At 61.3% G+C, this 51970-nt stretch carries 47 protein-coding genes, 1 tRNA gene, 1 pseudogene and 1 riboswitch (1 of these 50 only partly in view); of the genes and pseudogenes, 27 read left to right on the top strand and 22 right to left on the bottom strand.

Features of this window, described 5'->3' with window-relative positions:
• Window positions 1–1139: the 3' end of a M1 family aminopeptidase gene (locus HXX25_RS13120; RefSeq protein ID WP_187166339.1), read on the top strand. The gene continues 2521 nt to the left of window position 1, outside the view; only the last 1139 of its 3660 coding nucleotides appear in the window; its start codon lies beyond the left edge, outside the window; the stop codon is at window positions 1137–1139.
• Here HXX25_RS13120 and HXX25_RS13125 read toward each other — a convergent pair.
• Window positions 1129–1593: an Lrp/AsnC family transcriptional regulator gene (locus tag HXX25_RS13125; RefSeq protein ID WP_233346730.1), complete on the bottom strand. Its 465-nt coding sequence runs from the start codon at window positions 1591–1593 to the stop codon at window positions 1129–1131. The two genes, HXX25_RS13120 and HXX25_RS13125, sit on opposite strands and share 11 nt — an antisense overlap.
• 94 nt (window positions 1594–1687) lie before the next feature.
• Here HXX25_RS13125 and HXX25_RS13130 point away from each other — a divergent pair, with 94 nt between their 5' ends.
• The gene (locus tag HXX25_RS13130; protein WP_187166340.1) at window positions 1688–2887 is read left to right on the top strand and encodes a methionine gamma-lyase; all 1200 of its coding nucleotides are present in this window, start codon (window positions 1688–1690) and stop codon (window positions 2885–2887) included.
• Window positions 2888–2967: 80 nt separating this feature from the next.
• Window positions 2968–6192, top strand: coding sequence for an amidohydrolase family protein (locus HXX25_RS13135; protein WP_187166341.1), 3225 nt, complete (start codon window positions 2968–2970; stop codon window positions 6190–6192).
• A gap of 10 nt (window positions 6193–6202) precedes the next feature.
• Here the strand turns inward: HXX25_RS13135 and HXX25_RS13140 are convergent, their stop codons facing one another.
• Entirely contained in the window at window positions 6203–7120 is a 918-nt protein-coding gene (locus HXX25_RS13140) for an alpha/beta fold hydrolase (RefSeq protein WP_187166342.1), read from the bottom strand.
• Between the two features lie 90 nt (window positions 7121–7210).
• On the opposite strand from HXX25_RS13140, the gene glpK reads away from it, so the two are divergent.
• The 3 genes from glpK to katG all read left to right on the top strand — a co-directional run bounded on the left by glpK (window position 7211) and on the right by katG (window position 12795).
• Entirely contained in the window at window positions 7211–8704 is a 1494-nt protein-coding gene (glpK, locus tag HXX25_RS13145; protein ID WP_187166343.1) for a glycerol kinase GlpK, read from the top strand.
• 53 nt (window positions 8705–8757) lie between these two features.
• A complete protein-coding gene (locus HXX25_RS13150) occupies window positions 8758–10428 on the top strand; it encodes a carboxylesterase/lipase family protein (protein WP_187166344.1) in 1671 nt (556 codons plus the stop codon).
• Window positions 10429–10608: 180 nt separating this feature from the next.
• Window positions 10609–12795, top strand: coding sequence for a catalase/peroxidase HPI (gene katG / locus HXX25_RS13155; protein WP_187166345.1), 2187 nt, complete (start codon window positions 10609–10611; stop codon window positions 12793–12795).
• A 47-nt stretch (window positions 12796–12842) separates the two neighbouring features.
• Here the strand turns inward: katG and HXX25_RS13160 are convergent, their stop codons facing one another.
• On the bottom strand, window positions 12843–14264 hold the full coding sequence (locus HXX25_RS13160; protein ID WP_187166346.1) for a short-chain fatty acyl-CoA regulator family protein: 1422 nt from the start codon (window positions 14262–14264) through the stop codon (window positions 12843–12845).
• A 157-nt stretch (window positions 14265–14421) separates the two neighbouring features.
• Here HXX25_RS13160 and aceA point away from each other — a divergent pair, with 157 nt between their 5' ends.
• Window positions 14422–15705, top strand: coding sequence for an isocitrate lyase (gene aceA / locus HXX25_RS13165; RefSeq protein ID WP_187166347.1), 1284 nt, complete (start codon window positions 14422–14424; stop codon window positions 15703–15705).
• A gap of 21 nt (window positions 15706–15726) precedes the next feature.
• Window positions 15727–17358, top strand: coding sequence for a malate synthase A (aceB, locus tag HXX25_RS13170; protein ID WP_187166348.1), 1632 nt, complete (start codon window positions 15727–15729; stop codon window positions 17356–17358).
• Between the two features lie 80 nt (window positions 17359–17438).
• On the opposite strand, the gene amt is transcribed toward aceB, so the two are convergent.
• A complete protein-coding gene (amt, locus tag HXX25_RS13175) occupies window positions 17439–18722 on the bottom strand; it encodes an ammonium transporter (protein WP_233346732.1) in 1284 nt (427 codons plus the stop codon).
• 231 nt (window positions 18723–18953) lie between these two features.
• On the opposite strand from amt, the pseudogene HXX25_RS13180 reads away from it, so the two are divergent.
• Window positions 18954–19655: pseudogene (locus tag HXX25_RS13180) on the top strand (AAA family ATPase); the annotation flags it as partial.
• 251 nt (window positions 19656–19906) lie between these two features.
• Window positions 19907–20299 carry a hypothetical protein gene (locus HXX25_RS13185; protein WP_187166350.1) on the top strand — a complete coding sequence of 131 codons (393 nt, stop codon included), beginning with the start codon at window positions 19907–19909 and terminating at the stop codon, window positions 20297–20299.
• Here HXX25_RS13185 and HXX25_RS13190 read toward each other — a convergent pair.
• From HXX25_RS13190 to HXX25_RS13200, 3 genes are all read right to left on the bottom strand, one after another.
• A complete protein-coding gene (locus HXX25_RS13190; RefSeq protein ID WP_187166351.1) occupies window positions 20296–21414 on the bottom strand; it encodes an SO2930 family diheme c-type cytochrome in 1119 nt (372 codons plus the stop codon). The two genes, HXX25_RS13185 and HXX25_RS13190, sit on opposite strands and share 4 nt — an antisense overlap.
• Entirely contained in the window at window positions 21414–22649 is a 1236-nt protein-coding gene (locus HXX25_RS13195) for a parallel beta-helix domain-containing protein (RefSeq protein ID WP_187166352.1), read from the bottom strand. The genes HXX25_RS13190 and HXX25_RS13195 overlap by 1 nt, the downstream gene beginning before the upstream one ends.
• Before the next feature lie 81 nt (window positions 22650–22730).
• Window positions 22731–23186, bottom strand: a complete 456-nt coding sequence (locus tag HXX25_RS13200) for a host attachment protein (RefSeq protein WP_187166353.1) — start codon at window positions 23184–23186, stop codon at window positions 22731–22733.
• 129 nt (window positions 23187–23315) lie between these two features.
• On the opposite strand from HXX25_RS13200, the gene HXX25_RS13205 reads away from it, so the two are divergent.
• The 3 genes from HXX25_RS13205 (at window position 23316) to HXX25_RS13215 (ending at window position 26331) form a co-directional block, all read left to right on the top strand.
• Window positions 23316–24239 carry a bile acid:sodium symporter family protein gene (locus tag HXX25_RS13205; RefSeq protein ID WP_187166354.1) on the top strand — a complete coding sequence of 308 codons (924 nt, stop codon included), beginning with the start codon at window positions 23316–23318 and terminating at the stop codon, window positions 24237–24239.
• Window positions 24240–24334: 95 nt separating this feature from the next.
• Window positions 24335–26095, top strand: a complete 1761-nt coding sequence (locus HXX25_RS13210) for an amidohydrolase family protein (RefSeq protein WP_187166355.1) — start codon at window positions 24335–24337, stop codon at window positions 26093–26095.
• Between the two features lie 53 nt (window positions 26096–26148).
• On the top strand, window positions 26149–26331 hold the full coding sequence (locus HXX25_RS13215; RefSeq protein ID WP_187166356.1) for a hypothetical protein: 183 nt from the start codon (window positions 26149–26151) through the stop codon (window positions 26329–26331).
• Window positions 26332–26335: 4 nt separating this feature from the next.
• On the opposite strand, the gene HXX25_RS13220 is transcribed toward HXX25_RS13215, so the two are convergent.
• The 7 genes from HXX25_RS13220 to HXX25_RS13250 form a co-directional block, all read right to left on the bottom strand.
• A complete protein-coding gene (locus tag HXX25_RS13220) occupies window positions 26336–27736 on the bottom strand; it encodes an NAD(P)(+) transhydrogenase (Re/Si-specific) subunit beta (RefSeq protein ID WP_187166357.1) in 1401 nt (466 codons plus the stop codon).
• Window positions 27733–28074, bottom strand: a complete 342-nt coding sequence (locus HXX25_RS13225; protein WP_187166358.1) for an NAD(P) transhydrogenase subunit alpha — start codon at window positions 28072–28074, stop codon at window positions 27733–27735. Before HXX25_RS13225 ends, HXX25_RS13220 begins: the two co-directional genes overlap by 4 nt.
• A 14-nt stretch (window positions 28075–28088) precedes the next feature.
• Complete coding sequence (locus HXX25_RS13230; protein ID WP_187166359.1) at window positions 28089–29210, bottom strand: Re/Si-specific NAD(P)(+) transhydrogenase subunit alpha; 1122 nt, start codon at window positions 29208–29210, stop codon at window positions 28089–28091.
• A gap of 82 nt (window positions 29211–29292) precedes the next feature.
• The gene (locus HXX25_RS13235; protein ID WP_187166360.1) at window positions 29293–29589 is read right to left on the bottom strand and encodes an aa3-type cytochrome c oxidase subunit IV; all 297 of its coding nucleotides are present in this window, start codon (window positions 29587–29589) and stop codon (window positions 29293–29295) included.
• Between the two features lie 88 nt (window positions 29590–29677).
• Window positions 29678–30616, bottom strand: a complete 939-nt coding sequence (locus HXX25_RS13240; protein ID WP_187166361.1) for an alpha/beta fold hydrolase — start codon at window positions 30614–30616, stop codon at window positions 29678–29680.
• A gap of 60 nt (window positions 30617–30676) precedes the next feature.
• Window positions 30677–31462, bottom strand: a complete 786-nt coding sequence (locus HXX25_RS13245) for a CPBP family intramembrane glutamic endopeptidase (RefSeq protein WP_187166362.1) — start codon at window positions 31460–31462, stop codon at window positions 30677–30679.
• 39 nt (window positions 31463–31501) lie between these two features.
• Complete coding sequence (locus HXX25_RS13250) at window positions 31502–31723, bottom strand: hypothetical protein (protein ID WP_187166363.1); 222 nt, start codon at window positions 31721–31723, stop codon at window positions 31502–31504.
• A 297-nt stretch (window positions 31724–32020) separates the two neighbouring features.
• Here HXX25_RS13250 and HXX25_RS13255 point away from each other — a divergent pair, with 297 nt between their 5' ends.
• Window positions 32021–33475, top strand: a complete 1455-nt coding sequence (locus HXX25_RS13255) for a sigma-54 dependent transcriptional regulator (protein WP_187166364.1) — start codon at window positions 32021–32023, stop codon at window positions 33473–33475.
• Between the two features lie 72 nt (window positions 33476–33547).
• Here the strand turns inward: HXX25_RS13255 and HXX25_RS13260 are convergent, their stop codons facing one another.
• From HXX25_RS13260 to ykgO, 5 genes are all read right to left on the bottom strand, one after another.
• Window positions 33548–33997 carry a hypothetical protein gene (locus HXX25_RS13260; RefSeq protein WP_187166365.1) on the bottom strand — a complete coding sequence of 150 codons (450 nt, stop codon included), beginning with the start codon at window positions 33995–33997 and terminating at the stop codon, window positions 33548–33550.
• Between the two features lie 7 nt (window positions 33998–34004).
• On the bottom strand, window positions 34005–34283 hold the full coding sequence (locus tag HXX25_RS13265; RefSeq protein ID WP_187166366.1) for a DUF2312 domain-containing protein: 279 nt from the start codon (window positions 34281–34283) through the stop codon (window positions 34005–34007).
• Window positions 34284–34370: 87 nt separating this feature from the next.
• Entirely contained in the window at window positions 34371–35282 is a 912-nt protein-coding gene (locus tag HXX25_RS13270) for an alpha/beta fold hydrolase (RefSeq protein ID WP_187166367.1), read from the bottom strand.
• Window positions 35279–35809, bottom strand: a complete 531-nt coding sequence (locus HXX25_RS13275; protein WP_187166368.1) for a tetratricopeptide repeat protein — start codon at window positions 35807–35809, stop codon at window positions 35279–35281. The genes HXX25_RS13270 and HXX25_RS13275 overlap by 4 nt, the downstream gene beginning before the upstream one ends.
• 135 nt (window positions 35810–35944) lie before the next feature.
• Window positions 35945–36070, bottom strand: a complete 126-nt coding sequence (ykgO, locus tag HXX25_RS13280) for a type B 50S ribosomal protein L36 (RefSeq protein ID WP_187166369.1) — start codon at window positions 36068–36070, stop codon at window positions 35945–35947.
• Window positions 36071–36234: 164 nt separating this feature from the next.
• Between ykgO and HXX25_RS13285 the strand changes: the two genes are divergently transcribed.
• From HXX25_RS13285 to HXX25_RS13300, 4 genes are read left to right on the top strand one after another with little or no spacing between them, the layout of a single operon-like run.
• A complete protein-coding gene (locus HXX25_RS13285) occupies window positions 36235–36969 on the top strand; it encodes a DUF1194 domain-containing protein (RefSeq protein ID WP_187166370.1) in 735 nt (244 codons plus the stop codon).
• Entirely contained in the window at window positions 36966–37763 is a 798-nt protein-coding gene (locus HXX25_RS13290; RefSeq protein WP_187166371.1) for a DUF1194 domain-containing protein, read from the top strand. Before HXX25_RS13285 ends, HXX25_RS13290 begins: the two co-directional genes overlap by 4 nt.
• Window positions 37760–38977: a lytic murein transglycosylase gene (locus HXX25_RS13295; protein WP_187166372.1), complete on the top strand. Its 1218-nt coding sequence runs from the start codon at window positions 37760–37762 to the stop codon at window positions 38975–38977. The genes HXX25_RS13290 and HXX25_RS13295 overlap by 4 nt, the downstream gene beginning before the upstream one ends.
• 2 nt (window positions 38978–38979) lie before the next feature.
• Window positions 38980–39777 (top strand): sterol desaturase family protein, encoded by a 798-nt coding sequence (locus tag HXX25_RS13300; RefSeq protein ID WP_233346735.1) that lies wholly within the window; start codon window positions 38980–38982, stop codon window positions 39775–39777.
• Window positions 39778–39780: 3 nt separating this feature from the next.
• Here the strand turns inward: HXX25_RS13300 and HXX25_RS13305 are convergent, their stop codons facing one another.
• On the bottom strand, window positions 39781–41016 hold the full coding sequence (locus tag HXX25_RS13305) for an MFS transporter (RefSeq protein ID WP_233346737.1): 1236 nt from the start codon (window positions 41014–41016) through the stop codon (window positions 39781–39783).
• Window positions 41017–41292: 276 nt separating this feature from the next.
• Here HXX25_RS13305 and motA point away from each other — a divergent pair, with 276 nt between their 5' ends.
• The 9 genes from motA (at window position 41293) to HXX25_RS13350 (ending at window position 50437) form a co-directional block, all read left to right on the top strand.
• Window positions 41293–42162, top strand: coding sequence for a flagellar motor stator protein MotA (gene motA / locus HXX25_RS13310; protein WP_187166374.1), 870 nt, complete (start codon window positions 41293–41295; stop codon window positions 42160–42162).
• A 79-nt stretch (window positions 42163–42241) separates the two neighbouring features.
• Window positions 42242–42436, top strand: a complete 195-nt coding sequence (locus HXX25_RS13315) for a PLDc N-terminal domain-containing protein (protein WP_187166375.1) — start codon at window positions 42242–42244, stop codon at window positions 42434–42436.
• A 21-nt stretch (window positions 42437–42457) separates the two neighbouring features.
• Window positions 42458–43012 (top strand): alpha/beta hydrolase, encoded by a 555-nt coding sequence (locus tag HXX25_RS13320; protein WP_187166376.1) that lies wholly within the window; start codon window positions 42458–42460, stop codon window positions 43010–43012.
• Window positions 43009–44787 carry a tRNA (5-methylaminomethyl-2-thiouridine)(34)-methyltransferase MnmD gene (mnmD, locus tag HXX25_RS13325; RefSeq protein ID WP_187166377.1) on the top strand — a complete coding sequence of 593 codons (1779 nt, stop codon included), beginning with the start codon at window positions 43009–43011 and terminating at the stop codon, window positions 44785–44787. The genes HXX25_RS13320 and mnmD overlap by 4 nt, the downstream gene beginning before the upstream one ends.
• Window positions 44788–44900: 113 nt before the next feature.
• The gene (locus tag HXX25_RS13330; protein WP_187166378.1) at window positions 44901–45725 is read left to right on the top strand and encodes a WecB/TagA/CpsF family glycosyltransferase; all 825 of its coding nucleotides are present in this window, start codon (window positions 44901–44903) and stop codon (window positions 45723–45725) included.
• Between the two features lie 20 nt (window positions 45726–45745).
• Window positions 45746–45930, top strand: a riboswitch (cobalamin riboswitch).
• 104 nt (window positions 45931–46034) lie between these two features.
• The gene (locus tag HXX25_RS13335) at window positions 46035–47924 is read left to right on the top strand and encodes a TonB-dependent siderophore receptor (RefSeq protein WP_233347009.1); all 1890 of its coding nucleotides are present in this window, start codon (window positions 46035–46037) and stop codon (window positions 47922–47924) included.
• On the top strand, window positions 47863–48711 hold the full coding sequence (locus HXX25_RS13340) for an ABC transporter substrate-binding protein (RefSeq protein ID WP_187166380.1): 849 nt from the start codon (window positions 47863–47865) through the stop codon (window positions 48709–48711). Before HXX25_RS13335 ends, HXX25_RS13340 begins: the two co-directional genes overlap by 62 nt.
• On the top strand, window positions 48708–49679 hold the full coding sequence (locus HXX25_RS13345; protein ID WP_187166381.1) for an iron ABC transporter permease: 972 nt from the start codon (window positions 48708–48710) through the stop codon (window positions 49677–49679). The genes HXX25_RS13340 and HXX25_RS13345 overlap by 4 nt, the downstream gene beginning before the upstream one ends.
• A complete protein-coding gene (locus HXX25_RS13350) occupies window positions 49676–50437 on the top strand; it encodes an ABC transporter ATP-binding protein (protein WP_187166382.1) in 762 nt (253 codons plus the stop codon). The genes HXX25_RS13345 and HXX25_RS13350 overlap by 4 nt, the downstream gene beginning before the upstream one ends.
• Here HXX25_RS13350 and HXX25_RS13355 read toward each other — a convergent pair.
• Both HXX25_RS13355 and HXX25_RS13360 read right to left on the bottom strand, forming a co-directional pair.
• Entirely contained in the window at window positions 50434–51522 is a 1089-nt protein-coding gene (locus HXX25_RS13355) for an Mrp/NBP35 family ATP-binding protein (protein ID WP_187166383.1), read from the bottom strand. The two genes, HXX25_RS13350 and HXX25_RS13355, sit on opposite strands and share 4 nt — an antisense overlap.
• A gap of 104 nt (window positions 51523–51626) precedes the next feature.
• Window positions 51627–51701: transfer RNA gene (locus HXX25_RS13360), tRNA-Val, on the bottom strand.
• Window positions 51702–51970 lie beyond the last annotated feature (269 nt).

A 51970-nucleotide genomic window follows, 5' to 3' on the forward strand; every position in this document is an offset into this window, starting at 1 on the left:
AGGACGGCATCAATTACCAGGTCTTCTACCACCCGGCGCATGACTGGAATATCGAGCGCATGATGCAGGGCGCGCAGGATTCGCTCGCCTATATGAGCGAACACATCAGCCCCTATCAGTACCGGCAATACCGCATGCTGGAATTCCCGGCCTATGCCAGCTTCGCCCAGTCCTTCCCGAACACGATCGCCTATTCCGAGGCAATCGGCTTTACCGCCGACCTGCGCGATGAAGACAATATCGACTATGTCTATTACGTCACCGCGCACGAAGCTGCGCACCAGTGGTGGGCCCACCAGATCATGGGCCCCAACGTTCAGGGCGGCTCCATGCTGGTGGAGACTTTCGCGCAGTATTCGGCGCTCATGGTCATGCGGGAGGAATATGGCGACGACCATATGCGCCGGTTCCTGAAATACGAGCTCGACAGTTATCTCTCGGCGCGCGGCAATGAAACCCGCGAGGAATTGCCGCTTTACCGCGTGGAGAACCAGCAGCACATCCATTACCGCAAGGGCGCGGTCATCATGTATGCGCTGCAGGACTATATCGGCGAGGACACGGTCAATCGCGCCCTGTCACGTCTGGTCGACGAGTTCCAGTATCAGTCCGACCCCTATCCGACGACGCTGGATTTCCTGCGCATCCTGCGCGAGGAAGCCGGTCCGGAGCATGAGCGGATCATCCACGATTTCTTCGAGCGCATCATGATCTTCGACCTGTCCATCGATACGGGTACGGCCGAACGCCGCGAGCTGGAGGACGGGCGCTGGGAGACGGTTTTCACCGTGAATGCGCGCCTCTACGAAGCGGATGGCGAAGGTAATGAGACCGAAGAACCGATCGATTATGATATAGATGTCGGCCTCTTCATGCGCAGTCCGGACACCGTCAATGAGGGCACGGACCATATCCTCTATTTCGAGCGTCACCGGATCAATCAGGCCGAAACGACACTCTCCATCATCACCGATGAAGAGCCCGCCTGGGTGGGGATTGATCCCTATAACAAGCTGATTGACCGCAATTCCGACGACAACATCATCCAGCCACCTCGCGCCAGTGATGATACGGACGATGAAGAGACCGGAGCAGCGGAAGGCGAAGAGGCGGAGACCGCTTCCCTGATCACGGAATAGGGCAGGGCGAGCGGTGCTTGATGGCGCTGATCGAGAAATTCGTCTCGATCGCGCCAATGCCCGGTACAGGATGCAACTCCTCGCGCATGAAGCGCTCATAGCCGTCATGGCCGGAAACCACGACTTCCAGCAGATAATCCTCGCCGCCGGACATCAGATGACACTCGATCACCGCGTCGATGGCGGCGATTTTCCGCTCGAACGTGGCCACTGTGTCAGGCGAATGATCCTTCAGCCGGATCCGTACGAAGGCGGTCACCGAAAGCCCGCAAGCCTTGCGGTCGATTTCCGCGAAATAGGTGCGGATCAGACGCGCTGCTTCCAGCGCCCGCACCCGTTTCAGGCAGGGTGAGGGCGACAGCCCCACCAGATCCGCCAGCGCCTGATTGGTCAGCCGGCCATCCGTTTGCAGGGCCATCAGGATTTTGCGGTCAATACGATCCAGGCGTTTCATGGTAGAAAATGCTCCACTCAGACATTATGGAAGCAGAATACGGCAGCACATGGCGCAATGAAAGCGCTAATCTGGTCTCAAATGGGAGATCAGCATGGACGGTTCAGGTCAGGTCAAGCGCGAAAAAGGGTTTTCGACCCGCGCGATCCACGAGGGCTATCATCCCGCGGATGAAGGCGGCGCGCTCACCCCGCCCGTGCATTTCACCTCCACCTTTACCTTCCCCGATGTCGAATCCGCCGGTGCCGCCTTCTCCGGCGAACAGCCGGCGCATATCTATTCGCGGATTTCCAATCCCACAGTGGATCTGCTCGAACGGCGTATGGCGTCACTGGAAGGCGCGGAAGCGGCTGTCGCCTTTGCCTCGGGCATGGGTGCCATCACGGCGGTCTTCTGGAGCCTCGTCGAGCCGGGCGATGAAATCCTCGTCGACAAGACGCTTTATGGCTGCACCTACGCCTTCTTCAATCACGGCCTCGCCAAATTCGGCGTGCGCGTCAGCCATGTTGACATGACGGATGAGGTGGCGCTCGAAACGGCGCTGAAAAGCCGTCCGAAGATTGTCTATTTCGAGACCCCGGCCAATCCGAACATGCGCATCATCGATATTCGCCGGACCGCCACGTTGGCCGGTGCGGCCGGTGCGCGGGTCATCGTCGACAACACCTATGCCAGCCCCTGTCTGACGCAGCCGATTGCGCTGGGTGCGGACATGGTTGTGCACTCGGCGACAAAATATCTGGGCGGACATGGCGATCTGATTGGCGGTCTGGCCTGCGGGACGCAGGAGATCATGGATCAGGTCCGCTTTTACGGACTGAAGGACATGACCGGGGCCGCGCTGGCTCCCTTCAATGCCATGCTCATCCTGCGCGGCCTGAAGACGCTGGGCCTACGTATGCGCGAACACTCGGCCAGCGCCGGAATTGTGGCACGCTTTCTGGAAGCCCGCCCGGAGGTTGCCAATGTCGCCTGGCCCGGACTCGAAAGTTTCCCGCAATACGAGCTCGCCGCACGCCAGATGCAGTTGCCGGGCGGTATGATCGCGTTCGAGCTGAAGGCGGGAAAAGACGCGGCGATCACCTTCATGAACCGGTTGAACATGATCCAGCGCGCGGTCAGCCTGGGCGATGCCGAGAGCCTGATCCAGCATCCCGCCTCCATGACGCATTCGACCTATACGCCGGAAGAGCAGGCCGAACACGCAATCACACCGGGCCTGATCCGCCTGTCCGTCGGACTGGAAGACGTCGAGGACATTCTCGCCGACATCGCGCAGGCGCTATCTACCTGACAGTTCTGTCACTTGCCGCTCATCCGGCCCCGCACTAGTGTCCCCGGCATCAATCCAGTGAATGATACCGGGGAGGCATCATGTTCCGCACAATTGCTGCGCTGACCGCAAGCGCGCTCGCTTTTTCCCTTGCCTATGCGCAAGAGGCTGATACCGGCGCCGATTCTGAAGACGACGGTCCATGGGACGTCGCCGCACCGCCCATGCCGACCCGCTTTATCCCGATCCGTGTCGATGAAGGCACCTGGCTGAGCCTCGATGTCAGCCCCGATGGCCAGACCATCGCCTTTGACCTTCTCGGTGATATTTACACCATGCCGATTACCGGCGGTCCGGCGACAAATATTGCCTCCGGCCTGCCCTGGGAAATCCAGCCGCGGTTTTCGCCTGATGGCTCCATGATCGCTTTCACCTCCGACCGTGCGGGGGGCGACAATATCTGGATCATGAACACCGATGGCTCCAACCGGCGTCAGGTGACGAATGAGAGCTTCCGGCTTCTGAACAATCCGACCTGGCATCCGTCCGGCGACTTCATCGCGGCGCGCAAGCATTACACCACGTCGCGCTCTGCCGGGGCCGGTGAAATCTGGATGTATCATATCTCTGGCGGCAGCGGCGTTCAGCTGGTCGAGCGCCCGAGTGAAGCCTTCCAGAAGGAGCTGGGCGAGCCGATCTTCTCGCCGGATGGCAGCTATGTGTATTACACGCAGAACATCACCTCCGGCAGCACCTTCATCTATGCTCAGGACTCCAATACCGACCTGTTCAACATCCTCCGCTACGAGCTGGAAACCGGTGAAATCACCACGGCGGTTTCGGGCGCAGGCGGCTCCGTCCGTCCAGCGCCGTCACCGGATGGCAATTTCATGGCCTTTGTCCGCCGTGACCGCCTGCAATCCCAGCTCTGGGTGAAGGATTTGCGGTCGGGCGAAGAGCGCATGATCTATGACGATCTCGACCGGGACAATCAGGAGACATGGGGCGTTTACGGCATGTATCCGAACATGGACTGGATGCCGGATGGCAATTCCATCGTCTTCTGGTCGGGTGGGCATATCAACCGCATCAATGTCGCGTCGGGAGAATCGCAGATCATTCCGTTCGAGATTGATGACAGCCGCGAAGTCATTGATCCGCCGCGTCCGCAGACAGATGTGGCCCCGGCGACGTTTGAAACCCGCATGCCGCGTTTCGCCAATGTCTCGCCGGATGGTTCGCAGGTCGTGTTTGAAACGCTCGGCCGCCTCTATATTGCCAATACATCGGGTGGCGATCCGCGCCCGCTGACCGGCAATGACGGCAGTTACCGTGAACTCTTTCCGTCCTGGTCGCGGGATGGCCGCTCCATCGTCTTTGCTACCTGGGATGATGAGGATCTCGGTTCGATCCGTACCGTCAACACCAATGGCCGCAGCGAACGTACGGTGACATCCGAACCGGGCCATTATCGACGCCCGGTCTTTTCGCCGGATGGCCGCGCCATTGTCTTTGAAAAAGGCTCGGGCGGCTACCTGACGGCGCGCGAATGGTCGGAAACGACCGGTATCTTTGCCGTCCCCGCATCCGGCGGCGAGATGCGCCGCATCACCGATAGCGGTTCCGAACCGCAATTTGGCGCATCGAATTCCCGCCTTTTCCTGACATCGTTTGAAGGCGGCCAAAATCGTCTGGTCAGCGTCGACATGAATGGTCAGGACCAGCGCGTTCATGCCCAGTCCGACATGATCGCCGACTACCGTGTGTCCCCTGACGGCCGTTATCTTGCTTTCCGGGAAAATTACGACGCCTATGTCATGCCCATGCCGCCGGGGCCACAGGAAGTCTCTGCCGGCATGTCCGCGTCAGCGCTGCCCGTTGTGGAAGTCTCGCTCAACGGCGCCACCTATCTCTCCTGGTCGGGCGGCAGCGACAGCCTGCACTGGACAATGGGGCCGGTTCTGTATTCCGCAGCGATCAACGATGTCATTCCGCATGGCCCGGCCGCCGAAGATGAAGAGCGCGAGTCCTTCTCTCCGCCGGAAACCGGACGCTCACTGGCGATCACGGTGACGACCGACGTGCCCACCAGCGTCGTCGCTCTGACCGGCGCCCGTATCGTCACCATGTCGGATGAAGACGGCGGTATCATCGAGAATGGTGTTGTCGTCGTGGAGGGCAATCGCATTGTCGCGGTCGGATCTGCCGACGAGGTGGAAATTCCGGGCGGCGCGCAAACGGTCGATGTAACCGGTCGCACCATCATCCCGGGCCTCATCGATGCGCACGCGCATGGACCGCAGGGCACGGACGGCATTATTCCGGAGGAAAACTGGTCTACCCTGGCCCATCTGGCCTTCGGCGTTACGACCATCTTCGACCCGTCCAGCTCTGCCAGCCACATCTTCGTGGCCGGGGAATATCAGCGCGCCGGCCTGCAATTGCAGCCACGCACCTATTCCACCGGAGAGGTTGTCTATGGTGCCCGCGCACCCGGCTTCTTTGCCCGCATTGACGACGCCTCGGATGCCGATGAACACGTCTTCCGCCTCGCGGCCCAGGGGGCTCATGGCATCAAGAACTACAACCAGCCCCGCCGCGATCAGCGCCAGCAAGTGGTTCAGGCCTCGCACGAGGCGGGCGTCATCGTCGTCGCCGAAGGCGGCTCCAACTATCACATGGACATGTCACTGGTGGCCGATGGCAACACCTCGCTTGAGCACAACCTGCCGGTCGAGATGATTTACGAAGATGTGCTGCAAATGTATTCGCAGACACAAGTGGCCTACAATCCGACCATCACAGTGACGTATGGCGGTCTGGCCGGGGATCCCTACTGGCGCTCCCGTATGAATATCTGGGAACACCCGATCCTGTCACGGCATGCGCCGCCCACCTATCTGAATGGCTCGATCCGCCGTCCCTGGGCACCGGAGCATGACTATGTCGATGATGACAGTGCCGTAACCGCGCTGATGCTGGCGGATCGCGGTGTGCTCATGGCAATTGGCGCTCATGGTCAGCAGGAAGGCCTCGCCGCACACTGGGAGATGTGGTCGCTGGGCCGTGGCGGCGCGACGCCGATCCAGGCCTTGCGTGCGGCCACAATTGATCCGGCCATCCATCTCGGCTTCGACGCGGATCTGGGATCCATTGAAACCGGCAAGCTGGCCGACCTCGTTATTCTCGAGGGCGATATTCTCGCCGATATCGAGAACTCTGACGAGATCGACATGATCATGCTCAATGGCCGTCTCTATGATGCGGAAACCATGAACGAGACCGTCACCGGTGATCGTGTCCGGGGGGCGTACTTCTGGGAGTAGGAAGTCGCCTCTAGCCGATCCTTGAAAGCCAGGCCGCGAAGCGCTCAATCACCGCTTCGCGGCCTTTTTCATTGATCGTCTCGTGACGGAAATCCTCGAGGATCTCCTGCGTAGCGCCGTATCCGGCCTTGCGCAGTCGCGCGCCGAGCAGCTCGACTGCTTTCGCATTGTTCGTCGCCGGATCATCCGTTCCGCCGACCAGGTGGAAGGGCAGGGATTTGGGGACGGCCTTCAGATTTTTATCGTCCGCCGCATAGGCAAGGCCGCCGGCAAAATCCCGCCACAAGGACCAGCTCGCTGTCCAGCCACACAGGGGATCGGCAACATATCTGTCGACCTCGGCAAGGTCACGGGACAACCAGCCTGATTCCGGACGATCATTTTTGAAGCGCTTGTCCCAGGCCTTGAAGGTCAGGGCATCAATCAGTCCGGCCGGCTTTTCCGGTTTGGAAAACATCAGGCCCAGCCCGGTGACAAATCTGATCAGCCCTGCCGCTCCCTTGTCGATATTGGCATTCCAGATCGCACAGCCGGCAATCGTTTCGGGATAGCGCATGGCGTAATTGAGCGAGACCGCTCCGCCCATGGAATGACCAAACACCACGACCGGCACGCCGGGGTGTTTTTCCCGCGCCTCGGCATTCACCGCAGCGGCATCCGCCATCACTTTCGACCAGCCATGCTCGTAGGCGAACAGGCGCGGCGCACCATCCGGAGCGGTCGTCAGACCGTGGCCGCGATGATCCTGCGCGACCACCGCCCAGCCTGTCTGTGCCAGCGCTTCGGCAAACCGCTCATAACGGGCGGCATGTTCGGCCAGCCCGTGATTGATATGCAGAACGCCGCGGGTTTCGCCTTCGGCGGCAGATTCGTAGAGCGTCAGCAGCGCCCCGGTCGGGCTTTCCAGTGTCCGTTTGGTAAAGGCCATGAACATCCCCTCTTTGCTGCAACGCTATCGCGCTCTGTTCGCGCGCGCCAGCCTGTTTATAGTCGTATCTGACAGGAATCGGGGGCGTGTATGTTCAGCGACAAGACAGCCATTCTGGCCATTGACCAGGGGACGACCTCCTCGCGGGCGATCGTGTTTTCCAGAAAGGGTCAGGTGATTGCGCTGGCCCAGCGGGAGTTTGCGCAAATCTATCCCAAACCCGGCTGGGTGGAGCACGATCCGGAAGTGATCTGGGCCACGGTGATCGCCACCGCGCGAAAAGCGCTGAAAGAGGCGAAGGCCAAAGGCTGGAAAACCGCATGTCTGGGCATCACCAATCAGCGCGAGACGGCGATTATCTGGGACCGGAAAACCGGCGACCCCATCCATAACGCCATTGTCTGGCAGGACCGGCGCACCGCAAAAACCTGCCAGCAACTCGCCGCTGACGGCCATGAGGGCGTCATACGGGAGAAAACCGGCCTCGTCCTCGACCCCTATTTTTCGGCTACCAAATTTGCCTGGATTCTGGATGCTGTCGACGGCGCGCGGGAACGGGCTGCGCGGGGCGAGCTGGCTTTTGGGACGGTGGACAGCTTCCTGCTCTGGCGGTTGACCGGCGGGGCTTCGCACAAGACCGATGCCAGCAATGCCAGCCGCACCTCGCTCTATGATCTCAAGGCGGGCGCGTGGGATGCTGGCCTGTGCGAGCGCTTCAACGTGCCGATATCAGGTCTGCCGGGCGTGTGTGACAATGCCGCGGACTTCGGCACCAGCATCAAATCCACGATTGGAGAGATCCTACCGATCACCGGCATGGCGGGAGACCAGCAATCGGCGGCCATCGGCCAGGCCTGCTTCAGGCCCGGCGAGGTCAAATCCACCTATGGCACAGGTGCCTTCCTGATCATGAATACCGGCCCCGAAATGGCGGTGTCAGAAAACCGCCTGCTCTCAACGATTGGCTGGCGGATTGATGGCCAGACCACTTTCGCGCTGGAAGGCTCTATCCTGTCCGCCGGCGCCACCGTCCAATGGCTACGCGATGGTCTGGGCCTGTTTTCCAAAGCCTCCGAGATCGAGGCGCTGGCCGCTTCCGCCGATCCCGATTGCGGCGTCTATTTGGTCCCGGCTTTTGCCGGGTTGGGCGCTCCCCACTGGGCGGCGGATGCGCGCGGGACGATTGTCGGTCTGACACGCGGGGCCGGGCGGGCGGAAATCGCGCAGGCGGCTCTGGATGCTGCGGCCCATCAGACCGCCGACCTCCTCGAAGCCATGGCGCGCGACGGTGTCCCTGCGGCAAAGCTGAAGGTCGATGGCGGTATGGCGAACAATAACCGTTTTCTCTCCCGGCTGGCCGATTTCTGCGACGTGCCGGTGGTCCGCCCGGTCAATACCGAGACCACCGCCTGGGGCGCGGCTTTCCTTGCCGGTATGGGGGCGGGACTGTTTGGCGGGCTCGAGGAAGGCCGAAAACTCTGGAAGGCTGACCAGAAGTTTGAACCGAAGATCAAGGCAATTGACCGGGACACGCAACGCGCCGGTTGGCAAGCGGCCGTCAGGCAAACTCTCGCCGGGATTTGACGCGGGGCGGATTCGTGCCAAATCATGTCTTCAATGGAGCGGGGGAGATTTCCATGCGAGCAGCTATTCTCGGACTGGCCGTTATTCTGGCAGCCTGTTCAACACGCGAACCGGTGATGGAACCCGATCCGGAAACCCGCCTGTCCACGCCGCAAGGTGATATTGTTGGCTATGTTGCGGATGCGGGGGCCCATGTCTGGCGGGCGATCCCCTATGCCGAACCACCCGTTGGCGATATGCGCTGGCGTGCGCCGCGTCCGCCACAAAACTGGGACCAGGAGCGTCAATCCATTACCGCGCCCGATTATTGTCCGCAGCTGGCCAATTCACTGAGCGCGGATCTCGTAGGCGTGGAAGCGGGAACGCTGATCGGCAATGAGGACTGTCTCTATGTCGATGTTTACGCGCCGCCAAACGCCGCCAATTTGCCGGTGATGATGTGGATTCACGGCGGCAGTAACACCTGGGGCTGGGGTGATCAGTATGATGGCTCACAACTGGCCATCGATCAGAACGTCATTGTCGTCGTGGTTCAGTACCGCCTCGGACCACTCGGGTTTTTCTCCCACCCTGCCTTGCGCGAAGATGCGCAGATCGACGCTGACCGGGCCGCCAATTTCGCGACACTGGATCAGATCGCGGCCCTGGAATGGATACGTGACAATATCGCTGCCTATGGCGGCGATGCGGGCACGGTGACGATTTTCGGCGAAAGCGCCGGCGGCACCAATGTCGCGGCACTTATGGGTTCCCCCATGGCCTCGGGCCTGTTCCATCGCGCCATCATGCAGTCCGGTTCGGCAAACGCTATTGCAGTGGAAGAAGCGGAAGGCACAACCGGCTCGGAAGCCAATGCGTCCCTGGACATTGCGCCGATGATCACCGGTGGCGGGGTCAGCGCCGATGATCTGCGCGGTGCTCCATTGGCGGCAGTTTATAACGCCTATAGCCCGGAGGGTGAATCGGTTGATTTGCCGACCGTGATCGCCGATGGCGTCACCATTCCGGAGGGCGGCCTGATGCAGGCCTTTGCCAGTCCGGAAACCTTCAACGCCGTACCGCTCATCACCGGCACAAACCGTGACGAGGTCAAACTTTACAATGGTCTGAACCCTGAACTCGTCTCGCGCCGGCTTGGCATCTTCTTCCGCATTCGCGACGAAAACCTCTACGAGGCGGTGTCGGAATACCAGAGCCGTATTTGGGCGATTAATGCCGTGGACGAGATTGCGGCCACCATGACCGCCGGCGGCCATGATGATGTCTGGGCCTATCGTTTCGACTGGGATGAGGGCGGGTCAAACCTTTTCCTCGATTCAGCGGAGATTTTCGGTGCCATGCACTCGATGGAAATTCCTTTCGTCTTCAACAGATTCGAATTCTTCGGCTCACGCCTCGACCCCATCGTCTTCAATGACGACAATGCCGACAGCCGCATCGCGCTCGCCCGTGAAATGGGCAGCTACTGGGCGCGCTTTGCCCGGCAGGGCGAGCCCGGGGGAGACTGGGCCCGCTGGAGCGAGGGCCCGGCGCGCATGCGGTTTGATACGCCGGCTGATGGTGGGTCCCTGATGATGGCAGGTGAGTTCACCATCGAGGGACTCGCCAGCGATATCAGCTCAGATGTCCGGCTGACCGCTGAGGAGCGTTGCCGGCTCGTGTCATCGATGGAGGGGCGGTATTTCGATGACACCCGCGAATTGCGCCCGCTGACGGGCTGCTGAAGTGGGCGTGGGCGGAAATGCAGGTTATTTAGAACCGGCGGGGCTAAAAGCTCAAGATATCAAAATTATCTATAATCAAAGCTCAGAGAATTGATTGGATAAATAATCGAGGCAGGTCCACTCTGATTTCTGGAAATTCAGGACGTACCCGCATGGTGCGTCTTCAAGGGAGAGAGATCAATGGACGACAATTCCGGAAAATGCCCGTTTACAGGCCCTTCACGTCGCCACACGGCGAGCGGGGCGCTATCCAATGCCAGCTGGTGGCCCAATCAGCTCAACCTGAAAATCCTGCACCAGAATGCGCCGGCATCGAACCCGATGGGTGCGGACTTCGATTATGCCAGGGCGTTTGAGAGTCTCGACCTTACAGCGGTCAAGGCTGACCTCACCGCCTTGATGACCGAAAGCCAGGACTGGTGGCCGGCGGACTATGGTCATTATGGCGGCCTGTTCATCCGCATGGCCTGGCACTCGGCCGGCACTTACCGCACGGCGGATGGCCGGGGCGGGGCGTCGACCGGCAACCAGCGCTTTGCGCCGCTCAACTCCTGGCCTGACAATGCCAATCTCGACAAGGCCCGCCGCCTGCTCTGGCCGATCAAGCAGAAATACGGCAGCAGCCTGTCCTGGGCGGATCTGATGGTCCTCGCGGGCAATGTCGCGATGGAATCGATGGGTTTCAAGACGTTCGGCTTTGCCGGAGGACGTGAGGACATCTACGCGCCGGAGGAAGATATCTACTGGGGTGCCGAGACCGAATGGCTCGCCGATTCAAAGGCTGAAAACAGCCGCTATTCCGGCGAACGCGATCTCGAAAATCCGCTGGCCGCGGTGCAAATGGGTCTGATCTATGTCAATCCGGAAGGCCCGGATGGCCAGCCTGATCCACTCGCCTCGGGGCGCGATATCCGCGAGACTTTTGAACGCATGGCGATGAATGACGAGGAAACCGTCGCGCTCACCGCAGGCGGGCACACTTTCGGCAAGACCCATGGGGCCGGTGATGCCGCGCTCCTCGGTCCGGAGCCCGAAGCCGCGCCGATGGAGGAAATGGGCTTTGGCTGGAAGTCGTCGCATGGTTCGGGAAAGGGCCGCGACACGATCACATCGGGTATTGAAGGAGCCTGGACGCCGAACCCGACCGCCTGGGATACGGGATATTTCGATGTCCTGTTCGGATATGAATGGGAATTGGTGAAATCGCCCGCGGGCGCCTGGCAATGGACCCCGAAAGACCTGAAGCCCGAGGACCACGCTCCCGATCCGGAAACCGGCGAGCGGAACCGCCCGATCATCATGACAACCGCCGACATGGCGATGCGGATGGATCCGGTCTATGGCCCGATTTCCCGGCGCTTTCATGAAAACCCGGAAGAATTCGCCGATGCCTATGCCCGCGCCTGGTTCAAGCTGACCCACCGCGATATGGGCCCGAAAGCCCGCTATCTCGGCACCGAAGTGCCCGACGAGGATCTGATCTGGCAAGACCCGGTCCCGGCCGGAAAGCCGCTGACCGACGCCGTGGTCAGCACGCTCAAGGCGGCCATCCTCGGCTCTGGCCTGAGTGTGGAGCAATTGGTGCAGACGGCCTGGGCCTCGGCCTCGACCTTCCGCCAGTCCGACAAACGCGGCGGTGCCAATGGCGCACGTATCCGGCTGGCACCCCAGAAAGACTGGGCCGTGAATCAGCCCGCACAGCTGGCGAAAGTGCTCGGCGTGCTGGAGGACATACGTGGCCAGACCGGCTTTGATGTCTCGCTCGCCGACCTGATCGTGCTCGGCGGCGCGGCGGCAGTTGAAAAAGCGGCAAAAGACGCAGGCTTTGACGTCTCTGTGCCGGTATCGACCGGCCGCGGTGACGCCACCGAAGACCAGACCGACGCCGAAAGCTTCGAACCGCTGGAGCCGGAGGCTGACGGCTTCCGCAACTGGTCGCGCGGCAAGTTTACGATCCCGACTGAGGAAATGCTCGTGGACCGGGCACAGCTTCTCGGCTTGAGCGCACCGGAAATGACAGTGCTCGTCGGCGGCTTGCGCGTACTTGGCAACACCGTTGATAATGCCGGTCATGGCGTGTTCACCGCGAAGACCGGCACGCTGACGAACGACTTCTTCACCAACCTTCTCGACATGTCGACCGAGTGGACGCCGGTGGATGATGGGGTGTTCGAGGGCCGCGACCGCAAGACCGGTGCGGTGAAATGGACGGCCACGCGGGCCGATCTCGTATTCGGCTCGAACTCACAGCTTCGGGCGATCGCCGAAGTCTATGGCGCCGCCGATGCTGGCAAAAAATTCGTCACCGACTTTGTCGCAGCCTGGACCAGGGTGATGGAAGCCGACCGCTTCGACCTGCGCCGTTAGGGGCGGGTCTTCATCCAGCATGAGCGGGGCGGACCATTGGTCCGCCCCTAAATGTGTTCATCGCTGGCATAGGGTCCCGCCGCCTGCCGCCAGGGATTGATATTCATTTCCCGCTGCATGGAGGGAAAAGCCCGGTGCGCGCAGGCCTCCCGCTCGCACAATCGGCAGGTCAGGCCGACCGGCGTCGGGGGTGTCCGCGACAGCGCATCGGCATATATCGTTTCTTCGGCCCGTCCCCATTCGCAGCCGACCGCAATCACATGCATGACGGGCAATTCCTGCGCGCTTCCCGGCCGGGAGACAGCGCGGGCGATGGACAGGTATTCGGAATTGTCCGGCAGGGCGAAGCGCTGGGTGAGCAGTTTTTCCGGCGCGCGGAACGCCTCGGACAAGGTCCATTTCGGGCAGGAGCCGCCCGAGCGTGCAAAGGGGAGCACGCCGCCGCCAAAGCGTTTGGAGACATTGCCTGCCGGATCCATGCGCACCATGAAAAAAGGGATGCCGGGCTGCCTGGGATCATGCAGCGTCGTCAAACGGTGACAGGCCGTTTCAAAGCTCAGACCAAAGCGTCTTTGCAAGCGGTCGATATCGTATCGGCTCTTCTCCGCCAGTGTCAGAAACGCCTCATAGGGTGCCAGCACCGCTCCAGCGAAATAGCGGGCCAGCCCGTTCCGGTAGAGCGCTTCCTCGATTTTTGTTTCAAACCCGGCCGCCGCGACTTCGGCATCCAGAACATCGGCGTGTTCCAGCAAAGCCAGCGTGGTGGCCATCTGCATGGGGCGGGCATTCGCAGACAGGCGGTCCGACAACATCAGGCGGCGGGTATGAAAGTCCAGCCGCTGGCGTGCCCTACCCATGATGTCGTCTTCAAAGGTCCGCACCACAATCCCGTGCTCCGCTTTCAGGCGCTCCTCCAGAACCGTCGAGCGATTATCGACATGCAGCTTCAGACGACTGCCGAAGCGTTCGGCGGCATCTTCGAGAGCCGGGAAAAAATTATGCCGCTGGTCGAGCGCATTGCGCACCGCTTCTGTTTCATTCATGCGGCCGGCCCGTTCGCCGCCCTCCAGCTGGGCCGCGAGGTCGGCGGATGATTCCGACGCATTACGATAGGCCTGATGCAGCTTTGTGAGTGCCTCCGCTGCGCGCGGCTGGGTTTCGGCCAGGTCGGTCAGCTCGGTCCGGTCGAGTTCCAGCGCGGCAAGCGCCGGGTCGGCAGCCGCGGCTTCCAGATCCGTCACCAACTGCCGGTCAGACCCCTCGGCCAGACTGCGGACATCGATGTCGAACGCCGCCGCCACAGCGAGCAGCACGCGCGCGGTCAGCGGGCGCTGATTGCGCTCGAGAAGATTGAGATAGCTGGGCGACAGGCCCAGCATGTCTGCCGCATCGGCTTGCGTCAGACTGCGCTCGCGTCGCAATCGGCGCAGCCGTGCGCCGGCGAAGATTTTCTCGTTTTGCAAATCCATATTGTCAATTATTCACAAAATAACAGCATGACAAGTAATTAATGAATACAACTGATCCATTTTCAGCTTTCACACGTGTAGACAGGACGTTTCGGCATTGTCAGGGTCGCCTTCGAAACCGCTGGTTCTTCCGGCTTACAGATTCAAGGATTGCACCATGACCACTTTCAACGATCTCGTCCCGGCTGCCACGCCCGACCGCTTCGCCGGCATTGACCGCGACTATTCCGCCGAGGATGTGCTGAAACTGCGCGGCTCGGTGCAGATCCAGCACACGCTGGCAGAGCGCGGCGCTGTGAAGCTCTGGACGCTGCTGAAAACCGAACCCTATATCAATGCGCTGGGCGCGCTGACTGGCGGTCAGGCGATGCAAATGGTCCGGGCGGGCCTCAAGGCCATCTATCTGTCAGGCTGGCAGGTTGCGGCCGACGCCAATGAAGCCGGTGCCATGTATCCGGACCAGTCGCTTTATCCGGCCGATTCCGGTCCCGAACTCGCAAAGAAGATCAATCGCACCCTCCAGCGCGCAGATCAGATCGAGGTCTCCGAAGGCAATCTGACGCGTGACTGGTTCGCGCCTATCGTCGCTGATGCCGAGGCCGGCTTTGGCGGGCCGCTCAACTGCTATGAAATCATGCGCGCCTATATCGAAGCCGGTGCTGCAGGCGTTCACTTTGAAGACCAGGTCGCGGCGGAAAAGAAATGCGGCCATCTGGGCGGCAAGGTGCTGATTCCGACCAAGGCACATCAGCGCAATCTCAATGCCGCACGCCTGGCCGCCGATGTGCTGGGCGTGCCGACCCTGACCGTCGCCCGGACGGATGCCGAATCCGCCACCCTGATCAATTCCGACATTGACGAGCGCGACCATGAATTCATTGACTATGAAGCTGGCCGCACGGCGGAAGGCTTCTATCGTCTGAAGAAGGGCATGGGCGTTGATCACTGCATCAAGCGCGGTCTGGCCTATGCCAGATATGCCGACCTTCTGTGGTGGGAGACGTCGAAGCCAAATCTCGATGAAGCGCGCCGTTTTGCCGAGGCCGTCCAGAAGGAATTCCCGGGCAAGATGATGGCATACAATTGCTCGCCCTCCTTCAACTGGGAAGCCAATCTCGACAAGGCGACGATCGAAACCTATCAGCGCGAATTGGGCGCGATGGGATACAAGTTCCAGTTCGTCACCCTCGCCGGCTTCCACCAGCTCAATTACGGCATGTTCAGCCTCGCCAGCGGATATCGCGATCGCGGCATGGGTGCCTATTCGGAGCTTCAGCAGGCCGAGTTTGCCTCCGAGAAGGATGGTTACACCGCCACCCGTCACCAGCGCGAAGTCGGCACCGGTTATTTCGATCTGGTGAACCAGACGCTGTCCGGCGGACAGTCCTCCACCACCGCCATGGACGAATCCACGGAATCCGCCCAGTTCGCGGCCGAATAAGTGGTGACCGGGAGCAAGACCATGAACAAGTCAAACCCCAATGGCGTGGATCTTCTGGGGCCGATGGAGCCTGGCTACCGGGCCATCCTCGCCCCGCACGCCCTGTCCTTCCTGATCGGACTGCATCGGCGTTTCGACAGCCGCCGCAAGGCCTTGCTGGAAGACCGCCAGAAGCGCCAGGCCGAATATGATGCCGGCGGCCTGCCCGATTTCCCGGAAGAGACGGCCGATATCCGGGCCTCGGAATGGACGGTTCGTCCTGCCCCGTCCGATCTCATGGATCGCCGGGTCGAGATTACCGGCCCGGTGGATCGCAAGATGGTGGTGAATGCGCTCAATTCCGGGGCGCGCTGTTTCATGGCCGATTTCGAGGATGCCTCCTCGCCGAAATGGACCAATATGGTCGACGGGCAGATCAATCTTCGTGAAGCCATCCGCCGCAAGATCGACTTCACCGATGAGAAAAACGGCAAGCGCTACCGGGTGTCATCCGATGCTGCCACATTGATCATTCGCCCGCGCGGCCTGCACCTGGATGAACGCCACATGCAGGTCAACGGGCAGGCCATCTCCGCCTCGCTCTTTGATTTCGGCCTCTATCTGTATCACAACCACGACGCCCTGAATGTGCGCGGCACCGGGCCGTATTTTTACCTGCCGAAGCTCGAAAGCCGTTTTGAAGCACGCTTCTGGGCATTGGTCTTCAGCCATGCCGAGGAAGTGCTGGGGCTGGAACGCGGCACGATCCGTTGCACCGTGTTGATCGAGACGCTGCCGGCGACGTTCGAGCTGGACGAGATTCTCTACGAGCTGCGCGATTATTGCGTCGGCCTCAATTGCGGCCGCTGGGATTATATCTTCTCCTATATCAAGCGCCTGCGGGGCCATACCGACCGCGTCCTTCCGGATCGGTCCCAGGTCACGATGGCAACGCCCTTCATGCGGGCCTATTCAAAGCGCGTCATTGCGGTCTGTCACCGCCGCGGCGCTCATGCCATGGGCGGCATGTCGGCCTTCATCCCGGTCAAGGGCGATGAAGCGGCCAATGCGCTGGCATTCGAACAGGTGAAGGCCGACAAGACTCGCGAAGCCACGGACGGTCATGATGGCTGCTGGGTCGCGCACCCGGACCTCGTTCCGGTCGCCAAGGCGGCCTTTGATGATGTCATGACCGGCCCCAACCAGATCGACCGTAAATTCGCGGTCACCGGTTCGGCCGCAGATCTGGTCGCCGCCCCTGAGGGCACGATCACCGAGGCCGGTGCGCGAGAAAATGTCGACGTTGCCATTCGTTATATTGCGGGCTGGCTGGCGGGACGCGGCGCGGCCCCCATCCGCAACATGATGGAAGACGCCGCGACGGCTGAAATCGCCCGTGCCCAGCTCTGGCAATGGCGGGTGATCGGGGCGAAGACCGAGAGCGGTATCGAGCTGAATGCCAGCTGGATGGAAGAGGCGATCAATATTGCCGAAGCTGAAATCCTCGAGGACGGCCATTATCGCCTGTCCGGCCCGAACGAGGTGAAAGCCGCCGCCAGTCTGATGCGCGAGCTCGTCCTGTCAGACGGTTTCGACGAATTCCTGACGCTGAAAGCCTACAACCAACTGACAAAAGGTCTGCAGGTCTCTATGCGCCTGACTGAATTCGACTAGATCACGACGAGATGCCCACCGGCGGGACCGGGAGGCAGGCGCGGCAGACCCAATGCAATCCGGGTCTGCCGTGTCACTTTTTATCCGGTGTAGAAATCCGGATAGGCTTCCATCCCCAGTTCGGATTTATCCAGCCCGGCTACTTCCTCGTCCAGCGTCGGACGCAATCCGATCGTGTGCTTGAGCGCCAGCCAGACCCCCGCACTTGCGGCCGCAACGAAGGCGCCGATGGCGAGAATGCCCACGGCCTGAACACCCAGCTGGCTCAACACATTCAGCCCCTCAGCCTGTGTCGTGAGAGCCGCAACCAGCGTTCCCCAGATGCCGCAGACCAGATGGGCGGGAATGGCGCCGACGACATCATCAATCTTCAGCTTGTCGAGCAGCGGTACGGTGATGACGACCAGCATCCCGCCGACAGCCCCGATGATCATGGACTGCCACAGGGCGGTATCCAGTGGTCCGGCTGTGATCGCCACCAGCCCGCCAATTGCGCCATTGAGCACAAGCGTGAGATCGGGTTTCTTGAAGACGAAATAGGCGGTCGCAAACGCCCCCAGCACGCCGGCCGCAGCCGCTGTATTGGTATTGGCGAGGATTTTCCCGACGGCGCTGACGTCCTCGATCGTGCCGGCGGCCAGTTGCGAGCCGCCATTGAATCCGAACCAGCCAAACCAGAGGATGAATGTGCCGAGCGCCGCCAGTGGCAGGTTGGAACCCGGCATCGGTTTCTGGATATGTCCGTCGGGCGCATATTTGCCGTACCGGGGGCCGAGGATCAGTGCGCCGGTGAGCGCCGCCCAGCCGCCAACGGAATGGACCAGCGTTGAACCGGCGAAATCCTGAAAGCCGATGACATGCAGCCAGCCTTCGCCCCATTTCCACGCCCCGGCGACGGGATAGATAACGGCCGTCAGCACCACGATGAAAAGGAGGAAGGGGCCCAGCTTGATCCGCTCGGCGAGCGTGCCGGAAACGATGGACGCGGCGGTCGCCACGAAGGCCATCTGGAAGAACCAGTCTGCCGATGAGGCTGCCGATCCGCCTGGCTCCCCGAGGACATCCGGCGACCAGACACCAAGCGTGCCGATCAGCCCGCCATCAACGCCGTCATACATCAGCCGGTAGCCGACGAGGTAATAGGTCAGCGCGGCAATGGAAAAGAGCGTGATATTCTTCAGCGAAATGGTGGCGGCATTTTTCGCTCGCACCAGGCCGGTTTCCAGCATGCAGAACCCGGCAGCCATGAACACGACGACCATGCCGGAAATCATCAGCAACATCGTATCGGCCACAAAGGCCATGACATCCGGTTGAGCAGGAGCCGCCACCGCCCCCGTGACTTGTGCTGCTAGTGCGAACATATTTTCCCCCATCATGCTGCGCTGCAACATGATGGCCAGTCTGAGCGCCGGTGTAAAGATGTCCGGGGCCGGATAATTCGAACAACTTCATTTCCGCCGCGCTAACCCTCAATCCACCGCCCGCCCGATCGGTCGAATCCGAACAATGCGTTTAAACGCCCCTTATCGGCTGGTGTGGTGGATTTCGTATCAGACAGCCGGAAAACCGGCGTGGATGGTGTGAGGGTGAGTATGGCGAACCGGGCGAATGTCGTCGTTTTCGCGTCGCAAAAGGGCGGGTCGGGCAAGACCACGCTCTCCGGGCATATTGCGGTCGAGGCCGAGCGGGCCGGCGATGGTCCGGTGGCGCTGATTGATACCGACCCGCAAGGCTCGCTGGCGAAATGGTGGAATGCGCGCTCCAGCGCGACACCGGCCTATGCCCGGGTGTCCATCGGCGAACTGGAAGCCGGTATCAAACACCTGGAAAAGTCGGGCTTCAAACTGATTGTCATCGACACGCCCCCGGCGGTGACCGAGTCCATTGCCGGGGTTGTTCGTCATGCGGATCTGGTCGTCGTCCCGACCCGGCCCAGCCCGCATGATCTGCGCGCCGTCGGCCCGACGGTGGACATCGTCGAGAGCTTTTCCAAACCGCTCGTCTTTGTCGTCAATTCGGCCACGGCGCGCGCGCGAATTACCGGTGAAACCGCCGTTGCCCTGTCACAGCATGGCGTCGTCGCGCCGGTGACCATTCACCACCGCACCGACTTTGCCGCCTCCATGATTGATGGCCGCACAGTTGGCGAGGTCAGTGAAGGATCAAAATCGGCGGATGAAGTCTCCAAACTCTGGCGCTATTTGCGCGCCCGCTTCGTCCGCAATGGACTGTCGCTGGATGGCAAGGATTCGATTGGTGACCTGGCGGTTGCCGCACTGACACCGGGCGGTGGAAGCGCGGATATCTTTGGCGATGAAGACGAAGATGAAAATCTGCCCGGACTGGGAGAACTGGTCTTGCCGGGTTGGAATGAAGAAGAACTGCCCAAGCCTCAATTCACGGGGCATTCTGGCTGGGACGGCGTGGACCGGCGAAAAGAGGATCGCGGCGCGCCCAAGGGTGCGCCGGACCGCCGCCAGCCTCCGCGCGCCGTCTTTGGACGCCGGACCGCCTTCGTCCATCGCATTGCGGGGGAGGGTTGAATATGACGACTTCGCCGTTTGCGTCCCTGCATTCCAGTCTTCTCGTCCGGAAAGGGGCCGCCGTGCCGTCGCCTGCCGGAACCCGGACTGCGCCGGAACCTGTTTTTGATCCATACTCCATCGCCCGCCGCGATGCCTCGGATGCGGATACCGCCCCCCCACCCCAACCGCATCCGGGGCCCTGCGCCGCGCATCAAGAAGCCGCCGAGGCGGACGAGGATTTCGGGTTCGAGCTGAGTGATCAACAGGATCGCCGTCTTCGCCTCGCCGCGGCGAAACTCGATACGACGCGCGAGCAATTATTGTCGGAAGCGGTGGACAATCTGCTCAACCATCTCGCCGAGACCGAGCTGGCATCGTGTTCCTGTTATCGCGCGCTGGCCAATAGCAGCTAGAAGCAGCTGCCATCCATTGCGGCAATCCAGGACCGGATCAGGGACACACCCTCTTCATGGACGAGCGAACGGCCGAGTTCCGGCATCATGATATCGCCTTGCCGGGAATCCATGCGGTAGATGAAAATCGATGAATCCGGATCGCCCGGAACGATGTCGAAACGGTGTCCGCCCGAGCCCGGACCGGCAGCAATCGGCGGCTTGCAAATCCCGAGATTGGGACCTTCCGGTGCGTCGAAATTGAGGTGCAGGCCGGACGTGTCGGCGGCCCCCACCGGATTGTGGCAATGGGCGCAATTGATATCGAGATAGGATCGGGCCCGAGCGGCCAGAGCAATGTCCGGATCATTCCAGACCGCGGCGCGCGGTGCCAGTTCAACATCCGGCGCGCCGTCCAGATATCCGGCGGCGATGAAATGCGTCAGCTGGTTCTCAACGCCTCCGGCATAGGCGAAATCACGATTGAGGTGACGTGCAGCGGGTCCGATCGGCGACAATTCCCGCGTTGTATTATTGGTGGCATGGCAGCCCGCGCACTGGTTCACATTCGGCACCAGATAATTGATGTCACGCAAACGGCCATCCGCCTCCGCAAGCGTGAGCGTCTCGGAATAGCCTGCCCGCATCAGCCGGGCATCGCTTTCATCTTCATCCCAGACATAGGGCAGCGCCACCCAGCCGGCCTCACGGCGGATCAGCAGCCGGGTTTCAATCAGGCGGACGCGGTCAAGATCCAGCGTTTCCGGCGTGTCCGACACCTGCAGGCCGGCATCGCCGCGAAGGACATTTCCCGCATCATCGACCGGATAGTAGAAGGTCTTGGTGATGACCGTGCCGACGGGAAAATCCAGAACCTCGCCCTCGCGATAGGCCGCCGCCGCGCCCTCTGGCATCCAGATCGTCCGCAATTTCCCGGCATGATCGGTAAACAGCGCCGAATTCAGGTCATAGGGCTCGACGCCGTCTGACAGAACGAGACGCCCGCCCGACGTGGTGACCATGCCCCATTCCGACAGCAATGCGGGGCGGCCTTCCGAATAGAAGGCCGGCGTAGTCGCCTGGCCGCCGCACGCAGCGACGGCAAGGACAGCAAGAAGCGGGAGAAGGACACGCATCAGAACGGCAGGACGATCTCCGGCAGGCGTTCATGCAGACAGGCCGTGTCCTCGACAATATGCGGATCGGAATAGCCATTGGGCCCGTCGGCATTCAGAATTTGCGCATCGCCGTTATCGAGGCAGATGCGGTATTGATCCGGCATTTCGCCACCGGCCAGAAGATCCGGGTTGGCAAAACCGTCCCACAGGACATCCGGAATATTGCCGGTCAGTCCGAACATCATCACCCGCAGGGCCTGCAGTTCGACATTGTCCGGATTGCCACCGCCTTCGCCCAGCGTATTGCCGGAAATCCAGATGGTCTCGGGATAGGGGTCGAAATTCTCCTGCGCGCCGATATCGGAGAATCCGGTCGAATAGACCGACGAGATAATGATGTTGGCGGTGCGATGATCGCGGATGTCGTTATTGAAAATCTCGACCCGGTCATTGGAATTGATGACGATGCCGGATCCGGCGGGCACGCTGGCGACCGGTGTGCCCGGATGCCCGAAATTGCCGGTATTGTTTTCAAAAACCTGATTGTCGTAGACGCGCGTCGAATGACCCGGCTGTGGCAGGTTGGGCATGTTGAAGACCAGAATGCCGCCCGTATTGTTAGTGGCGACATTGTTATAGACATCGGCACCGATCGTATTCTCGATCTCGATTCCGGCGACATTGAACTCGGCCCGGCTGTCCCGGACAATCACATTGCGCGACTGGCCGACATAGATTCCGGCATCCGATGCGCCGATGGCCACCACGCCTTCAACCAGCGTATTCGTGGTCTGCACGGGGTAAATGCCATAAGCGCCATTATCGGTGTCGGGGCCATTCGTCCATTCGGTGCGCACCCGGCGGATGATGATGTTCTCGCCCTCATTCACCTTCAGAGCGTCGCCGCGTGTATCCTCGATGGCGAGATCCTCGATGGTGAAATCGCTGGCGGTGACCAGCAGGCCTTCCGCGCCGGACGTCTGGTTGGCAAAGGACAGAATGGTCTCGTCCATTCCCGCGCCGCGAATGGTCACGCCGTCCACTGTCAGCGACAGCGATCGGTCGAAGGAAAAGACACCTGCCGGAATTTCGATCACATCGCCCGGCTGGGCGTCGATCAATTGCTCCATGAGCGTGGTCTGGAAATCCGTATCGGCGCTGGAAATATCGCGCCCTTCATTTCCGCCGCCGCATGAGGCCAGAACAAGGCTGGCGCCCAGTACAACCGCCGCTGAAAATTGAAACTTGACCATGGATGCCTCCCCGTACGTCCGGTCTGAACAGTGTTCACATTGAGACAGAGTAGGCAGGCCACCCGCAAGTTGTCGAGTGTTTTAGTAGGGTGCGATGGCGTCCTTTACCCGTGCTTCAAGCTTATCGACGGGCTCGTTGACGATATCCAGCGGGAAGTCCTTGATCAGCCGGCGTGTGAGCTCATCGTGGTAGTGTGGACGGATATCACCCAGCGAGTCGCTGTCAGCGTAGATCAGTATCTGGTCGAATTCACCGTCCAGCGCTGCGGCATTGAGGTGTTCGACAAGCTTTTCGACAAATCGCGTTTCTTCGTGTTCATGCGCATCGCCCTGGTCAACGGCGCTGCGGTGTCCGGTGCCGACAAACATCCGTCCGGGTCTGTCTGTATGGATGTCCCGATCGGCCGGAATGTACTGCTTGCTGATCTCGACGGGCCGGAGAACCGGGTATTCGGCGTCACCCTCGTTTCGATAGATCAAACCCTTGCTGCCATCGAGAACGGCGACCCAAAGGGTTTTCCGGGGTCCATGTGCCATCGTCTATACTCCCTTCATGCGTGTTGCGTTGGTGCACAAATATAACACATTCGCTGCCTGACGGGTTCAGTCCGGGTTGCAACCGGTCGCAATTGCCGGATGATCACCCTGAGGACAGAGGGGGGAAACATGACGGATGCTGCGGCGCTCGACGCGATTGAAGTCACATTGGGCGGCGGCTCCCGGATCGGATTGACCATCAGTCTGGCGATCATGATCTTTTCGGTCGCCCTGACCCTCAAACCCGCGGATTTTGCGTTTTTGGGGCAGCGCCCCAAGATGTTTTTCGGGGGCGTTCTGACCCAGATTGTCGGACTGCCGCTGTTATCGCTGGGTCTGGCGCACATCCTCGCGCCAACGCCATCCATCGCCTTTGGCATGATCTTGGTGGCGTGCTGTCCGGGCGGCAATGTCTCCAATCTGATGGTCTTCATGGCGCGCGGTAATGCCGCCTATTCGGTCTCCCTGACGGCGGCGTCCAATGCTCTGGCCTTCCTCGTACTGCCGCTCTCCATTCTGTTCTGGACCAGCCTCTATCCGCCAACCGCCGCTTTGATCCGCGCCATCGAGATCGAAATCTTGCCCTTCATCCTCCAGACAGCCATGGCGCTGGGCCTGCCGCTGGCAATCGGTATGGTTCTGGCAACCGTCTATCCCAAGGTCGCAGCGCGGATACAGCCGGTCTTCTACGTGCTGGCCATCATTATTCTGATCCTGCTGGTCGGCGTCGGCGTCGTCTCGAACTGGTCGCTGATCCTCAGCAGCGGTCATGTCATCGCCCCGGTCGCCATCATCCATAATGCGGCGGCCTTCGGCCTGGGTGCCCTCGTCGGGCGTCTGCTTCAGCTAACGGCGTCGTCACGGCGTGCCCTGACATTTGAGATCGGTATCCAGAATGCCGGCCTCGGCCTCGTTATCCTGCTGACGCAATTTCCCACGCTGGGCGGGGCCGCCGCCGTGACCGGCTTCTGGTCGCTGTGGCATCTTTTCGCCGGGCTCGGACTTGCGGCCGGCTTCCGCCTCTGGGACCGCTATTCGTCCTGGCGGGCCTGACAGAAACGGCCGAGACGTTTTCAGTTCAGCGACAGGCTTAACGCCGAAGGAATTTCGCGCCACACTCTCCCGCGACAAAGGTTCGGGGAGTGAGCATGACATACGACATCAGAATCACCGGCGGCACCGTCCATGACGGTAGCGGCGCACGTGGCCGCAAGGCGGATATCGGCATCAGGGATGGCAAGATCGTTGCGGTCGGCGATTGTCCGGGTGCGGCGGCACGCGAGATTGACGCCTCCGGCTGCATCGTCACGCCAGGCTTTCTCGATCTGCACTCCCATTATGACGGGCAGGCGACCTGGGATGACCAGCTGGAGCCCTCCTCGCGCCACGGCGTCACGACAACAATCATGGGCAATTGCGGTGTCGGTTTTGCGCCGGTGAAGTCCACTGATCACGAGCGCCTCATCAAGCTGATGGAGGGTGTGGAGGACATTCCGGGCACCGCGCTTGCCGAAGGCCTGAAATGGAATTGGGAAAGCTTTCCCGATTACATGGACGCACTGGAGGCGCAGAACCGCACCATCGATATTGCTGTCCATATCGGTCATGACCCGCTGCGCGTCTATGTCATGGGTGACCGCGCCATTGCCGATGAGGAAGCCAGCGACGACGACATCGCCGCCATGCGCAATATCGTGCGTGAAGCGATGGAGGCCGGAGCCATCGGCTTCTCGACTGGACGCTCCGATGTCCACAAGACCGCTGACGGTGACTGGACGCCGTCATCCGAAGCCACTTCGCGCGAACTGGCCGGGATTGCACAGGCGTTTGACGGGCTGAACTATGGAGTCGTACAGGCGGTCTCGGATTTTGATCTGGAACGCGAGGGTGACCGCTTTGAAGCCGAATGGAAGGTGCTCGAAGCCTATGCCAGGGCGGCGGGCGGCCGGCCCTTCTCCATGTCGTTGATGCAGCGCGATTTTGCCCCGGATCAGTGGACGCGGATACTCGCCAAGGCCGAGGAGATGAAAGCGCAAGGCGTGGACATGCGCGTGCAGACGGCGCCACGCGGCATCGGCGTTTTCCTCGGCCTGCAATGCACCTTCCACTTCTTCATGGGCTATCCCGGCTACAAGAAAATCGCCCATCTGCCATTCGAGGAACGCGTCGCGATCATGAAGACGCCGGAATTCCGTGCGCAAATCCTGTCGGAAAAAACCGACAAACTGTCCGGCCCCGGCTCGTCCATTCCGCCGCTGGCTGACCTCCTGATGGAGAATATCGAATACGTCGCCACCAAACTCTTCCAGCTCGGCGATCCGCCGGATTATGAGCAGCCGCCGGAGAACGCATTGGCCGCCAAGGCGCAGGCCGAAGGCATTCCCCTGATGGAAAAGCTCTACGACACCATTCTGGAACGCGACGGCAAGGAGCTGATCTACTTCCCGATCTATAACTATACCGAGGGCGACTACGGCAATGTCATGAAGATGATGACCCACCCCCAGGCCCTGCAGGGGCTGGGCGATGGCGGGGCGCATGTCGGAACGATCTGCGACGCCTCCATGCCGACCTACCTCCTCTCGCATTGGACAAGGGACCGCACGCGCGGGCCGAAACTCCCGGTCGAGCGCGCCGTGCAGATGATGACGGGCGATATCGCCGAATTCCTGTCGCTGAAGGATCGCGGCTTTATCCGCGAAGGCATGAAAGCCGATCTCAACATTATTGATTATGACACCCTTCAACTCGAACCCCCGCATATGGTGAAGGATTTGCCCGCCGGTGGTCAGCGCCTCCTGCAGGGTGCCCGCGGCTATCGCGCCACAATCGTCAGCGGCGTGCCCGTCATGCTGGACGATAAATTCACCGGCGAGAAGCCGGGACGGCTGGTCCGGGTGGGGAGGTGAAACTCTTCGACTTTTTCAACCGCCTTCCTCCGACTAGATCGGAGGATGTCGATGTGGTCCATGATTTTTCCGGTCTCAGCCTGCAATACAGGGCCGAACCGCTGGACGACTTCATCCAGTCCCTGCCCGGCGATATCACGCCGGACGACCTGAAAGACCGGCCCTGGGGCGCGCGATATCTCTATCTGCGCGACCCTCTGGGTATTCAGGTGATTGTCTATGAAGGCTGCTGGTAAGGCTTCAGTCCATCGCCTTGACGATGGATTCCGTCATCTTCTTGGCATCGCCCAGCAGCATCATCGTGTTATCGCGGAAGAAGAGCGGGTTCTCCACCCCGGCATAGCCCGAGCCCAGCGAGCGCTTGATGAAGAAGACCGTACCGGCCTTCCAGACCTGCAGGACGGGCATTCCATAGATCGGTGAAGAGGGGTCATCCTCTGCCGCCGGATTGGTGACGTCATTGGCCCCGATAACAAAGGCCACATCGGCATTGGAGAAGTCCGAATTGATGTCTTCCAGCTCGAAGACCTCGTCATACGGCACATTCGCTTCGGCCAGCAGCACATTCATATGCCCCGGCATCCGGCCTGCGACCGGGTGAACGGCATAGGCTACGTCCACACCTTCGGCCTTCATCGTGTCGGCCATGTCCTTCAACGCATGCTGGGCCTGGGCCACGGCCATGCCATAGCCCGGCACGATGATGACCTTGCGCGCATTCTTCAGGATAAAGGCCGCATCATCAGCCGACCCCTGCTTCACCGTGCCGGTCGGGCCTTCGCCCGCAGGACCCGCGGCTTCACCGCCAAACCCGCCGAGAATGACCGAGATGAAAGAGCGGTTCATGCTCTTGCACATGATGTAGGAGAGAATTGCCCCGGACGAGCCGACCAGCGCGCCGGTCACGATCAGCGCCGTATTTTCCAGCGTGAAGCCGAGCGCCGCCGCCGCCCATCCCGAATAGGAATTGAGCATCGAGACGACCACGGGCATGTCGGCACCGCCAATCGGGATGATCAGGGTGACGCCCAGAATGAAGGCCACAATCGTCAGCGCCCAGAAAGCAAAGGTCAGCTCACCGCCGGAGGCCACCAGAAACACCACCATCAGGCCAATGATCCCGCCAAGGGCGAGGTTGAGCCAGTGCTGGCCCTTGAAGATGACGGGCGCGCCAGAGACCAGGCCCTGCAATTTCATGAAGGCAATGACCGAGCCGGAGAAGGTGATCGCACCGATGGCCGAGCCCAGCGACAATTCAACGAGGCTGATATGCTTGATGTCACCGGCAACACCGATATGGAAGACATCCGGCCGATAGAAGGCGGCCAGCGCCACCAGCACGGCCGACATGCCGACCAGTGAGTGAAAGGCCGCGACCAGCTGCGGCATGGCCGTCATCGGAATACGTTTGGCGACGACCGCGCCAACACCGCCACCGACGGCCATCAGCGCCATGATGGTCAGAAAGCCGCCAAAGCCGACACCGGCTGCCAGCAGGGAGGTGATGATCGCCACCGCCATACCGGCCATGCCGAAATAATTGCCCTGCCGGGCGGTTTCCGGATGCGACAAGCCTCGCAAGGCGAGAATGAACAGCACGCCGGAGACGAGGTAGAGAATGGCAGCAAGATCAGCGTTCATGATTTTGTCTCTGATGCAGCCGGTTTCTCTTTTTTCTTGTACATGGCCAGCATGCGCTGGGTGACGAGAAATCCGCCAAAGATATTCACGCTGGCGAGGATAACCGCGATGGCGCCGGACACATTGGCAAAGCCATCCGCGCCGGATGTTTCGCCGGTCAGAGCCGGGGCCGCTGCCGCGAGCAATGCACCGACAATGATCACCGAAGAGATGGCGTTGGTCACGGCCATCAGGGGTGTGTGCAGGGCGGGCGTCACCGACCAGACCACATAATAGCCCACGAAAATCGCCATCACGAAAATGGCGAGGCGCAGGGTAATCGGATCAACAGTATCCATAATGGTCTCCCGTCCTATTTCAGCGTTTCGTGCACGACCTTGCCGTCGCGCGTCAGCGTCATGCCGACAATGATTTCATCATCCCAATGCGGGGCCAGCGCGCCATCCTCGCCCACGAGAAGCGGGGTCAGATTGACCAGATTGCGCGCATAGAGGCTGGAGGCATCAGCGGCGAGACGTCCGGGCAAATTCGAATACCCGGCGATCGACACCCCGTTATGCTCGACAATCTCGTCGGCTTTCGTCAGTTCGCAATTCCCGCCCATCGGGGCCGCAATATCTACGATCACCGATCCCGGACGCATGGCTTCCACCATCGCTTTTGTGATCAGCCGGGGGGCCGGACGTCCCGGAATGAGCGCGGTCGTGATCACCACATCCTGCTTGGCGATGTGGCTGGCGACCAGCTCGGCCTGTTTGGCCTGGTACTCCTTTGACATTTCCTTGGCATAACCGCCGGCGGTTTCCGCCGCCTTGAATTCCTCGTCCTCGACAGCCACGAATTTCGCGCCCAGCGAGGCGACCTGTTCCTTGGCCGCCGGGCGGACATCCGTAGCGGTCACAACCGCGCCCAGACGGCGGGCGGTGGCAATCGCCTGAAGACCGGCGACGCCCGCGCCCATGACAAAGGCCTTGGCCGCGGCAATCGTACCGGCGGCGGTCATCATCATCGGGAAAGCACGATGGTAGATTTGCGAGGCTTCGATCACGGCGCGATACCCGGCCAGATTGGACTGGCTGGAAAGCGCGTCCATCGCCTGCGCACGGGTGATGCGTGGGGTAAATTCCATGGCCAGAGCATTGATCCCGGCATCGGCGAAAGCTTTGGCCTGGGCCTTGTCGCCATGGGGCTCCAGCTGACCCACCAGCAAGCAGCCCTTGGGCAGTTTGGCCAGCGTTTCGGCATCCGGCGTACGGACCGCATAGACGACATCCGCGCCCTTCAGCGTCGCCGCCAGCGTGCCCGTTTTGGCACCGACGGCCTCATACAGGCTGTCCGGCATGCTGGCATTATCGCCCGCGCCTTTTTCGATCTGGATGTCATGCCCGGCCGCAATCAGCTTCTTGACGGACTCGGGCGTAGCCGCAACCCGGGTTTCCCCGTCGCGGCGTTCTTTCAGAATGGCAATTTTCATTTGGTCAGGAATACCTGTCGCAATTGGCTGACGCCACCTTGTCGGATTCCCGCCGGAATTAAAAGGGCAATAAACGCCTTGCCTAGAGCAGGCTGCCGATCAGGCTGGCGGCAATCGCGGAGAAGAAGCTCACCGCTGCAAAGCCGATCACGGTAGCATACCAGTTGGCCTTCAGGCCGAGAGCCATCCCGAGCAGAATACCGACAATGGTGGTGATGATCAGCGACACCATCCAGCCGACATTCGCCGCGAAGGTTAGGGCCAGAAAGAAAACCGTCAGAATGGTCAGCCCGCCAAACCAGACGGACATGCCGATGAAGCTGGAAAAGGTGCGCGACTGCTCGGTGACTTCCATCGTGCCGCGTTGATATTCAGCCATTCTTGTAACCCCCTGCAGGTCTGAAACGGATTTATGAGCGGGTTATCACGCGGTTTCGCGTCCGCCAAGTCTTAAGCGATGCGATCTATCAGCGCTGGCCCCAACCGGACTGCATAAGGGTTTCCAGAGCAGCGGCCACGGCCAGTGGCTGGTCCAGAATCAGATGGTGATGGGCATCGGGAATGGAAATCATCGGCGTGCCGGCCCCGAATGTTTCTTGCATGAAGGCCCAGATTTCGTCGGTCACCAGCGAGGTGTCCGCTCCCCGGAAAAACGCCAGCGGGCATTTGGCCGAATCGCGAAGGACCTCCGGATCCCGTCTTTGATATTCCAGCTTGGCCCAGAGATTGGGATCAAACTTCCAGCTCCATCCGCCTTCGACGGGTTTCAGCGAATTGCGGGCGATATGGTCAACGACATAGACCGCCTCGCAAGGCTGCGGCGGAAGCAGCCGGAAACGGGCAATTGCGGTTTCCAGTTGCTCATAGGTCTTTCCACCGCGCTGAGGCGGCGAGGAGGATCGTTGCTCCTCGGGCGGGCGAACGGGCGAATCGAGAATAATCGCGCCGGCCAGTTCGTCACCGAATTCCATGGACGACACCATGGTCACAAATCCGCCGAAGGAATGTCCGACGACAAAGGGCTTGCCGGCATCGAAAAGGCCGGCGTCACGGGCGACGGCTTTCACCTCTTCGGCATAGAGCGGCATACGATAGACATCGCGATGGCCGCTATCGCCCATGCCGGACATATCAATCGCGACAACGCGCCGGCTCTCCGCGAGGAAGGGCGCAATCGCATCCCACCATTGCTTGTGGGCGACCCCGCCATGAACGAGGATAACCCCTTCCTGACCCCGGCCTCCCCAAGCTTTCCAGACAATATCCGCGCCTTCAACGCCCACACGTCCGGCTTCTGTTGGCATCGCCAGTGCTTTTTCAAACCAGGCCGGATGCGGCGGCATCTCGCCCTTGAAGGTTTCGAGCGGCGGGCGGATCTCGCGGAGCGAATTCGAGGCGGTAGACATGCTTATCGGCTAGCCCCGATTGTGCAGTGCGTCAATTCGGTTTTGCCCTTTTCGTCAACGTCAGAAGGGCAGGGAGGCAAACACATTATTGGCGAAGTGCACGACAATCGGTGCCCATAACCGCCCGGTCATCCGCCGCGCCATCCCGGCCGCAAATCCCAATACCGTCGTGTAGATCATGGTCTCGATGCCAATGGCAAAGTGCAGGAGGCCGAAGGCAAGGGATGTGACAATCAGGGGCACAACCCATCCGCCCATCCGCGCCACCAGCATGGGCAAGAGCCAGCCGCGCATGACCAGCTCCTCCACCACCGGCGCAAAGACCACAACCGTTATCGTGACCAGAACCGCGCCGATCAGACCGCCATGGGAAAACAGTTCGGCCGGAGCAGAGGGCGTGATCGGCAGAAGGGGAAGCAGGACATCAACCGCTGTGACCGAGAAAATCATGCCGATCGCGAACAGGACAAGTCCATATCCGGTCTCGATCACCCACCGGACCGGGCGAAGATCAAAGACCGCATGGGCCAGACCCTGCGGCGCAAGCCAGGCCGCAAACAACCAAAGAAATCCGATCTCCATCGCCATGTAGAGCGCGTAGTAAGACCGGAAGAGCATGTCCGCGACGCCGTCATCCGGCACGCCTCCCAGCACAATCAGCATGGTGGCAGCAAGGCTGGCGAGATAGCCGGTGGCCAGTGACCCCAAGGTCCATAATCCCAGCCAGAATATTCCGGTATGTGGGTGCGCCTGCTGGAAATGGCGGAACATCAGATCATGCGGCTCGAACGGATTGCGCGCGCGCGGCGGTCGCCGATAGCCATATGGGGGAGGCGGTGTGCTCATTCCATCCTAATGATGGCGGGCCGCGATCCGGTCAAGTCATCAGCCGGCAATGGCAATGCCGGGCTTTGTCACGGCCGCCCGGTGGGCTGACAATGCGCCAGCGAGCAGGCCGGACAACGTGCTGAGCAGCACAGAACCGGACAGAACAACCGGAACGAATTGAGCCGGCCAGCCCAGCCATCCGGTCGAGAAGGGTGCCATCAGCAAGGCAATAGCTGGTACAACTCGCCATCGCCAGGGATGATGATGCCAGCGCGGCAATGATACCGCCCAGAAGGGCTTTTCCGATTTTCATGGTCATGTCTCCCCTGTTGGTAACAGAAGTAGAAATACAACTTTTGATATTTGATACAACCAAAAATAGAAAAGATGACAATCACTCACCTGTTGACGTTTATGCTTAACGCTTGGTCACCGGCGTCTTAGCGTGAATTTTACTACCCGTGTCCCATAACGGCACCCGGATGGATTGCCCCCTCTACCAGAGACAACTCCGGGGAGGGAGAGGCCAAAGGCCCGGCAATTGAATTATTGGGTAGCCGAAAGGGCTTGGGTGAGATGGCTAAGACGGTGCTGATCGTCGACGACGATCCGACGCAACGCCGCCTGTTGCAGGCGGTAATTGAAAAGCAGGGTTTTGAGGTCGGGTCCGCTGACAGTGGCGAGGCTGCGATGGATGTGCTGGCGCGTGGCGGGGTGGACGTCATGCTGCTGGACCTGGTCATGCCGGGCATGGACGGGATGGACGTGCTCGACGCCGTCCAGCGCAAGGGCATCGACACGCCGGTCATCGTTCTGACGGCGCATGGCGGTATTGAAACCGTCGTCGCGGCCATGCGGGCCGGCGCGGCAGATTTCTTCATCAAACCGGCCAGTCCGGAACGGATTACCGTTTCTGTACGCAATGCCCTGAAGATGCAGACCCTCACCGGCGAAGTGAAACGCCTCACCCGCAAGACGGTCGGCGGATCGTTGGGTTTTGAAGACATGATTGCAGGCGCGCCGGCCATGCGTCAGGTCGTACGTCTGGGCCAGCGCGCCGCCGCCTCGACGATTCCGATTCTCATCACCGGGGAAAGCGGTGTTGGCAAGGAGCTGGTCGCGGGCGCGATCCGCGCCGCTTCCGAACGGGCCGACAAGCCGTTCGTGGCGGTCAACTGCGGGGCCATTCCGGCCAATCTGGTGGAATCGACCCTTTTCGGTCACGAAAAGGGTTCCTTCACCGGTGCAACCGGCAAGCATATGGGCAAGTTCCAGGAAGCCGATGGCGGCACACTCTTCCTCGACGAGATCGGCGAATTGCCGCTCGACATGCAGGTCAAACTCCTGCGCGCCCTGCAGGAAGGCGAGGTCGATCCCGTCGGCTCGAACCGTCCGGTCAAGGTAGATGTCCGGATAATCTCGGCCACCAATCGCGACCTCACTCAGGAAGTCGAGGCGGGCCGTTTCCGCGAAGACCTCTTCTATCGTCTGAATGTTTTCCCCATCGAAGTGCCGTCGCTGCGCTCGCGCAAGGAAGATGTTTCCGCACTCGTCCGGCATTTCATCACGCGCTTCAACGCGCAGGAAAACCGCTCTGTCGTGGATGCGGCACCAGAGACCATGGCCATGCTTGCCGCCTTCGACTGGCCGGGCAATGTCCGCCAGCTGGAAAACACGGTCTTCCGCGCAGTGGTGTTGTGTGAGGGCGATTATCTGAAGCCGGAGGATTTCCCGCAGATATCCGGACTGGCGGCAGACCTTGCCGAATTGCCACCGCCGCCAATGCCGGGCGACAGCATGGCCTTTGCGAATGCCGGTGCGCCGTCGGATCTGCCACCTGTGCCGATCATGGATGAGGGCGGTCATCTGCGGCCGCTGGAATCCATCGAGCGCGATCTGATCGAGTTTGCAATCGAAACCTATGCCGGACGCATGGCGGAAGTGGCCCGGCGTCTGGGATTGGGCCGCTCGACCCTTTATCGCAAAGTGCGTGAATATGATCTCGATGTAGATCAGGCACGAACAGCCTAGAACAACAAAAACGGGTGCAACTGAACCCCCGGATTTGTTCCGGGGGTTTTCTTTTGAGCCTGGAAATTTGAGTCAGCAGTCTTTATCGCCGCCTTTGATCACACGCAGTTTTGGCGGGCCGGTGGGACGGGGCGGTGAGGAGGGGGCTCCGGGCACGTCCTCTTCGATATCCTCGTTGATATCGCGGACGCGTGGGCCGGATGTTTTGGCTTTTGACTTGAACGAGGATTGCCTGAAGCCCTTGCCGCGCGGCATCGGCTTGCGGGCCTTGCCGTCGGCCTTCTTTTCAATTTCACGCAGTTTCACCGCCTGAAGGCCGGACAGGGCTTCATCCAGCCTGCCCTTGTCGGGATCATTGAAGGCCGACCCATAGGTTTCCAGGCGGTCGCCGACCGAGGTGATGAACTCATCCTCCCATTCGGAAAGCGTGTCCTCGCCCTTCTTTTCGGCAATCTTGCGGCGTGTGCGTTCGAGGCGGCGGAGCGCCTTGCGGATCTTCTTGGGGTCGACCTCGCGCGTCAAGCCAGACTCAGCCCTCGACCGCGCCCAAATAGAGCTCGAGCAGGGCTTCCGCTTCCTGCCGCTCATTGCGGTCGATCTTGCGCAGGGCGATCACGCGCCGGAGAATCTTCGTGTCATAGCCCATGGATTTTGCCTCGGCATAGACTTCCTTGGTGTCGTCCATCACCTGCTTCTTGTCTTCTTCCAGCCGTTCGATGCGGGCGACGATCGCTTTCAGCTGATCGCGTGCGGCCTGGCCGATCGAATGGGAATTGTCCGTAACGGCAGATTGGGATGCATCATCCATGGCGCGGCCTCTGATCAGTCAGCTTGAATTGAAGGCCGCAAGCTAGGGTCCGTCAACCGATTCCTCAAGCGCGCCGTCAGCGCAAAATCAGTTGGCGCCGTTTCCATGAAGGCGGCGCACCGCATCGGCGACCGCATCTGGCGCGGAGTGATGCAGCATATGGCCCCAGTCCTCGCGAACGATCAGTTCGGCATTGGGCAGGGTGGCAGCGACCGGCCGCGAATGGCGATCCGTATAGACGACCCGATCCGAATTCCCGGCCAGAAAGACGGCGGGCAAAGTAATGCCGGAATACAGGTCTTCCTGCCGCGCCAGATGATCATTCACCTGTGCCATGTCCTCGGCATTGGCCTTGAACACGGCGGTGTGGAAGATGCGGTTGATCTGCACGGCTTCGGCATATCCGTCCGGAACCGGTTGCGGATGGAAGGTCTCTTGAAGGCCCTCTTCGATACGCGACGGGCCGACCAGAGGAATGATCATCCGGGTAATGATCGGTCCGATACCGAACCAGCGGGAAGCGCGATTATACCACGCCGCGTCGCCCACGCCGGAATGTAACGGTGCCCCGATCAGCACAATGCCGGAGAGACCCTCGCCGTGATCAATCGCCAGACGCATGGTGATCGCTCCGCCCCAGGAATGGCCCACGACAACGGGGCTCTCTATTTCCAGCACCCGGATCAGCTCTGCCAGCAGGGCGGCTTCGCGTTCCGGTGTCCAGGCCATATCCGGCCGTTCGCTCCAGCCCAGCCCCGGGCGGTCAACATAGACAGCGCGCAACCCGTCCAGATGTCCGCTCAAGGCCAGACGCATGTCCTCGGCATTGGATGATGCGCCATGCAATATCAAAACAGCCGGGCCGGAGCCCTCCTCGACATAGCGGATACGGGCATTGTCTATCTCGATAAAGTGTCCGGCAGGGGGCATATCGTCGGCCTGGGCTGTGGGCAGGAAATTCAGAAGGGCCACAAAGGCGATTATGGCGCGAAAAATCAAAGCGCCCGCCCTGCCAGCTGCGCCCGCATTCGGGCGGCACCGCGCCCGGCGAGTTCATAGGCCGGATAAATGGTGAGCGCTTCCTGATAGGCTTCCAGCGCCGCTTCCGGTTGCTCGGCCGCCTCCAGCGTCGAGCCCAGCAGATAGTAGGCATCAAAGCGGCGCGGCTCCAGTGCCAGCGTCGTATTCAGGGCTTCCAGTGCATAGCCGTAATCCTGCATCTCGAACGCCACCTGCGCTGCGCGCAGCCAGCCTTCGGCATAGTCCGGCTCCAGACGGGTGACGTGATCGAACATGCGTGCGGCAATGTCGGCATTGTCAGCCGCCAAGGCGGTTTCACCACGATCCATCAGAAGATCGATCGTATCGCTGCCGGATGTGGCCCAGAGCGCCAGGATTTCATCCACGAGCGGCGTGGCCTGTTCCGCATCGGCGGATTGCAGATTATCCAGCCTTTCGCTGAGGCGCTCTTGCGGCGTCTGGAAGGGCAGGGTCTGGATCAGAAGGGCGAGGATCAGGGCTTTCATGGCGACAGAAGATAAGCGGCTTTGCGCTGACGTCCAGCCGGGCGCGCCGTGCCTGAATGAAGTTTAATGCCGGTGCCGGAATCAAAAACGCCCCGGCAGAACCGGGGCGCATCGCATGTCATGTCGGCCGCCAGACTAGCCGGCGCGCGCTTTGAAACGCGGGTCTTTCTTGTTGATCACGAAGACACGGCCGCGACGGCGCACCAGCTGGCAGGCAGCGTGGCGGTTTTTCAGCGATTTGAGTGAGCTGCGAACTTTCATCGGACCGGCCCTGTGTTTTCAACAAAAAACCCGGCGCAGTCGCCGGAGAGGCGCGGTATCTACGGGGCAGGCTCGGGAATGTCAACCGGAACAGGCGGCAAAAATCAGCGCCTTACAAACCCGTTAGTTGCCCTTGTGATCAACCGCGCCTAGCTTCTCGCGCCATGCGTATGATCACAGCTCTTCTGATCGGTCTGATTTCCGCCATGCAGGCGGCAGCACAGGACTTGATCGAGGTCGATCTCGAGCTCGTGCTCGCGGTCGATATCTCCTATTCCGTTGATGAAGACGAGGCGCGCCGGCAGCGTGAAGGCTATGTCGCGGCGCTGGCCCATCCCGACGTTATCTCCGCGATTGAGGGCGGTCCGCTGGGCCGCATCGCGGTGACATACGTCGAGTGGGCCGATTCGCGCTTCCAGCGCGCGGCCGCTGATTGGACCGTGATTGCCTCCGAAGCGGATGCGCTGGGATTTGCCGCCACTGTTGCTGCCGCGCCGCTCGAACGCGGACATTACACGGCGATCGGGGCTGCAATTGCCGATTCGGTGCGCCGGATCGAAACCAATCAGTATCAGGGCTATCGCCGCCTGATCGATATTTCCGGTGACGGGCCGCAGAACCAGGGCATGGATCTAGCCGAGGCCCGCGCCATGGCAGACGAGGCCCGTATCATTATCAACGGATTGCCGGTCATCACCGATCAGCCCGGCCGCTGGGTGCGACCGGTCGAGGTCAATCTCGATGCCTATTTCGAAGAAAATGTCATCACCGGACCCGGCGCCTTCGCTCTCGCCGCGCGCACGGCCGACGAATTCCGGACCGCCATCCTGCGCAAGATGACGCTGGAAATTGCCGGTGCGGCACCGGCGCCGGTCGAGCTGGTTCAAGCGGCACCATGATGCGTCCCCTTGTCATGGCGTTTGCGTGTCTGGCGGTCGCGACGCCGGCGCTGGCGCAGCATTTTGCTGACCCCTCCGTCTATGCTGGCGAGGACAGCCTTGTCCGCGAACGCCAATACACCGGGGACGGCCGACTCGTTGTCGATCTGGAGCTGGTTTTCGCGGTCGATGTTTCCGCGTCGATTGACGAGATGGAAGCCTTGCAGCAGCGCCGCGGTCATGTGCAGGCGCTGGCGGATCCCGACGTGATTTCCTCCATTCAGGCCGGAGGGCATGGCCGGATAGCGGTGATGTATCTGGAATGGGCCGATGCAGACTTCCAGCGTGTCGTGGCCCCCTGGACCGTGATCGAGACCGAAGCCGACGCGCTGGCCTTTGCGGCCATTCTGGCCGAGGCCGATTTTGTTTCCGGCCGCCGCACCGCCATCGGGGCAGCGCTGGCCAATGCGGTCCAACTGATCGAATCCAACCCCTATCAAGGCACCCGCCGGGTGATCGATCTGTCCGGTGACGGACCTCAGAATGCCGGCCCCAGCCTGCCGGACGCGCGGGCATCGGCCGAGGCGGCGGAGATCACCATCAATGGCATCTCCATGCAGAACGAACGGCAAAACCCTTTCCGCCCGCCGGTCAACATTGATGTGGCCCGTTATTTTGAAAATCATGTCATTGTTGGGCCACGATCTTTTGTTTTACCCAGCCATACCCACGAAGATTTCGTGGAAGCGTTGCGAAGAAAGCTTATTATCGAGATTGCCGGGCTGTTTCCGGCCGAAATGGCGGACAAGGGATGACACGTTTAATCATTGCGTTGGTGCTTGCGATGTGGCCGGCGACGGCTCAGGCGCAGGACGAAAGTTTCGCCAGCTGGCTGGCCGGCTTCCAGCCCCGGCTGGAAGCCTCCGGCGCCAGTGAGGCGACGGTGGCGGCCATGCTCGATGGTCTTGAGCCTGATCTGTCTGCCATCGAACGGGATCGGACCCAGCCGGAATTCGTTCGCCCCCTGTGGGAATATCTCGATATCGCAGCCTCCAGTCTGCGGGTGCGCAACGGTGCGGATGAAATCGCCGGCCGCCGTGGCATGCTGACCAATATCGAAAACCGCTTCGGCGTTGACTATGAAATTCTGGTCGCGGTCTGGGGGCTGGAAAGCTCCTACGGCGCTATCCAGGGTGACCGCGATGTCGTGCAGTCGCTGGCAACACTGGCCTGGGAAGGCCGCCGCCGCTCATGGGCCGAGGCGCAATTGATTGCCGTGGCCCGCATGATTGATCGCGGATATGCGCGCCGCGATGAACTTTACGGTTCATGGGCCGGCGCCATGGGTCAGACCCAGTTCATCCCTGAAACCTATCTCGCCCGCGCCGCGGATTTCGACGGCGATGGCCATATCGATATCTGGAACAATGTCGGCGATGCGCTCGCATCCTCCGCTAACCTCCTCAGCGAGGCCGGATGGATGCGTGAAGCGCCGGTGGTAGTGGAGGTCATACTGCCGGACGCTTTCGATCTCACAAACTGGGATCCGGGTGCTGCCCGAATGACCGCCGAGTGGTCAATGCGCGGCGTGACGCGGGCAGACGGGACAGACTGGTCAGCCGATACGCTGATGTACGCGGCGCGCCTCAACCTGCCGGCAGGACGCAGGGGCCCGGCCTTCCTGACCTTCCCGAATTTCCGCGCCCTGATGCGCTATAACAATTCCACGTCCTACGGTATTGGCGTCTGGCTTTTGTCACAGCGTTTCAATGGCGAGTTCATCATTCGAGGAGACTGGCCGGAAGATGATCCGCCGATCACCCGCTCGCAAACTTTGGCCCTGCAACAGGGTCTGGTCGAGCTGGGCTATAATCCGGGTGCGCCGGATGGCATGTTCGGCCCCAATACCCGCCAGGCCCTGATGGATTTCCAGCGCGATAATGGCTATCCGGTCGACGGCTATGCCGGGCGCATCATGTATGATCAGGTGATCGCCACACTGGCGGCGTCCGGATCAACGGGCGACTGACCGTGGCGTTCGACACAAAACTGCTCGTGCCGCTGATTTTTGCCGGTTTTGCGCTTCTGGAAATTGTGACCCGCCGCTTTTTTCAACATGAAAAGGGCACGGCGCGGGATGTCTGGATCGAGGCCATTGGCACGCCGGTTTTTATTCTGATCACGGTTCCGGCGATATTCTTCACCGCGCCGGCCCTGATGAACTGGGTGTTCCCGGGCAGCGAGAATGCGTGGGCCAGCCTCCCCTGGTGGGGCATGCTGGCCATTTTGCTCGTCGGCGATGACATGACACAGTACTGGTGGCACCGCGCCTCGCACACCCACCCCTGGCTTTACAGTTTTCACCGCGCCCATCACTCAGGACAATATATGAGCATTCGCATCGCCTACCGGAATGCCATTGCCTATTATATTTTCATGCCCGGCCTGTGGATTGCCGCCGTGCTCGTTCACCTCGGTTTCGGCCCGGTTTATGCCATCTATCTGCTGGTCAAGATGACAGTGATATTCGGGGCCCATTCAGCCGTCCGCTGGGATGAACCCCTGTATAAAATCAAATGGCTCTCGCCCGTCATGTGGGTGGTCGAGCGCACCATCTCGACCCCGGCGACACATTTTGCCCATCACGGCATGCACAAGGATGACGGTGTGACCCACTACAAGGGCAATTATGGCAATTTGCTCTTCTTCTGGGATGTATTGTTTGGCACCGCCCACATCACGCGCCGCTACCCCGCGGAATACGGCATCGAGAATCTGGATGACCGCGGCGCAGGCGGAGAGCTGGGCTGGCCACTGATCCGGAAATAATGCCTAGATCGGTCCGCGCGGCTCGATATCCGGCTGGATGATCGTCGTGACGGACCGGATGCCGGGGTGCAGGGCGGCCAGAACCGCTGATACCGCGGCGATCCCGGCGGTGAGGATGTAGGGCGTTTCCGGCCCATAGGTCTGATAGAGCCAGAGCCCGGCTACAGGTGCGACCAGAAAGCCAAGCCCTGCCGTCGCTGTTGTCGTGCCGGCAGCACGGCCCTGTTCTTCCGGCGTCACGGAAATCGAGGCCCCGCCTACAAATCCGGATCGCGACAATCCGAAGGCAAACGCGCTGAGCATGTAGCCAAAGACGATCGATGCGTAATTGCCCGCAATCACCATTTCGACGCTTGCGAAAATGGACAGAACACCGCCGGTGATCATCAGGGCGCGCGGACTGGCTTTCAGCGCCGGAATCACAACGAGCTGGGCAAAAATCAACGCCCCCGCTCCGGCGGTCAACGCCACACCGGCGAGCTGCAATCCCTCCTCCGGGCCAACCTCCATCTTGTCCATCACGTAGAAGCCGATGACCTGCAGGCTGATTGCCTGCACCAGCCACAATCCACATCCATAGGCAAAGAACGGCGCAATGCGCTTGTCGAAGGCAAAACCAAGTTGTGTCAGCGGGTTGATCGGACGTGATTGCAGGCGCGGCGGTGTCTTCTCCGGCAGGAACATGCGCACCAGAACCGCCGCTGCTGCGACCAGAATCGCCACCGCGACCATGAAGGGGGCAATGCCGATCCGCTCGACAAACGCGGCAGCCAGAGCCGGCCCCACCACGCCGCCCAGCCCGAAGGCCGCCGTCAGACCTGCCAGCGCCTCGGTGCGTTCTCCCGTTGATGTGCGGTCGGCGACATAGGCCTGGGCGGCGGGATTGGTTGCCGATCCGAGGCCGCCAAACAGCGCCCGGGCCGCGGCCATGCCGAAAATGGCAATCAGGGGCGGGGCCCAGCCCATTTGTCCGGCGAGCGCCGCGGCAGCAAACACTAGCGTCGAGACGGCAAAGCTGGCCAGGCCGAACATGATCAGGGGTCGGCGGCCATAATGGTCTGACAGCGCCCCCCAGATCGGGCTCATGATCAGAAACAGGAGGGCCGAAATTGTATAGATCGCTCCGATATAGGCTTCCGCGACGCCCAGATTTCTCGCCAATGGCGGCAGGATCGCAAACAGCATCGAATTGCCGATGCCCGTGGCCATCAGGCACAGAAAGAGCAAGCGGAAAGACATTCGCCTTTCTGCAGCACTCGACGGGTTTGCGGGATCGTAAACAGGCGGCATGGGCGTGACTTAGGCCCGTTATCGCAGGCCGTAAAGCAAGCGGCCATAAATTGCGGTTACGGTGTATTTCAGCCCGGTCAGATCCGCCGGAACCGGTTTCTGTAAACCACCTCCTAACACGCGCTACACCGGGCATTAAACTTAATGCGCCATATTCCGTCCCGAAACCGGACAGTCCCGTCAAAAGAGGACACCGGACAAAGAACAACGGGTGGTGGACGTAAGATGTTTCAGATCATTGGGATAGTTGTGGTTCTGGTCATGGTGTTCGGCGGGTTCGCGCTGGCCGGTGGCCATTTCGAAATCATCATCGCGGCCATGCCGTTCGAATTGATGATGATTGGCGGTGCCGCGGTCGGTGCTTTCCTCATCGGTAATTCCGGCAAGACGGTGATGAAGACGCTGGGCGATTTCGGCAAGATCATCGCCGGGCCCAAGTGGAAGGCGCAGGATTACCGCGATCTCCTCGCTCTTCTGTTCCAGCTGACCAAAACCATGAAAACCAAGGGCGTGATTGCTCTGGAAGCGCATATCGAGAATCCCAAGGATTCTTCCATCTTCCAGAACTATCCGCGTATTCTGAAAGATCACTTCGCGACCGACTTCATTTGCGACACGCTGCGGATGATGACGATGAATCTGGAAGACCCGCATCAGGTCGAGGATGCGATGGAAGCCCAGCTGGAAAAACATCACCATGAGGCCGCCGGACCGGCGCATGCCTTGCAGAATATGGCCGATGCCTTGCCGGCTCTGGGCATTGTGGCCGCCGTGCTGGGCATCATCAAGACGATGGGCGCGATCGATGCGCCGCCGACCGTACTGGGCGGCAAGATCGGTTCAGCCCTGGTCGGCACCTTCCTCGGCGTCTTTCTCGCCTATGGCTTTGTCGGTCCGATGGCCGCCCGCCTGAAGGAAATCTACGACGAAGAGCATACTTTCTACACCATTATTCAGGCGGTTCTGGTGGCGCACCTTCATGGCAATGCAGCCCAGATCTCCGTGGAAATTGGCCGCGGCAGCGTGCCGAGCTCTGCCCAGCCGACCTTCATGGAGCTGGAAGAAGCCCTGGGGAATATCCAGACAGAAGCATAACAAATGGAAAGCTGACGCCTCCGGCGTTCTTGTCTAGGCTCCCTTGTCCCGAACCGGATGAGGGAGTTTTCTTTTGGGCATGCATATCGCCGGGCCTCTGGGTCTGCTTGTTCTCATCTTCGACATCTATGCGATCCTCAATGTGGCGCGGTCCACCTCGGCGTCTCTGGTGCGCGTGATCTGGATTGCGCTCATCCTGATCGCACCCATTGTCGGTTTCATTCTCTGGCTGTTTTTCGGTCCCCGAGAGGAACGCAGCCTTTTCCGCCGCTGATGAGGCGCTATAAGCCGTCCCATGAAAATTCGTGACGCAGATATCCTGATCGTACCGGGGCTTCGAAATGCCTCGCCCCTGCACTGGCAGAGCCGCTGGCAGGACAAGATGCCGACCGCCCGCCGTGTGGAACAGGGCAATTGGGACCACCCTGTATGTTCGGCCTGGACTGCCCGGCTGAAAGTCGCGATCGAGACTGCAACACGGCCGGTGGTTCTGGTCGCGCATTCGGTGGGCGTGTTGACCGTGGCCTATGCCGCAAAAGACTGGCCTGCGAAGAAGATTGCCGGCGCTTTTCTCGTCGGGCCTTCTGATTGGAACCGCCCCGAGCTGGAGCAGAAATATCCGGGCCATGGCTTTGCGCCTGTTCCCGAGGCGCCGCTTGGCTGCCCGGCGATGGTCCTCGCCAGTTCGAATGACCCGGCCTGTTCGCCGGACACTGCAGAGCGCTGGGCGAAAGCCTGGAGGGCGAATTTCGCCATTGCCGGTGAGGTCGGGCATTTTGACGAATCCGACGGTTTTGGTCCCTGGCCGGAAGGGCTGCTGGCCTTCGCCCGCTTCATGAAGTCGTTGTGAAACTCTACTGCGACCCGCCCCGGCTGGAGTGGCGCGAGACGGGTCCGGTCGCGCCGGACTTCGACGACATCTATTTTTCGGCAGAAGGCGGTCTGGACGAAACCCGCGCCGTCTTTCTGGCAGGATGCGGCTTGCCGGACCGCTGGCAGAGGCAGGACAATTTCGTTGTCGGAGAGCTGGGCTTTGGCACCGGACTGAATTTTCTCGCGGCCTGGCAGCTCTGGAATGAAACGCGGCCACAGAATGGCTGGCTGCATTTCATTTCTATCGAGAAATTTCCTCTGCGGGTGGACGACCTCCGCAAGGCCCTGTCCGCTTTCCCGGAGCTGGCGGCTCTGTCCGGCCAACTGATCGCGCAATGGCCGCAACCCCTGAAAGGCGCGCACCGGCTCCGTTTCGATGCGGACCGGCTCACCCTGACCCTGTTCCAGGATGATATCGCCGACGCCCTCCCGCAGATCGAGGCCAATGTGGACGCCTGGTTCCTCGACGGGTTTGCACCCGCCCATAACGGCGCCATGTGGAGCGAGACCGTCTGGCCGGAGCTGGCGCGGCTGTCGGCGCCGGGCGCGCGCGTCGCCACCTTTACGGTGGCGGGTGCGGTTCGCCGGGGTCTGTCGGCAGCCGGTTTTACGGTCGAGAAAAAGCCCGGCTTCGGGAAAAAGCGTGAGCGCCTCGAGGCGGTGTTCGACGGGCCATCGCTCAAACCAACGCCATCGCCGTATCAACGTCTTTTGCCGGCGAGCGGCACGGCCGTCATTCGAGGCGGCGGCATTGCCGGTGCCAGTCTCGCCCATGCGCTGCGGCGGCGGGGGCGGGAGGTCGTCATTCTTGATCCCAATGGTCTGGCAGGCGGTGCATCCGGCGCGCCATCGGGCCTTCTTACGCCCCGTCTTGAAAATGCCGACCGTCCTCATGTCCGCACGACGCTGGCGGCGTTCGAATATGCGCGTCGGCTCTATGCCGATCTGGGCGTTCTTGAACCCGAAGGCGCTCTGCGTCTGATCGAAAACATGAAGGATCGAGCGCGCTACACCGCCATCGCCGCAGCCATGGGCGAAGGCTATGAAATCCGCGACGAGGGTCTCTGGATGGCGCGCGCCGGGCGGTTTGATCCGGCGGCGATTGTTCGTGTCCTCGCGGGCGATACGCGGGTGATCACCGATACAGCCCGCATGCTGGAAGCCTCCCTGGTCCTGGATTGCCGCGGATCAGACGCTGCGTTTCACGAACTCGCTCAGAGCGCAGGCCGCGTCTTTCTCATGGACGGACGTCCGCCGCGACACCCGATTGTCTGGGGCGGTTACACGTCGGCAGCCCCGGATGGGCGGGTGCTCGTCGGAGCCACGCACGAAAAAGGCGCGGAGGCCGGGGATCCGGAATTGGCCGCAAGGCGCTTGCTGGCAGCTCTTGAGCGGCGTGCGCCCGAGATTGCTCAAACACTGGACGGAACTGCACAGCACTGGTCCGGCGTGCGGGCGGCGACGCCCGATCGCCTCCCGGTATCCGGCGAGATCCCCGGCTGGGAGTTTGGCTCACACTGGTTGCGCTGGGCGCTGGACGGCGAATTGCCGGAAACTGACGTCAAGGCATCGGGTCCGCAGAATATCGTCTTGTCCGGATTGGGATCGCGTGGTTTTGCCCATGCGCCCTTGCTGGCCGAGGCGCTGGCCTCGGATCTGTGCGGCGAGCCCTCGCCGCTGGAGCGGGCAGGCCGCGAAGCGCTGCATCCTGCCCGGTTTGCGATCCGGCAGCTGAAACGCGGCCAGCTTTAACCGCGCCTTTACCACAGCCGTCGGTTTGCAGGCCTTTGGCACAACAAGGCCCGGCCCTTGCAATTAACCGTCTCGAAGCTGCGCAACTGGCGCGAAACGGGACGGTTGGGTTTATGTCACGGCGAAGCACACATCGGGATGGTTCAGAACGGCGCGTCCGCTCGCGCCATATCTGGTTTCTGAATTCCGCCTTCGACAATATCGATTTTCCAACAACGGTATTGCGCCTTGCCGAGCGCAATCCGGACGCCCCTTTCCGGTTCGTCGTGACGCCGAATGTGGACCATCTCGTCCGCCTGCGCCGCGACGGTATTCTCGCGCCCCTCTATGCCCAGGCATGGCTGACCGTTTGCGATAGCCGCGTGCTGGAGCTCATCGCCTCGTTCTCGGGCGAAGAGGTTGACGTCACGCCCGGCTCGGATCTCACCAAAGCTCTCTTCGACAATGTCGTCATGCGCCATGAACCAGTGACGATTATCGGTGGATCGGAAGAGGTCGTCGAGACTGTGAAAGCGCGCTATGGCCTGCGCGACGTGCGCTGGCATGAACCGCCCATGGGCTTGCGAAACAACCCCGAAGCGATTGCGGAATGTGCGCAATTTGTCGCCGATAATCCGTCCCGCTTCACCTTCCTGTGTGTCGGTTCTCCCCAGCAGGAAATGATCGCTGAAGCCTGTCTCGACCGCGGTGATTGCAAGGGCATCGGCCTGTGTGTTGGCGCGTCGCTGGATTTCCTCGGCGGTGCCGCAGACCGCGCGCCGGTCTGGATGCAGAAATCGCGTCTGGAATGGCTCCACCGGCTGGCTCAGGAGCCGAGCCGCATGTGGAAACGCTATCTGGTTGATGGCCCCAAGATCGCCTTCCTCTGGTGGGAATGGCGCAAGGCGCGGTCCAAGCTGCGCGATCTTGAACGGCGGCTCGCGGAAGTCGGCCTCTAGGCAAACCGCCCGGCCCGCGCTAATCACGAATCCGTACAGGTGGCCGCAAGGCCTTGATAGGGAAGTTGAGGTGAAAGTCCTCCGCTGTGCCCGCAGCCGTAAACGGAGAGCGGACTCACACCAAGTCACTGGCGCAAGCCGGGAAGACGTGAGACCCCGCATGGACCCGTAAGCCGGAAGACCTGCCTGTGCCGTCGCTCGTCCACCCGTGCGGGGTCACGTGGGTATGGCGCGGTTTATCCGTTTGTAGCGACTCCTTGAAAAACGGCCGCGGGATGTCTCGCGCGGCCGCAAACGGAGTTGTTTGTGATGCGCCTGAAATCCAGCTTGCGGCGAAGTTGCGCCGTGATTTTCCTCCTTTCCTCTCCTGCGCTCGCCCAGACCGATGACGCCGGGCCGGACGCCCCCGATACGGTGATCGTCATTGGCGGCCGCATTCCGGCTCTGGCCGAAGATATTACCTCTGCCGCCAGTCTCGTTGACGAAGATGATATTGCATTGCGGGGCGGCCTTACGCTCGCCGACACCTTGCGGTCCGTGCCCGGCATCGCCGTGTCCCGCTCCGGCGGGGCGGGCGGGCTGACCGATCTGCGCCTGCGCGGGTCGGAGGCCAATCATGTCCTGGTTCTGATCGACGGGATTGAAGCCTCCGTTCCACTGACCGGCGGGTATGACTTCGCCCACGCGCCGGGCTTTGGTGTCGAGCGCGTCGAGGTTTTGCGCGGGGAACAATCGGCGCTCTGGGGCTCGGACGCGATCGGCGGGGTCATCAATATCCGTACAGCCGGCTCGACCGGCAGCGAACGCCGTCGGGTCCAGTTCGAGGCGGGCACCTTCGGGACGCTTTTCGCCGGGCTTCGCGCGTCCGGCGGGCAGGGGCGTTTGAGCGGCGGCATCAGTGTTTCGCAACTGCAGACCGATGGCATTGATGTGTCGGGTCTGGGCGGTGAAGAAGACGCCTATCAGCGCTTCTTTGCGTCGACGACGGGTTCGCTCGAATTCGGCGAAGCAGAGTCAATTCAATGGACTGCGCGCTTTTCGGATTTTGAAAGCGAATTTGATTCCGATTCTGATTTCAATGGCTTGCTCGACAACACCAATCAGTTCAGCGCCGGTCAGCAAATGGCCATTGGCGCGCGGATGACCCTCCGGCGTTTCGGACTGCGCCATGATCTGGCCGTCAATGTCTCGCAGGACGATCTGGCCAATTACACGGATGCCGCGTTTCCGGGAAAAAGCCGGGCGCAACGCTGGCAGGCCTTCTATCAACCCACGCTGAGCTGGCAGACCGGTGGCATCGCGCATCAGCTGACAGGACTGGTCGAGATCGAACGGAACGCGTTCGACAGTTTCTCGGGCGCCGGCGCGGGCTCGAACCAGTCGCGGGAGACCGGGAACACGGCAGCCGCGATTGATTATCGCCTGGTAAGGGGCCCGGCGCGTCTGTCGGCGTCGCTGCGTCAGGACTGGAATGACCGTTTCGAAGATGCCGGCACCTGGCGGATCGGCGCGGCCTGGCATTTCGATGCTATCAATGGCCGTCTTCGCGCCAGTTTCGGTGAAGGCGTGAAAAACCCCGGTATTTTCGAGCTGTTCGGTTTCTTTCCCGGTTTCTTCGCAGGCAATCCCGACCTGACACCGGAACGCTCCCGCGGCTGCGAAGTGGGTTGGGATCAGACATTGGGAGAGACCGGGCGGGTGTCCATTACCTGGTTCGAAGCGGATCTCGAAGACGAGATTTTCACCGACTTTTCGGTGTCGCCATCGACGGCACGAAACCGGGCAACACAATCGCATCGGTCCGGCATTGAAATCGACGGTGAGGCCGATCTCACCGACCGGATTTCAATCTCGGGATCGGCGACGTTTCAAAGGTCAGACGAAAACGGCACGCCGGAAATCCGGCGGCCGGAATTTACCGGCAGTCTAGGCCTCAACTGGCAATCGCGGGATTCGCGCTGGCAGGCCGGGCTGGCTGCCGACCATACCGGTGACCAGCTGGATACCGATTTCGGGACATTCACCAACGTCACCTTGCCCGCCTATACGCTGTTGTCGGCGCGCCTGGCATGGCAGCTTTCCCCGACCCTGCAGGTCTATCTGCGCGGCACCAATCTGAGCGAAGAGGAGGGAATGGATGTCTTTGGATATGCATCTGAAGGCCGCGGCCTGTTTGTGGGCCTGCACCTCGGCGGCTAGCCCGGCCGACAGCCCCTCGCGCATCGTCTCGGCGGATCTGTGCGCGGATGCCTATGTCTTTGCGCTGGCGGACCGGGACGCCGTTGCGGCGGTTTCCTGGCAGGCGGGGCAGACCGTTTCCGCTGCGCCGGACTGGGCGCTGGATCTGCCGCGCGCCAATGGCGAAGCCGAGCGTCTGCTGGCTCTGGAACCCGATCTCGTCGTGTTCGGTCCGTCCGGGGCCGGTGATGCGGCGCGCTTTCTCGGTCGCGCGGGCATTGAACATGTCAGCCTGCAATGGGGCGAAGACTGGTCCGGTGTAATCGTCAATCTGCGCGCCATGGGCGAAGCGCTGGGCGAGGCGGAACGCGCCGAAGTACTTGTCCTCACGCTCGAGGACCGGCGCACGGCACTGGCCCGGCGCGCCGAACAGCGTAACCGCCAGCCTTCCGTCTTTTATCTCAGCGTGACGGGCGGAGCGGCCGGAGCCGGCACGCTGGTCGATGAGGCGATTCGCATGGCGGGCGGGCGCAATGCCGCCGCCGATGCCGGCGCGAGCGGCTGGCTGGCGGCAGATGCCGAATGGGCCTTCCGGGTTGATCCCGACCTCATCGTCACCAGCTATTTCATCGACGGTTATGCCACCCGGAACAATACGGGCGCACAACACTCGGCCTTTCGGCGACTTCTGGCCAACCGGCCTCGCATTGATGTCCCGGCCGCCGTCTGGTCCTGTGCAGGTCCGGCTCTGATGGACGCCGCTGAACAGATCGCCGAAGCGCTTGATCAGCTGGAGCAGGGCGCATGACAGATATCCGCCTGATTCTGACGCTCGTCGCCTTTTGTCTTCTGGCCGGAGCGGCGGGCCTGCTGGTGGAGGGTCTCCCGCTTGCTGCCTTGCTGTCGGGTGATGAAACCGCGCGCCTGATTTTGACGGAATTGCGTCTGCCCCGCATCGTGCTCGGCTTTCTGGTCGGCGCGGCACTCGGTCTGTCGGGGGCCGCCCTGCAAGGCTATTTCCGCAATCCGCTGGCCGATCCGGGCGTCATCGGCGTGTCCGCCAGCGCTGCGGCAGGGGCGGTGGCAACGCTCTATTTCGGCCTCGCCGCGATCTCTGTCGTTATCTTGCCCGCAATGGCGATCACCGGTGCGGCGCTGGGCGGCATAACCCTGCTGCTGATCGCCGGGCGGGGCGCGACGGCGACAACGCTGATTCTGTCTGGCGTGGCTGTCGGCGCGCTGGCCAATGCCATCGTGGCGCTGGCTATGAATTTCTCGCCCAACCCCTGGGCGCTGTCCGAGATTGCCTACTGGCTGATGGGGTCTCTGCGTAATTCGAGCTGGACGGAGGTGCAGATCGCCCTGCCGCTGATCGCGTGTGGTGCCGCGATCAGTCTCACCACGGCGCGCGATCTCGATAGCCTGAGCCTAGGCGAGGAGGGTGCCCGGGCGCTGGGCGTCAATCTTCGCGGGCTTCAGCTTCGCCTGATCGCCGGAACGGCGCTCGCGGTCGGCGCTGCAGTGGCGGTGGCCGGTGCTATCGGTTTTGTCGGTCTGGTCGTGCCGCACCTCCTTCGGCCATATGTCCAGCACGAGCCATCGCGACTGCTCCTGCCCGCGGCGCTCGGTGGGGGCGCGCTGTTGATGACGGCGGATGCGGGGACGCGCATGGTGTCGGGCGAGGGCGTGCCGCTCTATCTGGGCGTGATGACAGCGCTGATCGGCGTGCCCTTCTTCTTCCACCTCATCCGGAAAGCGGGGAGGCTGGCCCCATGACCCCACGGTTTGACCTGCAGGATGTCGAGTGCCGCTATGGTGCACGCACGGCACTCCGGATTGCCGGATTGTCGCTCCACGCCGGAGAACTGACCGCCATTGTGGGCCCGAACGGAGCCGGCAAATCGACGTTGATCAAAACCCTGGCGGGCTTGCTTCGGCCCGCAAGAGGCGATGTCCGCCTCGAGGGTGTCGGGCTGGAGCGTTTTGCAGATCGCGAGCGGGCGCGGCGGATTGCCTATCTCCCCGCCGATGCGCGTCTGGCCTGGCCGATGATCGCCCGCCGCGTCGTTGAACTCGGGCGTTATCCCTTCCTGAAGCCGCTGTCCCGGGCCTCAAGGGATGACGACCGGGCGATTGCCGACGCCATAGAGCAGGCGGGCGCGGCCGGCCTGACAGACCGGCGCTTTGACGAGTTATCCTCGGGCGAGAAGGCGCGCATCCTGCTGGCGCGGGCATTGGCAACCCGGGCAGACACGCTGTTGCTCGATGAGCCCGGCGCAGCGCTCGACCCGCGTCATCAGCTGGCGGTGATGAATATCCTCAAGGCTGAATCGGGTCGCGGCGTTTGCACGGTCTTTGCGGGGCATAGTCTGGAACTGGTCTGCCGCTTTGCGGACCGCGTCCTGGTCATGGATCAGGGCCGCATCGTCGCCGATGGCCCGCCTCGGGAGGCATTGTCGCCACTTATCCTTTCGGATGTCTTCGGTCTTGATGCCCCGAACGGGATCACCCCGCCCGACTGGACGCTGGCCTAGCTGGAGAAGGCAATGTCCGGGGGCGGCTTGCGCGCCTCGTCTGCCGAGACCAGCATGGCATTGGCGGCGCGGGCAAAGGCATCTGCCACGGGCCCGTCACCAAAGGCGACTGGATGACCGGAATCGGAGCGTTCCCGTAATTCGATCGTCAGCGGAATTTCGCCAAGAAAGGGCACGCCTATGGCTTCGGCCTCGGCGCGGGCACCGCCATGACCGAAGATTTCGCTGGGTTCGCCGCAATGCGGGCACAGGAAGACGCTCATATTTTCGATCAGGCCCAGAATCGGCGCGTGGGTCTTTTCAAACATGCCGATGGCCTTGCGGGCATCATCCAGCGCCAGATCCTGCGGCGTGCAGGCAATGACCGCGCCATCAATCGCCACGGTCTGGGCGATGGCCAGCTGCGCATCGCCTGTGCCCGGAGGCATGTCGATGAAGAGCACGTCGGGATCGCCCCAGTCGGCCTCGTTGAGAAATTGCTGGATCGCGCCCTGCACCATGGGCCCGCGCCAGACGACAGGCTGACCGGGCTTGCTCAGAAAGCCCATCGAGACGATGCGCACGCCATGCGACTCGGCCGGCTCGATCCCCTTGTCCGTCTTCTTGAGGCCCTTGATGTCGCGCAAGCCGAAAAGCCGCGGAATGGACGGCCCGTAGATATCGGCATCCAGAATCGCAACGCGCAGGCCCTGCTTGGCGAGTGCGGCGGCCAGATTTGCGGCGACGGTGGATTTGCCGACGCCGCCCTTGCCGGCCGCCACGGCGATGATGCGCTTGGCCGGGCGGGGCGAATCGGCGGCCGCCTGCCTTGGCGCCCCGGCGCTTTTAGAGGCCGGAGCGGCGGATCCGGGGGATCGTTGAATGGTGGTAATGACACGCACCCGCTCGACACCGTCAACCTCCTGCGCCGCCGCTTCGATTCGGGCCTTGAGCGTGGCAGAATCCTCGTCGGCATTGGCCTTGAGCACAATTGTGGCAACACCCTTGTCGATGACCGCGCCGTCGAGCCGCTCCGCGTCCACCAGACCCTGGCCGCTGGCAGGATCGGCGATCTTGTTCAGTCGGGCGAGTAGCGCATCGGACATGGCGATTATCCTTACAGGGTTCGACAGCAAGATAGGCATGCGAAACGCCCTGCCAATGCGTCAATCTCGCAAGGGCAGGCAAGTCTTTGTAAATTCTGCAGAAATGGTGGGCGCGGCAAGGATTGAACTTGCGACCCCTACGATGTCAACGTAGTGCTCTCCCACTGAGCTACGCGCCCGTCCACCAAGGGAGGCGAGCTATTAGCCCCGGTGTCGGCGAGATGCAAGACGAAGCTGCATTGAAAGCTGAAATGACGGGCGTCTGACGACAATATGACTTTTATGCAACATCCGCGGCTGAAATACGGCGAAGATGGGGCGCATGCTTTACGAGCGATGGTGTGGCGTTGATAGTGAGGTCAGGAAAGTAGCCACTTTCCGGCTGTGCGCGTTTGCCTCGGTGTGTGTTCTGTCGCGGTGAACCAAATAAAACAAGTCATGAAGGGGT

It is taken from the genome of Hyphobacterium sp. CCMP332 (assembly GCF_014323565.1).
GTDB lineage: Bacteria > Pseudomonadota > Alphaproteobacteria > Caulobacterales > Maricaulaceae > Hyphobacterium.

Bases quoted from the DNA above. Each gene is read 5' to 3' on its own strand.
- aceB (WP_187166348.1), top strand. From the start codon at position 15,727: ATGAACAAGTCAAACCCCAATGGCGTGGATCTTCTGGGGCCGATGGAG.
- ykgO (WP_187166369.1), bottom strand. From the start codon at position 36,070: ATGAAAGTTCGCAGCTCACTCAAATCGCTGAAAAACCGCCACGCTGCC.
- HXX25_RS13190 (WP_187166351.1), bottom strand. From the start codon at position 21,414: ATGCGTGTCCTTCTCCCGCTTCTTGCTGTCCTTGCCGTCGCTGCGTGC.
- HXX25_RS13315 (WP_187166375.1), top strand. From the start codon at position 42,242: ATGCATATCGCCGGGCCTCTGGGTCTGCTTGTTCTCATCTTCGACATC.
- HXX25_RS13245 (WP_187166362.1), bottom strand. From the start codon at position 31,462: ATGAGCACACCGCCTCCCCCATATGGCTATCGGCGACCGCCGCGCGCG.
- HXX25_RS13160 (WP_187166346.1), bottom strand. From the start codon at position 14,264: ATGGATTTGCAAAACGAGAAAATCTTCGCCGGCGCACGGCTGCGCCGA.
- HXX25_RS13195 (WP_187166352.1), bottom strand. From the start codon at position 22,649: ATGGTCAAGTTTCAATTTTCAGCGGCGGTTGTACTGGGCGCCAGCCTT.
- HXX25_RS13350 (WP_187166382.1), top strand. From the start codon at position 49,676: ATGACCCCACGGTTTGACCTGCAGGATGTCGAGTGCCGCTATGGTGCA.
- HXX25_RS13205 (WP_187166354.1), top strand. From the start codon at position 23,316: ATGACGGATGCTGCGGCGCTCGACGCGATTGAAGTCACATTGGGCGGC.
- HXX25_RS13320 (WP_187166376.1), top strand. From the start codon at position 42,458: ATGAAAATTCGTGACGCAGATATCCTGATCGTACCGGGGCTTCGAAAT.
- glpK (WP_187166343.1), top strand. From the start codon at position 7,211: ATGTTCAGCGACAAGACAGCCATTCTGGCCATTGACCAGGGGACGACC.
- HXX25_RS13200 (WP_187166353.1), bottom strand. From the start codon at position 23,186: ATGGCACATGGACCCCGGAAAACCCTTTGGGTCGCCGTTCTCGATGGC.
- HXX25_RS13135 (WP_187166341.1), top strand. From the start codon at position 2,968: ATGTTCCGCACAATTGCTGCGCTGACCGCAAGCGCGCTCGCTTTTTCC.
- HXX25_RS13210 (WP_187166355.1), top strand. From the start codon at position 24,335: ATGACATACGACATCAGAATCACCGGCGGCACCGTCCATGACGGTAGC.
- HXX25_RS13290 (WP_187166371.1), top strand. From the start codon at position 36,966: ATGATGCGTCCCCTTGTCATGGCGTTTGCGTGTCTGGCGGTCGCGACG.
- HXX25_RS13335 (WP_233347009.1), top strand. From the start codon at position 46,035: ATGCGCCTGAAATCCAGCTTGCGGCGAAGTTGCGCCGTGATTTTCCTC.
- HXX25_RS13240 (WP_187166361.1), bottom strand. From the start codon at position 30,616: ATGTCTACCGCCTCGAATTCGCTCCGCGAGATCCGCCCGCCGCTCGAA.
- motA (WP_187166374.1), top strand. From the start codon at position 41,293: ATGTTTCAGATCATTGGGATAGTTGTGGTTCTGGTCATGGTGTTCGGC.
- HXX25_RS13285 (WP_187166370.1), top strand. From the start codon at position 36,235: ATGCGTATGATCACAGCTCTTCTGATCGGTCTGATTTCCGCCATGCAG.
- HXX25_RS13140 (WP_187166342.1), bottom strand. From the start codon at position 7,120: ATGGCCTTTACCAAACGGACACTGGAAAGCCCGACCGGGGCGCTGCTG.
- HXX25_RS13150 (WP_187166344.1), top strand. From the start codon at position 8,758: ATGCGAGCAGCTATTCTCGGACTGGCCGTTATTCTGGCAGCCTGTTCA.
- HXX25_RS13185 (WP_187166350.1), top strand. From the start codon at position 19,907: ATGACGACTTCGCCGTTTGCGTCCCTGCATTCCAGTCTTCTCGTCCGG.
- HXX25_RS13345 (WP_187166381.1), top strand. From the start codon at position 48,708: ATGACAGATATCCGCCTGATTCTGACGCTCGTCGCCTTTTGTCTTCTG.
- HXX25_RS13265 (WP_187166366.1), bottom strand. From the start codon at position 34,283: ATGGATGATGCATCCCAATCTGCCGTTACGGACAATTCCCATTCGATC.
- amt (WP_233346732.1), bottom strand. From the start codon at position 18,722: ATGTTCGCACTAGCAGCACAAGTCACGGGGGCGGTGGCGGCTCCTGCT.
- HXX25_RS13125 (WP_233346730.1), bottom strand. From the start codon at position 1,593: ATGAAACGCCTGGATCGTATTGACCGCAAAATCCTGATGGCCCTGCAA.
- HXX25_RS13230 (WP_187166359.1), bottom strand. From the start codon at position 29,210: ATGAAAATTGCCATTCTGAAAGAACGCCGCGACGGGGAAACCCGGGTT.
- katG (WP_187166345.1), top strand. From the start codon at position 10,609: ATGGACGACAATTCCGGAAAATGCCCGTTTACAGGCCCTTCACGTCGC.
- HXX25_RS13305 (WP_233346737.1), bottom strand. From the start codon at position 41,016: ATGTCTTTCCGCTTGCTCTTTCTGTGCCTGATGGCCACGGGCATCGGC.
- HXX25_RS13130 (WP_187166340.1), top strand. From the start codon at position 1,688: ATGGACGGTTCAGGTCAGGTCAAGCGCGAAAAAGGGTTTTCGACCCGC.
- HXX25_RS13295 (WP_187166372.1), top strand. From the start codon at position 37,760: ATGACACGTTTAATCATTGCGTTGGTGCTTGCGATGTGGCCGGCGACG.
- HXX25_RS13275 (WP_187166368.1), bottom strand. From the start codon at position 35,809: ATGAAAGCCCTGATCCTCGCCCTTCTGATCCAGACCCTGCCCTTCCAG.
- HXX25_RS13220 (WP_187166357.1), bottom strand. From the start codon at position 27,736: ATGAACGCTGATCTTGCTGCCATTCTCTACCTCGTCTCCGGCGTGCTG.
- HXX25_RS13255 (WP_187166364.1), top strand. From the start codon at position 32,021: ATGGCTAAGACGGTGCTGATCGTCGACGACGATCCGACGCAACGCCGC.
- aceA (WP_187166347.1), top strand. From the start codon at position 14,422: ATGACCACTTTCAACGATCTCGTCCCGGCTGCCACGCCCGACCGCTTC.
- HXX25_RS13340 (WP_187166380.1), top strand. From the start codon at position 47,863: ATGTCTTTGGATATGCATCTGAAGGCCGCGGCCTGTTTGTGGGCCTGC.
- HXX25_RS13225 (WP_187166358.1), bottom strand. From the start codon at position 28,074: ATGGATACTGTTGATCCGATTACCCTGCGCCTCGCCATTTTCGTGATG.
- HXX25_RS13355 (WP_187166383.1), bottom strand. From the start codon at position 51,522: ATGTCCGATGCGCTACTCGCCCGACTGAACAAGATCGCCGATCCTGCC.
- HXX25_RS13330 (WP_187166378.1), top strand. From the start codon at position 44,901: ATGTCACGGCGAAGCACACATCGGGATGGTTCAGAACGGCGCGTCCGC.
- HXX25_RS13235 (WP_187166360.1), bottom strand. From the start codon at position 29,589: ATGGCTGAATATCAACGCGGCACGATGGAAGTCACCGAGCAGTCGCGC.